Annotated in this window: 50 protein-coding genes and 1 pseudogene (1 of these 51 cut by a window edge); 31 read left to right on the top strand and 20 right to left on the bottom strand. The window is 42.1% G+C overall.

Translation table 11 applies throughout. The features are described 5' to 3' along the window. The first annotated feature begins 23 nt into the window (after window positions 1-23). Together QSJ37_RS07870 and QSJ37_RS07865 are read left to right on the top strand one after the other, a co-directional pair. Complete coding sequence (locus QSJ37_RS07870) at window positions 24-1028, top strand: ABC transporter permease (protein ID WP_285754602.1); 1005 nt, start codon at window positions 24-26, stop codon at window positions 1026-1028. After that, on the top strand, window positions 994-1788 hold the full coding sequence (locus QSJ37_RS07865) for an ABC transporter ATP-binding protein (protein WP_285754601.1): 795 nt from the start codon (window positions 994-996) through the stop codon (window positions 1786-1788). The genes QSJ37_RS07870 and QSJ37_RS07865 overlap by 35 nt, the downstream gene beginning before the upstream one ends. Before the next feature lie 31 nt (window positions 1789-1819). On the opposite strand, the gene dat is transcribed toward QSJ37_RS07865, so the two are convergent. Further along, window positions 1820-2686 (bottom strand): D-amino-acid transaminase, encoded by an 867-nt coding sequence (dat, locus tag QSJ37_RS07860; RefSeq protein ID WP_285754600.1) that lies wholly within the window; start codon window positions 2684-2686, stop codon window positions 1820-1822. Between the two features lie 334 nt (window positions 2687-3020). Here dat and QSJ37_RS07855 point away from each other — a divergent pair, with 334 nt between their 5' ends. After that, window positions 3021-3740, top strand: a complete 720-nt coding sequence (locus tag QSJ37_RS07855) for an AzlC family ABC transporter permease (protein WP_285754599.1) — start codon at window positions 3021-3023, stop codon at window positions 3738-3740. Then, complete coding sequence (locus QSJ37_RS07850) at window positions 3733-4038, top strand: AzlD domain-containing protein (protein WP_285754598.1); 306 nt, start codon at window positions 3733-3735, stop codon at window positions 4036-4038. Before QSJ37_RS07855 ends, QSJ37_RS07850 begins: the two co-directional genes overlap by 8 nt. A gap of 261 nt (window positions 4039-4299) precedes the next feature. Here the strand turns inward: QSJ37_RS07850 and QSJ37_RS07845 are convergent, their stop codons facing one another. After that, window positions 4300-4890, bottom strand: a complete 591-nt coding sequence (locus tag QSJ37_RS07845; protein WP_285754785.1) for an SCO family protein — start codon at window positions 4888-4890, stop codon at window positions 4300-4302. Window positions 4891-5036: 146 nt separating this feature from the next. Between QSJ37_RS07845 and QSJ37_RS07840 the strand changes: the two genes are divergently transcribed. From QSJ37_RS07840 to QSJ37_RS07795, 10 genes are all read left to right on the top strand, one after another. Beyond that, window positions 5037-6305, top strand: a complete 1269-nt coding sequence (locus QSJ37_RS07840; RefSeq protein ID WP_285754597.1) for a M48 family metallopeptidase — start codon at window positions 5037-5039, stop codon at window positions 6303-6305. A 136-nt stretch (window positions 6306-6441) separates the two neighbouring features. Beyond that, window positions 6442-7728 (top strand): isocitrate lyase, encoded by a 1287-nt coding sequence (aceA, locus tag QSJ37_RS07835; RefSeq protein ID WP_285754596.1) that lies wholly within the window; start codon window positions 6442-6444, stop codon window positions 7726-7728. Between the two features lie 258 nt (window positions 7729-7986). Next, on the top strand, window positions 7987-8193 hold the full coding sequence (locus QSJ37_RS07830; RefSeq protein WP_012749361.1) for a hypothetical protein: 207 nt from the start codon (window positions 7987-7989) through the stop codon (window positions 8191-8193). 218 nt (window positions 8194-8411) lie between these two features. Continuing rightward, on the top strand, window positions 8412-8954 hold the full coding sequence (locus QSJ37_RS07825; protein ID WP_285754595.1) for a competence protein ComK: 543 nt from the start codon (window positions 8412-8414) through the stop codon (window positions 8952-8954). Window positions 8955-9175: 221 nt separating this feature from the next. After that, window positions 9176-9796: a TVP38/TMEM64 family protein gene (locus QSJ37_RS07820; RefSeq protein WP_285754594.1), complete on the top strand. Its 621-nt coding sequence runs from the start codon at window positions 9176-9178 to the stop codon at window positions 9794-9796. Between the two features lie 20 nt (window positions 9797-9816). Next, window positions 9817-10365, top strand: a complete 549-nt coding sequence (gene lepB / locus QSJ37_RS07815) for a signal peptidase I (RefSeq protein WP_285754784.1) — start codon at window positions 9817-9819, stop codon at window positions 10363-10365. Between the two features lie 299 nt (window positions 10366-10664). Then, the gene (addB, locus tag QSJ37_RS07810) at window positions 10665-14165 is read left to right on the top strand and encodes a helicase-exonuclease AddAB subunit AddB (RefSeq protein WP_285754593.1); all 3501 of its coding nucleotides are present in this window, start codon (window positions 10665-10667) and stop codon (window positions 14163-14165) included. 1 nt (window position 14166) lies between these two features. Further along, complete coding sequence (gene addA / locus QSJ37_RS07805) at window positions 14167-17901, top strand: helicase-exonuclease AddAB subunit AddA (RefSeq protein WP_285754592.1); 3735 nt, start codon at window positions 14167-14169, stop codon at window positions 17899-17901. 62 nt (window positions 17902-17963) lie between these two features. Then, a complete protein-coding gene (locus QSJ37_RS07800; protein ID WP_285754591.1) occupies window positions 17964-19145 on the top strand; it encodes an exonuclease SbcCD subunit D in 1182 nt (393 codons plus the stop codon). Beyond that, entirely contained in the window at window positions 19142-22492 is a 3351-nt protein-coding gene (locus QSJ37_RS07795; protein WP_285754590.1) for an SbcC/MukB-like Walker B domain-containing protein, read from the top strand. The genes QSJ37_RS07800 and QSJ37_RS07795 overlap by 4 nt, the downstream gene beginning before the upstream one ends. Window positions 22493-22547: 55 nt before the next feature. Here the strand turns inward: QSJ37_RS07795 and QSJ37_RS07790 are convergent, their stop codons facing one another. From QSJ37_RS07790 to QSJ37_RS07760, 7 genes are all read right to left on the bottom strand, one after another. Beyond that, complete coding sequence (locus QSJ37_RS07790) at window positions 22548-22769, bottom strand: spore germination protein (protein WP_285754589.1); 222 nt, start codon at window positions 22767-22769, stop codon at window positions 22548-22550. Beyond that, on the bottom strand, window positions 22769-23194 hold the full coding sequence (locus tag QSJ37_RS07785; RefSeq protein WP_285754588.1) for a spore germination protein GerPE: 426 nt from the start codon (window positions 23192-23194) through the stop codon (window positions 22769-22771). Before QSJ37_RS07785 ends, QSJ37_RS07790 begins: the two co-directional genes overlap by 1 nt. Before the next feature lie 2 nt (window positions 23195-23196). Beyond that, window positions 23197-23379, bottom strand: coding sequence for a spore gernimation protein GerPD (locus tag QSJ37_RS07780; protein ID WP_285754587.1), 183 nt, complete (start codon window positions 23377-23379; stop codon window positions 23197-23199). Then, window positions 23376-23978: a spore germination protein GerPC gene (gerPC, locus tag QSJ37_RS07775; protein WP_285754783.1), complete on the bottom strand. Its 603-nt coding sequence runs from the start codon at window positions 23976-23978 to the stop codon at window positions 23376-23378. Before gerPC ends, QSJ37_RS07780 begins: the two co-directional genes overlap by 4 nt. Before the next feature lie 84 nt (window positions 23979-24062). Next, a complete protein-coding gene (locus QSJ37_RS07770) occupies window positions 24063-24290 on the bottom strand; it encodes a spore germination protein GerPB (protein ID WP_012749373.1) in 228 nt (75 codons plus the stop codon). Window positions 24291-24304: 14 nt separating this feature from the next. Beyond that, window positions 24305-24526: a spore germination protein gene (locus QSJ37_RS07765; RefSeq protein ID WP_062753867.1), complete on the bottom strand. Its 222-nt coding sequence runs from the start codon at window positions 24524-24526 to the stop codon at window positions 24305-24307. A 121-nt stretch (window positions 24527-24647) separates the two neighbouring features. Beyond that, entirely contained in the window at window positions 24648-24872 is a 225-nt protein-coding gene (locus tag QSJ37_RS07760) for a spore germination protein (protein ID WP_285754586.1), read from the bottom strand. A gap of 136 nt (window positions 24873-25008) precedes the next feature. Between QSJ37_RS07760 and QSJ37_RS07755 the strand changes: the two genes are divergently transcribed. The 3 genes from QSJ37_RS07755 (at window position 25009) to QSJ37_RS07745 (ending at window position 28178) form a co-directional block, all read left to right on the top strand. Continuing rightward, window positions 25009-25233, top strand: coding sequence for a spore germination protein (locus QSJ37_RS07755; RefSeq protein WP_012749376.1), 225 nt, complete (start codon window positions 25009-25011; stop codon window positions 25231-25233). Between the two features lie 116 nt (window positions 25234-25349). After that, window positions 25350-26942, top strand: a complete 1593-nt coding sequence (locus QSJ37_RS07750) for a fatty acid--CoA ligase (RefSeq protein ID WP_285754585.1) — start codon at window positions 25350-25352, stop codon at window positions 26940-26942. A gap of 72 nt (window positions 26943-27014) precedes the next feature. Then, a complete protein-coding gene (locus QSJ37_RS07745; protein WP_285754584.1) occupies window positions 27015-28178 on the top strand; it encodes a DUF418 domain-containing protein in 1164 nt (387 codons plus the stop codon). Window positions 28179-28198: 20 nt separating this feature from the next. Here the strand turns inward: QSJ37_RS07745 and QSJ37_RS07740 are convergent, their stop codons facing one another. After that, window positions 28199-28396, bottom strand: coding sequence for an aspartyl-phosphate phosphatase Spo0E family protein (locus QSJ37_RS07740; RefSeq protein ID WP_190305465.1), 198 nt, complete (start codon window positions 28394-28396; stop codon window positions 28199-28201). A gap of 259 nt (window positions 28397-28655) precedes the next feature. On the opposite strand from QSJ37_RS07740, the gene QSJ37_RS07735 reads away from it, so the two are divergent. After that, complete coding sequence (locus QSJ37_RS07735) at window positions 28656-29558, top strand: fumarylacetoacetate hydrolase family protein (RefSeq protein ID WP_285754583.1); 903 nt, start codon at window positions 28656-28658, stop codon at window positions 29556-29558. 41 nt (window positions 29559-29599) lie between these two features. Here QSJ37_RS07735 and QSJ37_RS07730 read toward each other — a convergent pair whose 3' ends face one another. Further along, window positions 29600-30796, bottom strand: coding sequence for an ornithine--oxo-acid transaminase (locus tag QSJ37_RS07730; protein WP_285754582.1), 1197 nt, complete (start codon window positions 30794-30796; stop codon window positions 29600-29602). 314 nt (window positions 30797-31110) lie between these two features. Here QSJ37_RS07730 and QSJ37_RS07725 point away from each other — a divergent pair, with 314 nt between their 5' ends. After that, a complete protein-coding gene (locus QSJ37_RS07725) occupies window positions 31111-31464 on the top strand; it encodes a YisL family protein (protein WP_285754581.1) in 354 nt (117 codons plus the stop codon). Window positions 31465-31582: 118 nt separating this feature from the next. Further along, window positions 31583-34438 (top strand): EAL domain-containing protein, encoded by a 2856-nt coding sequence (locus QSJ37_RS07720; protein WP_285754580.1) that lies wholly within the window; start codon window positions 31583-31585, stop codon window positions 34436-34438. 32 nt (window positions 34439-34470) lie between these two features. Here the strand turns inward: QSJ37_RS07720 and QSJ37_RS07715 are convergent, their stop codons facing one another. Next, window positions 34471-35019: a DUF2777 domain-containing protein gene (locus QSJ37_RS07715; protein ID WP_081188621.1), complete on the bottom strand. Its 549-nt coding sequence runs from the start codon at window positions 35017-35019 to the stop codon at window positions 34471-34473. Between the two features lie 291 nt (window positions 35020-35310). Between QSJ37_RS07715 and asnB the strand changes: the two genes are divergently transcribed. Together asnB and QSJ37_RS07705 are read left to right on the top strand one after the other, a co-directional pair. Then, window positions 35311-37158: an asparagine synthase (glutamine-hydrolyzing) gene (gene asnB / locus QSJ37_RS07710; protein WP_062753858.1), complete on the top strand. Its 1848-nt coding sequence runs from the start codon at window positions 35311-35313 to the stop codon at window positions 37156-37158. Between the two features lie 310 nt (window positions 37159-37468). After that, complete coding sequence (locus QSJ37_RS07705) at window positions 37469-39001, top strand: alpha-amylase family glycosyl hydrolase (RefSeq protein ID WP_285754579.1); 1533 nt, start codon at window positions 37469-37471, stop codon at window positions 38999-39001. A gap of 381 nt (window positions 39002-39382) precedes the next feature. Here the strand turns inward: QSJ37_RS07705 and QSJ37_RS07700 are convergent, their stop codons facing one another. The 3 genes from QSJ37_RS07700 to zwf form a co-directional block, all read right to left on the bottom strand. After that, complete coding sequence (locus QSJ37_RS07700) at window positions 39383-40720, bottom strand: glucose-6-phosphate isomerase (RefSeq protein WP_062753847.1); 1338 nt, start codon at window positions 40718-40720, stop codon at window positions 39383-39385. 133 nt (window positions 40721-40853) lie between these two features. Further along, window positions 40854-41756 carry a phosphogluconate dehydrogenase (NAD(+)-dependent, decarboxylating) gene (gnd, locus tag QSJ37_RS07695; RefSeq protein ID WP_285754578.1) on the bottom strand — a complete coding sequence of 301 codons (903 nt, stop codon included), beginning with the start codon at window positions 41754-41756 and terminating at the stop codon, window positions 40854-40856. A 114-nt stretch (window positions 41757-41870) separates the two neighbouring features. Continuing rightward, window positions 41871-43328, bottom strand: coding sequence for a glucose-6-phosphate dehydrogenase (gene zwf / locus QSJ37_RS07690; RefSeq protein WP_062753843.1), 1458 nt, complete (start codon window positions 43326-43328; stop codon window positions 41871-41873). A 564-nt stretch (window positions 43329-43892) separates the two neighbouring features. Between zwf and hxlR the strand changes: the two genes are divergently transcribed. From hxlR to QSJ37_RS07655, 7 genes are all read left to right on the top strand, one after another. After that, window positions 43893-44258 (top strand): transcriptional activator HxlR, encoded by a 366-nt coding sequence (hxlR, locus tag QSJ37_RS07685; RefSeq protein ID WP_062677804.1) that lies wholly within the window; start codon window positions 43893-43895, stop codon window positions 44256-44258. 425 nt (window positions 44259-44683) lie between these two features. Next, complete coding sequence (locus QSJ37_RS07680; protein ID WP_062753841.1) at window positions 44684-45541, top strand: carbon-nitrogen hydrolase family protein; 858 nt, start codon at window positions 44684-44686, stop codon at window positions 45539-45541. A 34-nt stretch (window positions 45542-45575) separates the two neighbouring features. Then, window positions 45576-46295, top strand: a complete 720-nt coding sequence (locus QSJ37_RS07675) for a GNAT family N-acetyltransferase (RefSeq protein ID WP_285754577.1) — start codon at window positions 45576-45578, stop codon at window positions 46293-46295. Continuing rightward, window positions 46267-46938, top strand: coding sequence for a GNAT family N-acetyltransferase (locus QSJ37_RS07670; RefSeq protein WP_285754576.1), 672 nt, complete (start codon window positions 46267-46269; stop codon window positions 46936-46938). The genes QSJ37_RS07675 and QSJ37_RS07670 overlap by 29 nt, the downstream gene beginning before the upstream one ends. A gap of 182 nt (window positions 46939-47120) precedes the next feature. Next, window positions 47121-47960: a polyamine aminopropyltransferase gene (gene speE, locus QSJ37_RS07665; RefSeq protein ID WP_285754782.1), complete on the top strand. Its 840-nt coding sequence runs from the start codon at window positions 47121-47123 to the stop codon at window positions 47958-47960. Next, window positions 47961-48083: a hypothetical protein gene (locus tag QSJ37_RS07660; protein WP_285754575.1), complete on the top strand. Its 123-nt coding sequence runs from the start codon at window positions 47961-47963 to the stop codon at window positions 48081-48083. It begins immediately after the preceding gene. Between the two features lie 161 nt (window positions 48084-48244). Continuing rightward, on the top strand, window positions 48245-49294 hold the full coding sequence (locus QSJ37_RS07655) for a bis-aminopropyl spermidine synthase family protein (protein WP_285754574.1): 1050 nt from the start codon (window positions 48245-48247) through the stop codon (window positions 49292-49294). Between the two features lie 837 nt (window positions 49295-50131). On the opposite strand, the gene hxlB is transcribed toward QSJ37_RS07655, so the two are convergent. Both hxlB and hxlA read right to left on the bottom strand, forming a co-directional pair. After that, window positions 50132-50689, bottom strand: coding sequence for a 6-phospho-3-hexuloisomerase (gene hxlB, locus QSJ37_RS07650; RefSeq protein WP_285754573.1), 558 nt, complete (start codon window positions 50687-50689; stop codon window positions 50132-50134). A 4-nt stretch (window positions 50690-50693) separates the two neighbouring features. Next, entirely contained in the window at window positions 50694-51329 is a 636-nt protein-coding gene (hxlA, locus tag QSJ37_RS07645; RefSeq protein WP_062753831.1) for a 3-hexulose-6-phosphate synthase, read from the bottom strand. Window positions 51330-51611: 282 nt separating this feature from the next. Here hxlA and QSJ37_RS07640 point away from each other — a divergent pair. Next, window positions 51612-51734 (top strand): annotated as a pseudogene (locus tag QSJ37_RS07640) (LacI family transcriptional regulator); the annotation flags it as partial. A 220-nt stretch (window positions 51735-51954) separates the two neighbouring features. Continuing rightward, on the top strand, window positions 51955-53154 hold the full coding sequence (gene lhgO, locus QSJ37_RS07635; RefSeq protein ID WP_285754781.1) for an L-2-hydroxyglutarate oxidase: 1200 nt from the start codon (window positions 51955-51957) through the stop codon (window positions 53152-53154). A gap of 46 nt (window positions 53155-53200) precedes the next feature. On the opposite strand, the gene adhP is transcribed toward lhgO, so the two are convergent. From adhP to metH, 3 genes are all read right to left on the bottom strand, one after another. After that, window positions 53201-54214 (bottom strand): alcohol dehydrogenase AdhP, encoded by a 1014-nt coding sequence (adhP, locus tag QSJ37_RS07630; RefSeq protein WP_285754572.1) that lies wholly within the window; start codon window positions 54212-54214, stop codon window positions 53201-53203. Between the two features lie 213 nt (window positions 54215-54427). Next, window positions 54428-55291: an SDR family oxidoreductase gene (locus QSJ37_RS07625; protein ID WP_285754571.1), complete on the bottom strand. Its 864-nt coding sequence runs from the start codon at window positions 55289-55291 to the stop codon at window positions 54428-54430. 144 nt (window positions 55292-55435) lie between these two features. Next, window positions 55436-57671 carry the 3' portion of a methionine synthase gene (gene metH / locus QSJ37_RS07620; RefSeq protein WP_285754570.1) on the bottom strand. It continues 1175 nt past the right edge of the window, so 2236 of the gene's 3411 nt are visible here — the last part of the coding sequence; its start codon lies beyond the right edge, outside the window; it ends in the stop codon at window positions 55436-55438.

Below are 57671 nucleotides of genomic sequence, written 5' to 3'. Positions count from 1 at the left end.
TACTTTCAAAGGACGGGGGCATTATGTCAACAGCGATTTTTAGTGCGATTGAAGCAGGATTTATTTATGCGATTATGGCGTTAGGAGTGTATTTATCGTTTCGTATTTTAGATTTTCCTGATTTAACGGTAGATGGAAGCTTTGTGACCGGGGCGGCGGTGGCGTCTGTGCTTATTATTAACGGAACGAATCCGTTTCTTGCCTCTGCTGCCGCGTTGTTAGTCGGGTTTGCTGCTGGTTCGATCACCGGAATATTGCATACGAAAGGGAAAATTAATCCGCTATTATCGGGAATTTTAATGATGATTGCGCTTTATTCTATCAATCTGCGGATTATGGGGCGTTCGAACGTTCCTCTTTTACAGCAAGACACGGTAATGACGGCGGTGACGGAAGCATGGCAAAATGCAGGGCTAGACAAAGCGATCAACAGCATGATCTCTTTTGCCGGGTTCGTACCGCGCACATGGGCGATTTTCGTGACGATGGCTTTTGTTGACATAGTTATCAAACTGCTTCTTGATCAGTTGCTGAAAACGGAAATTGGCTTAGCACTGCGAGCAACGGGCGACAATAAGCAAATGGTTTCTAGCTTCTCCGCCAATACCGATTGGCTGACGATTTTTGGACTTGGCTTATCTAATGCGCTCGTTGCTTTTTCGGGAGCGCTTGTCGCGCAATATGGAGGGTTTAGCGATGTCGGTATGGGAATCGGCATGATTGTCATTGGGCTTGCTTCGGTCATTATCGGGGAAGCGCTGTTCGGAGCGCGTACGATTGCGCGCGCGACATTAGCGGTCATCGGCGGAGCGATTGTATACCGCATCATTTTAGCGCTTGCCTTGCGTGTGCAGTTTTTGGAAACAGGAGACGTAAAGCTCATTACGGCGGTTATTGTAATGGTTGCTCTCATTGTTCCAAACATTGTCGCAGCGCAAAAAGAAAAACGGCGTAAAAAGCGCAAAACACAAGCACAAGAGAGGGGGGAGCACGTTGCTGGAGCTCAAACAGATTACAAAAGTATTTAACGAGGGAACGATTGATGAAAAAGTAGCGTTGCAGTCGATTAACTTAACATTAGCTCCCGGTGATTTCGTCACGATCATCGGAAGCAATGGCGCGGGAAAATCGACGATGATGAACATTATTTCTGGCCGGCTCTTCCCCGACACTGGTTCTGTCTGGATTAATGGAAAGGATGTAACGGCACTGAGGGAACATGAACGCGCCCGCTATATCGGCCGCGTGTTTCAAGACCCGCTCGCCGGTACGGCGCCGAATATGACGATTGAAGAAAATTTGGCGCTTGCCTACAGTCGCACGAAGCGGCGTACGCTCAAATTCGGGGTGACGAAAAAGCGGCGCGACTTTTTCCGTGAGACGCTCGAGACGCTTCATCTTGGCTTGGAAAACCGCTTAACCGCGAAAGTCGGGCTGTTGTCTGGAGGAGAACGCCAAGCATTGTCGCTTTTAATGGCCACATTTACGAAACCGGATTTGCTCCTTTTGGATGAGCATACGGCGGCGCTTGATCCGGCTCGTGCGGAGTTAATTACGGAGCTGACGAAAGAAATCGTAGAAAAATATAAACTGACGACATTAATGGTTACGCACAATATGGAACAAGCGCTTCGCTTAGGCAATCGTCTGATTATGATGGACCGGGGGCAAATTATTTTCGAAGCGAGCGGCAAAGAAAAGCAATCATTGACGGTTGAACGTCTATTACAGGAATTTCAGCGCATCAGAGGCAGCCAATTCGCCAGCGACCGCGCCGTGTTAGGATAATAGAAAAAGCGGGGAATGATTCCCCGCTTTGTTATTTTGCGTTTTTAACAGCAAGCCCCGCCGCTTTTTCATATGCTACTTGAAGTTTTCTTGTAACCTCTCCTGGCTTCCCGTCGGCAATGAGTTGCTCTTCGACTTGGATGATTGGAATAATGCTTGCCGTGGTGCTTGTTAAAAACATTTCATCCGCTTGGGCAATATCTTCGATGGAAAACGCTTCTTCGATAAATGGAATATGCAATAAATCGCAAAATTCTTTCACTTTCATGCGGATAATGCCGTTTAAAATGCGCTCTGTCGCCGGATGTGTGTACACTTTTCCGTCTTTGACAAGGAAAATGTTTGAGGAGCTGCCTTCGGTAATGTCTCCGTCTCGGTAAAAGATTGCCTCAAACGCCCCGCGTTCCGTTGCTTCTTGTTTTGCCAGCACGTTTGGTAGAAGATTTAAACTCTTAATATAGCAATATTCCCAGCGGACATCTCTTGTTAAAATCGTACGCACTCCGTTTTCGATTTCTCGTATTTTTCTTGGCATTTCCCGAATATAGGCGTACAAATTCGGACGATTCTCGTCCGGAAACGCGTGGTTGCGCGGGAAGCTTCCTCTTGTCACCTGAAGATAGAGAATCGCGTCTTCTCTCACATTGTTCATTTCCCGCAGCAGTTTCAGCTTTTCCATCAGTCCATCTTTGTCAAAAGGAACAGAAAGGCGAATCGCCGCCGCAGAACGGTATAGGCGGTCGATATGCTCCTCAAGCAAAAAATACGTTCCTTGATAGATGCGCACGACTTCATAAACACCATCGCCAAACTGCAGCCCCCGTTCTTCCATTGGATAGGTTACTTCATAACGGGGAAGAAATTGTTTTTCCGTTAGTACGTACAGCTTTAACGTCATCGATTCCAGCTCCTTTTTTCAGAAGTATGAAAATTCAATCTATTATCAGTATATCACGAACAAGAAGGAGCAGCTTATAGCAATTCTTTTTTTCAACTAAGGTGATACCCATCTTCTATCAATATGTCCCCTATAAAATAATGCTGGAATATAGAAAGACATGCCGTCGTTTTGATTGATGCTTTTTCGCTATTTAACAAGGGATTTGGAATCTGTGAAGGAGAGATCACAGTTTCAATATATCCCCATCGAAGCATGATGAACTGATTATTGCAAAAAATAAATAATTTTTAGATAATATTATGTAAAGCTAAACAGAAACGGGGGATTCATCGTGGAAACGACATTGGCGGCGGGCAAATCATCGCCGTTTCGCCAAGGTGTGCAAGCAGGGGTAACGATTGCGATTGGCTATATGCCGATTGCGCTGATGTTTGGGTTTCTCGCGAAAACAACGGGATTAACGCTCGCGGAAACGGTGCTGATGAGCGTTATTGTGTTTGCTGGAGCTTCCCAATACATTGCGTTAAACTTGCTTTCCATTGGCACGGGAATGTTTGAAATTGTGTTGACAACGTTTATTTTAAACATTCGCCATTTTCTTATGTCGGCTTCGTTAAATGAAAAAGCGGAACCGGACGCTCTTTGGAAAAAGGCGCTCTATGCATTTGGCATTACGGACGAAACGTTTTCCGTGGCGGCGATGAAAGAAGGGGCGGTGACCGCTTCTTATATGTTCGGACTTATTTTGCTGTCATACGGCAGCTGGGTGGTGAATTCGGGCATCGGTTATCTTGTCGGCGACAGCTTGCCGCAAAGCTTGCAAAAAAGCATGTCGGTCGCTCTATATGCAATGTTTATCGGTTTGCTCGTTCCGGCGTTGAAAAAACAGCGAAAAATCATTTTGCTTGCGGGAATGGCCGCAGTCATTAATTCGCTATGCATGCTTCTCTTGCATATTTCCAAAGGGTGGTCAATTGTGATAGCGACATTAGCGGCAGCAATTGCCGTGCAATGTTTTGCGAAAGAAAGCGAGGCGGAACAAGATGAATAGCGCGATCGTTTGGATGATTATCGGTATGGGGCTTGTGACATATATTCCGCGCATGCTTCCGCTTGTTGTGTTTCAGCGCGTCAAGCTGCCGCTATTTTGGCAAGGTGTCTTGAAAAACGTTCCGTATGCGACGTTAGGTGCGCTTATCGTTCCAGGGATCTTTTTCATCCATGAAGATATTTGGTTTGGCATTCTTGGTTTTATAAGCGCATTTGTGGCGGCATGGCTCGGCGCGAACGTTATCATTGTCGTTCTTGTATCTGTGGCGGTGTTGAGCGTTTATGCGCTGCTTGTATAAATGGTCAATAGAATGATGAACGCAGTAAAAAGGTAAGCCAAACATATTTCTGTTCCTAATATGTGCTTACTTTTTTATTGCTAAAATGGAAAGCCAGATGGAGTGAGAGTGGCGGCAACAGAATAAGAGTGCTTCGGTTGACACTCATATGCTGATAAAAGCAGAGAACGCTGAAACAAGCAATCATCATGTGAACAGTTTGATACATAAAAATAAAAGCTTCAGTTCATCACAACGCTGAAGCTTTTATTAGATGATCCTTTATTTTATTTCGTCCATAATCGTCTCATAAACTTCCTGTACGTTAAATCGTTCTTTTCCCATACCAAATTGTTCAATAACGCGCCCGTCTTCATCTAATAAGTAGGTTAACGTCGTATGGACAAGCATGCCGTTTCCAGGGTCGCGATATTGGAAATAAAAAGCGTCGGCGACTTTTTTTGTATCTGCTTCATTCCCCCGCAAAAACACCCAGCCTTGATTGCCGTTGGTGACTCCGTACGATTTCGCATATGCTTGCAACTTTTCCGGAGTATCCCGCTTCGGATCGATGGTAATCGTAATAAACTCGACATTTTTCCCAAACACGTGCTCTTTTTCTAGTTTTGCGCGTAATTTTGTCATTTGAAATGTCGTATTCGGACAAACGTCCGGGCAATTTGTATACATAAATTCAAGCAAGCGAATTTTCGGTTTCATATCACTAAAACGATATTCATCCCCCCATGCTGTTTCCATTACAACATCGCTAGGCAGTTCCATCTTTGACTGCCGATATACGGTGAAATAAAATGCTCCGGCACCAACACAAAGAATAAACAGGATGGTTAGCGATAAATACAATTTTTTCACCATTATCACTCTCCTACGTCTATCATACAAGAAAATAGTCATTTATACGGATGGTATTTGTGACAGTTCTTTGGCGTTCTAATTATGGCGAAGTTGATTACACTAAAAATAGCAGTGTTGGTTGCGAAAAAAGGAGGTTGCAAGTAATGAAAAAAGTCGTTCGTTGGATGCTCTTCGTTTATGTGCTGTATGGAATAGGAATGGCATGGTATTTATTTGTTGCTGATACATCGATTCCGCTAGAGTGGAAAGGAACGAGCGCCGATCCGGCGACATTTTTAACACCAAGAGAGCAAATGTTAAGCGAAGAATATTCGAAGTGGAAAGATCTTTTATTTTTTCTCGCCGTTCCGTACGAATGGCTAATTTATTTTTGTCTCTTGGCGCTCGGGGTTGCTAAAGCGTTGCAAACGTGGGTGGAGCGAGCGACAAAGTGGTTTACGCTCCGATCCGTCCTATATGTATTTTGGTTATCTCTCATTGTGACGGCATTTTCGCTTCCGCTAAATTTTGTCGGCTATCATCTTTCCCGCACATATGGCATTAGCACGCAATCGGTATCAAGTTGGTTGAAGGATGGGCTGACCAATTTTTTGGTTGATACGGTGCTGTTTATGTTGATTGCAACGGTATTGTATTGGCTCCTTCGCCGCTTTGAAAGGCGCTGGTGGCTGTATGCGTGGGCGTTATGCGTGCCGTTTATGATTTTTTTTATGTTCATTCAGCCGGTTGTCATTGACCCATTATATAACGATTTTTATCCGTTAAAAGATAAAAAATTAGAAGCAAAAATTTTAGCACTAGCTAGCGAAGCACACATCCCTGCTGAACATGTATTCGAAGTGAATATGTCCGAAAAAACGAATGCGTTAAATGCGTATGTCACAGGAATTGGCTCCCATGCGCGCATCGTGCTATGGGATACAACCTTACAGCGGTTAGAAGACGAAGAAGTGTTGTTCATTATGGCGCATGAAATGGGGCATTACGTGATGAAGCATATATATTGGGGAATTGCCGGATATATTGCCCTTGCCTTTTTCGGACTATGGATCATCAGCAAATGGATAAAGCTAGCGATTGCAAAATGGGGGAAACTTGTCGGGGTGAACAAAGTAAGCGATATTGCTTCTCTTCCATTGTTTTTGCTTCTTGTGTCATTGCTTAGTTTTGCATTGAGCCCGTTTGTCAATGCTGTATCGCGCTATGAAGAGCATGCAGCGGATAAGTACGCAATTGAACTGACAAAAAATCCAGACGCAGCGATTTCTTCGTTTCAAAAACTGACAAAAGCGGGGTTGAGTGAGGTAAATCCTCCGTTAATTGTGAAGCTGTTTCGTTATACACATCCGACGATTTTAGAGAGGATCGTGTATTTAGAGGAATATCAAAGCTCTTTACGGAAAAAACAGTAACAAAGCGAAAAAGATTTCCTTTTTGAAATTTTTTTAAAAAATTTTAAAAAAACTGTTTTCTTTTTTGCGATTCTGTTATATAATAACAACGTACCAAACGATAATGTGTTATAACAATAGAGATGGGGGAAGAGAAATGGCTAGTTTTGAAGAACGTGTAAAACAATTGGAAGAAAGTTGGAAAAATGAAGAGCGTTGGAAAGGGATTGTTCGCCCTTATAGCGCGGAAGATGTCATTAAATTGCGCGGCTCGATTGATATTGAATATACATTGGCTCGTCGCGGTGCAGAGAAACTTTGGAAATTGTTAAATACGGAAGATTATATCAATGCCCTTGGGGCGTTAACTGGAAACCAAGCAGTTCAGCAAGTGAAAGCCGGTTTAAAAGCGATTTATTTAAGCGGATGGCAAGTAGCGGCAGATGCAAACCTTGCAGGGCAAATGTATCCAGATCAAAGCTTATATCCGTCCAATAGCGTACCTCATGTGGTGAAACGGATTAATCAAGCATTGCAACGTGCCGATCAAATTCAATATTTGGAACAAAGCGGAGATGTCGATTATTTCGTACCGATTGTTGCTGATGCAGAAGCAGGTTTTGGCGGTCAATTAAATGTGTTTGAATTGATGAAAGCGATGATTGAGGCAGGTGCAGCAGGTGTTCACTTCGAAGACCAGCTTTCTTCGGAGAAAAAATGCGGTCACTTAGGCGGAAAAGTGTTGCTTCCAACGCAAACAGCGGTACGTAACTTAATTGCGGCACGTCTTGCAGCAGACGTCATGGGTGTACCGACTGTGTTGATTGCACGTACAGATGCGAATGCGGCGGATTTAATTACGAGCGATATCGACCCTCGTGACCAAGAATTTATTACTGGTGAACGGACACCGGAAGGATTTTACCGCACGAGAGCAGGGCTTGACCAAGCGATTGCTCGCGGCTTAGCGTATGCGCCGTATGCGGATTTAATCTGGTGCGAAACAAGCGAGCCAAACTTAGAAGAAGCGCGTCGTTTCGCAGAAGCGATTCATGAAAAATTCCCAGGCAAAATGCTCGCTTACAACTGCTCGCCATCATTTAACTGGAAGAAAAAATTGGACGACGAAACGATTGCAAACTTCCAAAAAGAACTCGCAAAAATGGGCTACAAATTCCAATTCGTTACACTCGCTGGTTTCCATACATTAAACTACAGCATGTTCGAATTGGCACGCGGATACAAAGAGCGTGGTATGGCGGCATATGCAGAATTACAACAAGCAGAATTTGCCGCAGAAAAATATGGCTACACGGCAACAAGACATCAACGCGAAGTTGGTACTGGTTACTTCGACGAAGTAGCGCAAGTGATTTCCGGCGGTCAAGCATCAACGGTCGCGTTGAAAGGTTCGACAGAAGAAGAACAATTTACGACAGCATAAGGGAAAAATGGGGGATTTCATATAGAAGAAACAAGGGCATGCTTGATATAAGCGTGCCCTTTTGTTATCGAGTGATATATAGAAATGATAAAATTAGACAAGAAAGTATACATATTTCTGTAAAAATATGTTAGAGGATCATATGATCGCTTTTTATGGTTGCCTTCCCAATGAAATATTACAAAATAACAACATGACTTCTAGTTTTGTATAATTTGGAAATACTAACACATCCTAAACATGGGAGGCGATCATCATATGCAAAAGGAAAATGAAAAAAGAGAAATGCCATTTGAGCCAACGTTGCATCCAGAGTTTCGCATAAGTACAGATTTTCATTTTCAGCAGGCATTTTTGAATGAGGAAACATATGCTGGAGGTTCGATTGGCGAGCATACAGCTATTGAACAAGCAAACGAATATTTAGCGGAAGAAGAAATTCGGCAAACATTTCATAATTCATGAACCTCTTCCGCTTTCATTCCATTAATAGGTGGAAGAGTTCGCGAGAGATTAGTCATTCTAAAAACACCTTTCTCCCATGACTTTGGTCATGGGATTTATTATTTAACGTGATTTTCATCATAAAAAATGTTCATTATTTTTTGAAAATATAGAAAAATATAACTATTAATGATATGATGGAATTAGGTACAATGTATAAGAGAGGAGAGAAATTTGTAATGAAAGTAAATGAGTTTATCGTCCTGAATAAATTTGTTATTAGCCGCTATACCATGGCGGTTTTACCACATCACTTACATGGTAATTCCTACGCAAAAGTTGTCGAAGAGGATGGCGAGTATATTGTCAAAATGAGGCCAATTGATATTATTAAACGCAGCTGCGACTATTACGGTTCTAGTTTTCGAGGCAGAAAAGAAGGCACCCGAGCTGTCATCGGCATTACGCATAAAGCACCGATCGCAATCGAACCGCTCAACGAAATTTACGTTTTCCCAACGATTTCCCCTAGTGATCCTCGCTGTGTTTGGCTATCACACATTCACGTATATAAATATGAGCCCACAAAAAATGATCAAACAATCGTCTATTTTACCAACGAAAAAAGCATTTTACTTGATGTTTCCTACCACTCTTTTGTCAATCAACTTTATCGTACGGCACAGCTCAGAACAAAACTGACAGAGCGAATGGAGGCAAGAGAACGTAAACTGCAGTATGTGTTTCGGATGAATCATTCTAAAGGGTGGTTGCAGCAATAGTTTTTTAAAAAGCCGAAAAATCTCCCACTTCAGCGGATTTTCTTCATCGCAAGTAAGTGGGAGAAAAACGGCTCTTGCAGCTGTTATTCTTTCATTTTACTATTATTACTATTTAATCATTTTCCATTGTTTTGATCATTCATATCCATAAAGATTAGTTCAAATTACCTTTAGAAGTGTGTAAAATAAAATATATAGCATAATATGAATGGGGAGTATAAATGGACATCGAAGCAATCAAACAATGGTTTACCCTTGACAACGTACTATCCATGCTGGAGCAGTATCGCTCCTTTGGAGTGTTCCCAGGAATTGCAGCAACGTTGTTGGAATCGTTTTTTCCTGTTTTGCCAATGTTTGTTTTTGTTATGGCAAATGCCGCAGCATTTGGTTTGTGGAAAGGTTTCCTTATTTCGTGGATCGGCGCCTGTCTCGGTTCCATTCTCGTTTTTTGCCTTACACGAAAAATTGGACAAAAGCGTTTTTTTCATTTTGTAAGCCGCCATCGAAAAGTCCGGCAGTTTATGCATTGGATTGAGCGCCATGGTTTTGGACCAGTGTTTTTAATATATTGTTTTCCGTTTACTCCATCAGCGGTCGTCAATGTTGTCGCAGGGTTGTCGCGGATGAGCCGGCAACAATTTATTTTAGCTGTATTATTGGGAAAGATGGTAATGATTTTTACAATTAGTTTTATTGGATATGATATTGCCGCGCTTGTGAAACAGCCGTTGCGTACAGTCGCGATAGCGGTTGTTATCGCAATGTTATGGTATGCTGGAAAGAGAGTGGAAGCGAAGTTTTCAATAACCGAAAAACGGTATAATGAGGGAGATGGATAATGGCAGGTGGCGATTGGAACATGGGAGAGAAGAGACGGCGGTGGCGCAGGTCATTTCTTTTCGGAGGTGCACTCACTTTTATTTTGGTATTACGGTTTCTTTGCTTCACCAACTATATGGTGGAGGGGAAATCGATGATGCCGACATTGCAAGAAGGAAATTTGTTAATTGTAAATAAACTAAGTTATCAAATTGGCGATATTCATCGGTTTGATGTTGTCGTCTTTCATGCAAATGAAAAGGAAGATTATATAAAGCGCGTGATCGGACTGCCTGGTGATCAAATTGAATATAAAAATGATGTGCTATATATTAATGGAAAAAAAACCAATGAACCATATTTACAACCGTATAAACAAAAATTGATTGACGGAAAGTTGACGGGAGATTTTACGCTGGAAGAACTTACAGGGAAAAAGAGAGTGCCGGAAGGATATATTTTTGTCCTTGGCGATAACCGGTTAAGCAGCTGGGACAGCCGGCATTTCGGATTCGTGAAAATAAGTCAAGTAGTAGGAAAAGTTGATTTGCGCTATTGGCCTGTTCAACAATTTTCTGTCCGATTTTGATATAGTTTAAAAATTTTGTTTGGAGTGGAAATAAATTTCTATTTGCGGCAGTAAACGCATGGCTATAAAATGATAGAAGAACGGACGCCTTTGGAACGAGGGGAAGTGTAAAACGGTTGTTTTGGTTTATCGCTTGGTGAAAACTTCAAATCGCTTGAGTTCAAACAAAGTGAAATGGCGGGTAGTTCGCGTAAAAGGTATTCATCGATGCGGTATAGCACGTGAATACCATTTTTTCTTCCAGAATACGAACATATGTGCTAAAATGAAGGAAATAATAGAAAATGAAGGTGATATCGATGTCGCTTCGATTTCTTTTAGGAAGATCGGGAAGTGGAAAAACGACAATGTGCTTAAATGAAATTCGTCGTAAATTAAAAGAAGAGCCAAAAGGGAATCCGATTATTTATCTTGTTCCAGAGCAAATGACGTTTCAATCAGAATATGCGTTAATACATACACCAGGATTAGGCGGAATGATCCGGGCGCAAGTTTTTAGCTTCACACGGTTAGCATGGCGTATTTTGCAGGAAACTGGTGGAATGAGTCGATACCATGTGAATGATATCGGAATGCAGATGATGATTCGAAAAATTGTCGAACAAAAGAAACAGCAATTGAAATTATTTGGCCGCGCCGTTGATAAGACAGGCTTTATCAAACAGCTTCACGACATGATTACAGAATGTAAACGTTATTGTGTTACTCCACAGCATCTTCGCGAACATGTAAAAGTGTTGACGGAACAAGGAAAAAAGCCGGCTGAAAAGGTGTTAGCCGATAAATTAAACGATATATCCATCATTTATGAAGAACTAGAGAGAAGTTTATTGAACCATTATATAGATTCAGAGGATTATTTGCGATTGCTTTCCGAAAAAATCCCGCAATCCCGCTATTTGCGTAATGCAGAAATCTATATTGATGGGTTTCACCAATTTACACCACAGGAGTATATGGTGCTTGAACAGCTGCTTATTCATTGTAAACGTGTTACTGTGGCATTAACAGTAGATGCGCCTTACGATGACCAATTGCCAAATGAATTGCATTTATTTTATTTAACGGCAAAAACTTATCATGATATTCGCCAAATGGCGCTCTTAAATGATGTTGCCATCGAAGACACCATGATTTTAGATAGAAATATGCGCCATCAAGAAAAAGCGCTTGCTCATCTTGAAGCGTACTATCATGAGCGCCCCGCGGTTGTCTATTCAGAAGAGACAGAGGCGGTTCAAGTATATGAAGCGGCAAACCGCCGTGCGGAAATCGAAGCGATTGCTCGTGAAATCGTTCATCTTGTGCGTGACAAAGGATATCGTTATCGTGATATTGCTTTGATTGTTCGCAATACGAAAGATTATCGCGATTTAGTGAAAACCATTTTTTATGATTTTCATATTCCTTATTTTATGGATGAAAAAGAGCCGATGCATCACCACCCGCTTATTGAATTGCTGCGGGCCAGTATGGAAATTATTACATCACGCTGGCGTTATGAATCGGTATTTCGCGCCATTAAAACAGACTTATTATTTCCAGTGGAAGAAGATATCGTCGCATTGCGTGAAGCAATGGACCAGCTAGAGAATTATGTTCTCGCGTACGGAATTAAAGGTGAAAAATGGACAAATGGTGAACGCTGGACATACCGCCGCTACCAGGCATTAGAAGGATTATCCATCCCACAAACAGATGAGGAAAAGCAATACGAAGAAAAGTTAAACGAATGGCGTGATATAATTGCAGCTCCGCTCTCTAAGCTAGAGCGCCGCATGCGAAGAGCAAAAGACGGCAGAAGCCTTTGTGAAGCGATTTATTTATTCCTAGAAGAATTGCAAATTCCTAGAAAACTAGAGAAAATGAGCAAAGAAGCCGAAGAACAAGGAAGGCTGATGGAAGCAAGGCAGCATGAGCAAGTATGGAATGCGGTGATTGATTTATTAAACCAATATGTAGAAATGTTAGGAGATGAATCGATACCGGTAGCAGAGTTTGCTAAAATCATCGAAACAGGGCTTGACCGCCTCGAATTTTCGCTTGTCCCACCCGCGATGGACCAAGTGATTATTGCCCAATTAGACCGTTCTCGTCTTATTGATGTCAAATGCGCGTTTATTATTGGCGTAAATGAAGGAATCATTCCGGCAAAAGCAAAAGAAGACGGATTGCTGGGAGAAACGGAACGGGAACTTTTACAGCAGTTTGGAACGAGAGTTGCTCCGGGAGGAAGAGAACAATTATTTTATGAACCGTTTTTCATTTATTTAGCATTAGCGAGTCCAAGCGAGCGTCTATATGTGACATATCCGCTGGCAAATGAAGAAGGAAAGGCGCTCTCGCCTTCGATCATTATCAAGCATCTTACCGATTTATTCCCGAATTTGCAAAAGCGTGTTTGTGGAAATGATCCACTTGATGCGCCGTTTGCGGAACAACATGAATTTGTCACTGTTCCGCGTGCGACGCTAACATATCTTGTAACACAACTGCAAGCATGGAAACGGAATTACTCGATTGCGCCGCTTTGGTGGGATGTATATAACTTTTACGTAAGTGATCAACAATGGAGAAGTCACGCGCGCAAAGCGATTGCAGGGGTATTTTATACGAATGAGGCAACGCCGTTGAAAAAAGAAATTAGCAAGCGATTGTACGGCAAAAAAATTCAGGCGAGCGTATCGCGCATGGAGCAATTTCAAAAATGCCCGTTTTCTCATTTTGTTTCCCATGGCTTACGGTTAAAGGAACGGGCTGTTTTTCGGCTCGATGCTCCTGACATTGGACAACTATTTCACTCTGCGCTGAAAATTATTTCCGATCGTCTTCGCGAAGCAAAAATTGATTGGCGCCATTTGTCCAAACAGCAGTGTGAGCAGCTGTCAATGGAAGCGGTGGAACAAATTGCACCGCTCATTCAGCAGCAAATATTGCTTAGTTCCAATCGCTACTATTATATGAAACGAAAGCTGCAAAACATTATTGCGCGGACAACGAATGTATTAAGCGAGCACGCGAAAGCAAGCAGTTTTGTGCCGATTGGCCTTGAGTTGGAGTTTGGACCAAATGGCGTGCTTCCACCGCTTACGTTCCAGCTTCCGGACGGTACGGTGATGGAGCTTGTCGGACGAATTGACCGCGTTGATAAAGCGGAAAGTTCAAGGGGAGTGCTATTGCGCGTCATTGACTATAAATCTAGCGCCAAAACGCTGGATTTAACGGAAGTATACTACGGCCTTGCGCTGCAAATGCTCACTTACTTGGACATTGTGCTCACTTATGCAGAACAGCTAGTCGGCAAGGAAGCTTTTCCGGCCGGGATTCTTTATTTCCATGTGCATAATCCAATTATTAAAAGCGATCAGCTCCTTTATGATGAAAAAGAAGTGGAACGAAAACTGTTGGAACAATTTAAAATGCGCGGGCTTTTGCTCGGGGATGTGGAAGCAATCCGCTTGATGGACACGCAAATGGAGGAAGGAAAATGGTCGTTAATCGTTCCAGCCCAAATTACGAAAAAAGGCGCTATTCATTCCAGCTCATCGGTGGTCAGTGAAGAAGATTTTTCGCGTCTTCGCCAACATATCCGTCAGCTGTTTCAAACCATTGGCATTCAAATCATCGACGGAATCGTCGACATTTCGCCATACAAGTTAAATGAACAGACGCCTTGCGAGTTTTGTGCATTTAAGTCGGTTTGTCAGTTTGATGAATCGTTTTCAAATAATCGCTATCGCTTGTTAGTTCCGGAAGAAAACCGCGAAATCGTACAAAAATTTTCAGAAGGGAAGGACTGAAATGAATATCGTTTTTCGTCCGAAACCGAAGGAAAGTCAGTGGACGGATGAACAATGGAAGGCTATTGTTGCGGATGGCCAAGACATTTTAGTGGCAGCGGCGGCAGGATCAGGGAAAACAGCGGTGCTTGTCGAACGGATTATCCAAAAAATTACGGCGAAAGAAGACCCGATTGATGTCGACCGGCTTCTTGTTGTGACGTTTACCAACGCTTCTGCGGCCGAAATGAAAACGAGAATTGCCGAGGCGATCGAACGCGAGCTGGATAAACAGCCAAACTCGCTCCATTTGCGCAGACAGCTTAGTTTGTTGAATCGTGCTTCGATTTCAACAATTCACTCCTTTTGTTTGGACGTTATTCGTAAATATTACTATTTGATCGATATTGATCCCGTATTTCGCATTGCTGATGATACGGAAATGGAATTGCTGAAAGAAGAAGTGATGGAAGAACTCTTGGAAGAAGAGTACGGAAAAGCCGATAACGAGCTGTTTTTCGAAGTAGTGGACCGTTATACAGGGGACCGGAGCGACGCTGAGCTGCAAGAAATGATTTTGGCTATCTATGAATTTTCCCGGTCGCATCCGGAACCGTATAGATGGCTTGACCAACTTGTTGCGATGTATGACATAGACGAGGATACTCCATTAACGCAGCTTCCGTATATTTCTTACTTAAGAAAATATGTAGAGATGGAATTGGCAGCGGCAAAACGCCTTATTGCAAGAGCTTTACAACTGGCTCATTTGCCTGGAGGGCCGTTGCCGCGAGCTGAAAATTATCGCGATGATTTGCAGCTTATCGCCCATTTAGAAGCATTGTTAGACCGCTCATGGGACGAGCTATATGAAGCGATGAAGTCGTTGTCGTTATCGCGTTTAAAATCGTGCCGCGGCGACGAATACGATCCGCAGCTCGTGGAAGAAGCAAAATCATTGCGCGATCAAGCGAAAAAGAAATTGGAATCGTTACGGGACAATGTATTTTCTCTCCGCCCGACTACATGGCATCGCCATATGCGGGAGATGAAACCGGTCGTTGAAACGATTGTTCGGTTAGTAAAACAATTTACGGAAATGTTTCAAGCACGCAAGCGTGAAAAAGGAATCGTCGATTTTTCGGATTTGGAGCATTATTGTTTACAAATTTTGCGTCATCCGGATTCGGCTGACGGACAATGGCTTCCGTCTGACGCTGCTTTAGATTATCGCGCTCAATTTGTTGAAGTGCTTGTTGACGAATATCAAGATACGAACATGGTGCAAGAAGCGATATTGCAGCTTGTGACAAAAGGAAATGAACATACCGGAAATTTATTTATGGTAGGTGACGTAAAACAATCAATTTATCGCTTTCGCTTAGCGGAGCCGATGTTATTTTTAAGCAAATATAAACGGTTTACGGCAGACGGTAAGCAATCGGGAATGAAAATAGACTTATCCAATAACTTTCGCAGCCGCGCGGAAATTTTGCATGGAACGAACTTTATTTTTAAACAAATTATGAGCGAAACAGTTGGGGAGATGGAATATGACGAAGCGGCGGAATTAAAATATGGCGCCGTTGACTATCCGGACAATGAGCAAGCAGCGCCGGAATTGATCATTATTGACCGAAATAGCAAAGACGACGAAGAAACCGAGGAGTTTGACACGAATGATCTAGCAGCAGCACAGCTAGAAGCGCGCATGATGGCAAAAAAAATAAAGGAAATCGTCTCCGAGCCGTTTCACGTTTACGATCGCAAAGCAAAACGAATGCGTCGCGCCATGTATCGAGACATCGTTATTCTTCTCCGTTCCATGACGGCCGCTCCGCAAATAATGGAAGAATTTCGCGCGCAAGGTATTCCGGTGTATGCGGATCTATCTTCTGGATATTTCCAAGCGACAGAAATATCTATCATGCTGTCACTATTAAAAGTGATCGATAATCCATATCAAGACATACCGCTTGCGTCGGTTTTGCGTTCTCCAATTGTCGGTTTGAATGAAAATGAATTAGCGCTGATTCGCATTCATGAGAAAAAAGGCACGTTTTATGAGGCGATGGTTTCATTTTTGAATAAAACGGTGGATGACAAAGAAGAAGCAGCGTTGCAACAAAAATTGCGCCTGTTTTACGAACAGCTAAAACATTGGCGGACAATGGCGCGTCAGCGTTCGTTGGCGGATGTTATTTGGCAGCTATATCGGGATACGCAATTTTACGATTTTGTCGGTGGTTTGCCTGGCGGGAAACAACGACAAGCGAATTTGCGCGCGCTTTATGACCGAGCTCGGCAATATGAAACGACGTCATTTCGAGGATTGTTTCGCTTTTTACGGTTTATTGAACGCCTGCAAAATCGCGGAGATGATTTAGGTGCGGCCCGCTCCCTTGGCGAACAAGAAGATGTTGTTCGCATTATGACGATTCATAGCAGCAAAGGGCTTGAATTTCCAATCGTTTTTATTGCTGGGCTGGCACGTCCGTTTAATACGCGAGACTTATATGAATCGTATTTGCTTGATAAAGAACTCGGGTTTGCGGCGAGATTTGTAGATCCAAAGCTGCGCATCAGCTATCCGACATTGCCGCAAATCGCGATAAAACAGAAGAAACGGCTCGATTTTTTAGCGGAAGAAATGCGAATTTTATATGTTGCGTTAACAAGGGCAAAAGAGAAACTATATTTAATCGCAGCCGTGAAAGATGCGGAAAAAGAAGTAGCAAAATGGAAAAGCACTGCGATGGAAGAAGAGTGGCTTTTGCCGGATGATGTCCGTGCTTCTGCGCGTTGTTACTTAGATTGGATCGGAAGGGCGCTCATCCGCCATCGTGACGGACGAAACTTCGGTGATTTGTCCTATGTATGTGAGAAAATCGCTTCCCATCCGTCTATTTGGCATATGGAAGTCATTCCGGCGAGCCAATTGTATGACGTGGATAAAGAAGCAGAGCAGATGGATGAGCAAATAATCACCGCGTTAAAACGAGGAGAGCGTGTTCCGAACGCGGGGGAATGGAAGGAAGAGGTTGATCGCCTTCTTTCGTGGGAATACGCATATGAAAAAGAAATGCTTGTCCGTGCGAAGCAAACGGTATCTGAGTTAAAACGACATCGTGAAATTTTCGGGGAAAATGCTGACCGAATGCCGCTTCATTCATTTTCCACACCGCTGTTTGAGCGTCCAATGTTTATGAGAGAAAAAACATTGACACCGGCAGAAAAAGGAACGGCAATGCATACTGTGATGCAGCAAGTCGATTTGACAGCACCAATTACGGAAGAGACGGTTCGTGAACAAATAGCCAAATTAGTTCAAATGGAGCTACTAACACACGAACAGGCGGAAGCGATCGATATTTCGAGCGTTGTTGCGTTTTTCGACACAGAAATCGGCAAGCGCCTACGTGCCGCAGACGAAGTGTATCGTGAAGTGCCGTTTAGCTTGGCGCTGCCGGCAAAAGAAGTATATGAAGACGGTGTTGGCGAAGAAAGAAAAGTTCTTGTTCAAGGCGTCATTGATTGTTTATTTGCTGACGAAAAAGGACTTGTATTAATCGACTTTAAAACAGACACCGTAACTAATCGGTTCGCAGGAGGTTGGCATGAAGCAAAACAGGTGATAATATCCCGCTATAAAACACAAATGCAGTTATACCGTCGCGCTGTAGAACAAATTTGGAAAATCAATGTAGATGAATGTTATTTATATTTATTTGATGGCTCACATCTTATTTCCATATAGAAGCGGAAAAGAGGATCTCCTCTTTTCCAAATACTTTCTAGAAAGAAAGGAACGGAAAGCGTATGCGCATTTTACATACAGCCGACTGGCATTTAGGAAGAACGCTGGAAGGAAGAAGCCGTCTGCCGGAACAGGAACAATTTATTGATGAGCTTGTCGACATCGTGGAAAAAGAAAAAATTGATGTCGTGTTAATGGCGGGAGATGTGTTTGATTCTGTTAATCCGCCGGCAGCAGCTGAACAATTGTTTTACGAAAGTCTTGCCCGCCTTTCAGATAAAGGAAAACGTCCGGTTGCTGTTATTGCCGGTAACCATGACCATCCGGAGCGGATTAGCGCTGCTAGGAAATTAGTAGCCGATTACGGCATCCTTTTGCTAGGGTGGCCGGATACGACCGTCTATCGCATTGAAGTGCCAGCGCGAAATGAAACGATGATGCTCGCTCCGCTTCCGTATCCTTCTGAATCGCGTTTAGCAGAATTGATGTCCAAAGAACATTCCGAAATTTCTTTGCGTGACCGATACGACGAGCGCATTCGCCATCTATTTGCAGCGATGTCCGCTTCGTTTTCGGAAAAGACGGTAAACATCGCAATGAGCCATATTTATGTGGCAGGAGGAAGTACATCCGATTCGGAACGGCCAATTGAAGTCGGTGGTGCTTACACAGTAGCTGCTACTAGTTTGCCAAAACAAGCTCAATATGTCGCGCTTGGCCATTTGCATCGGCCGCAAGATGTAAAACGTGCTGAAACGGCGGCGCGTTACTCTGGTTCACCGCTTGCATATAGCTTTTCTGAAGCGGGATACGCTAAATCTGTTACGATTGTCGATGTAAAACCAGGGGAAAAAGCGATAGTTTCCGAAATACCGTTGTCCTCTGGCAAACCGTTAGTAAGGTGGCAAGCAACCGAAGGAATTGCCCAAGTATATCGCTGGTGTGAAGAAGGAAAAGATCCATCTGCATGGATTGATTTGGAAATTCACCTTTCACAGCCGTTATCCATGGAGGAAATTTATCGATTGCGCAAGCTTCATTCTGGTTTTGTGCATATCCGTCCTGTCTTTCCAGAAAAAGAAGAGCATATAGAGAATCGGAAGCAAGAGCAATTATCATTAGAAGAAATGTTCCGCCGTTTTTATGAGCGCCAAACAGGCGGCGGCAAGGCGGACGACGAGCTTGTCCGATTATTTTTAGAACTGGTGGCGGAACAGGAAGAAGAGGGGGAGACAGAAGAGTGAAGCCGATTTCATTAACGATAGCGGGTTTGCACAGTTTTCGTGAGAAACAAACGATTGATTTTCAATCATTATGCGAAGGTGGTGTCTTTGGCATTTTCGGCCCAACTGGAAGCGGGAAATCAACGATTTTAGACGCGATTACACTTGCGTTATTTGGCAGTGTGGAACGTGCGCCAAACCATACGCAAGGAATTATGAATCATGCGGAAAATGAACTGTTCGTTTCTTTTACGTTTGAATTAGAAAATGCCTCATGCACAAAGCGATATACGGTAGAGCGCAGCTTTAAACGTGGCGATGAATGGCGGTTAAAAAGCGGAATATGCCGGCTTATCGAAGTTGGCGCAGAAACCGTTGTGTTGGCGGATAAGTTGACGGAAGTCAATAAAGCGATAGAGCAATTGCTTGGTTTAACGATGAAAGATTTTACGCGCGCCGTCGTGCTGCCGCAAGGGAAATTCGCCGAATTTTTATCATTAAAAGGCGCCGAACGACGGCAGATGCTACAGCGCCTTTTTCATTTGGAACCATATGGAGACAAGTTAAATAAAAAATTGAAAGAAAAACTCGCTGCCATTTCTAATGAATTAAATGAAGTGATCGCTGAGAAGACAGGTTTAGGAGATGCATCGAAGGAAGCGCTGGAACGGGCGAAACAAGAGTTAGGAACATTACAAGAGTTATTGCAAAAGCGAAAAGCGGAATTACATGATATGGAGATAGCGATAGAACGAACGAAACAGTTATGGGCATGGCAAAGGGAAAAAGAAGAACTTGAAGCCGAACTAGTGCGCCTTGCCAGTGAAGAATCGCATATTCGCTTATTAGAGAATAGAAAAGAACGCGCGGAACAAGCGGAACGAATGTGGCCATATCTCGAACAGTATGAGGAAGCGCGCCGATTTGTGATCAATGCAGAGGAGAAACAAAAGGAATTACAGCAAAAACTCGTACAGGCTAAAGAACTTTATGAAGAAGCGATGCATCGTTATGAACGTATTCGGCAAGAAAAGGCCGCTTCCGAACCTCATTTATTAGCAAAAAAAGAACAGCTCACCCAAGCAAAACAGTTAGCGGCTCAAATCCATGCGTTAGAAACAGAATTAAACGAAATGAGGAAACAAATTCATTTGCTAGAAGAAGAAGAACGGAAAAAGCTTGTCGAATGGCAGGAAGCAGCAAAGTTGTATGAACGCGGGCTGGAAAAACAACGAATGTTAAAGGCAGAGCTGCAAAAATATGCAGCTTCTATAGAGCAAAAGGAAGTGGTTGAGCGTGCATACGATGAAAAACAGCAAATTGAAAGAATAACAGATGCGCTTCAAGATATTCAACAACGGCTGGCACAAAAACAAAAAGCGCAACAGCAGGCCAATAAGGAACGAGAAAAAAGAAAGCAGCACGCAGAGGCAACAAAAGAGAAATTACATCTTTTGTTCCAAAAAATAGAGAAAGTCTATCATTCTGTCTGTGAGCGGCAATGGCAGCTAGAAAAACGGTTGTATCGGTATGAACAACAGCTCGAGCAAGAACGAGAAAAAGCGGAGCAGGCGAAAACTGCAGAGATGGCAGCAATTCTTGCTAGACAACTTCGCCAAGGAGAACCATGCCCTGTCTGCGGGTCATGCGAACATCCGAATCCGTATGTATATGAGCACAATAACGTTAGCAGCGGGAAAATCGCTATATTGGAACAGCAGGTAAAACAGGGGCAAGCTTATACGCAAATGTTGCACACATTAAAAGCACAGCTTGAACAACTGGCACAATTTATTGGAAATGACTGGACGTTCCAACGATTCGATGTAAGTAAATTAAAGGTTGAAGAAGATATCGATATTGCCGTGGAAGTGAAAGCACTTCAACAAGATTGTTTGCAATTAAAAGAAGCCCTTCAGCAGGCGCTGCAAAAGTGGCGTGATGCTGAATCATCGCAACAAGCCATCGAGCAAGAATTAAGATTACTAGAAAAAGATGTACAAGAATTACAAACGGAATGGAAATATCGTTTCAATGAATACAATCAATTAGAAGCAAGCTGGCGTGAGAAATATACCGATTTTTCTTTTGATACGATCGAAGCGCTCCGCAACCAAATGCGAAAACACGAAGAAATCGTTCGGCAATTGCAAAAACGAATCGATGACAGCATTCCGTTTCTTGAAACTAAATTAAATGAAAAAGAGCGATTAGCCCAACAGCAGCGAGAGCTGGAAACGGAAAAAGTCCGCCTTGTTTCTTTGTGGAAGGCTAAACAACAACTGGCAGATGACTATAAACGACAGTTGGTGGAAAAAGCAGGAACAGAGCAAATAGAAGATCAACTTCTTCAAGTGGAAAAAGAGCTGCTTTGCTTAAAAAAAGAAGAAGAAGAAGCATATCAAAGATGGCTGCAGGCACAAAAACAATACCAAGCTTTAGAAACGGAAGCAAAAGCGATACAGCAGTCGTTGGAAGAAGGAAGAGAACGGTACGAAGAAGCGAAATCGCGTTGGCTCTATGAATTGAAAAAAACAACATTTACCGATGAAAACGAAGTGAAAGAAGCAAAGGCGGCAGAAGAATTACGATTTGAGTGGGAACAGCAAATCAAACATTATTGGCAGAAAGTGCAACATGCCCAGCATCGTCTCCAGCAGCTGACCGAAGCGATGGGTGGGGAAATGATTGATCAACAACAATGGGAACAATTGCAGACTGTATATGAACAAATAAAACAACAAGTAGATGAAGCCATGCAGCAAGTGGGTGCCGCGCAAAACAAAGTGGAAGAATTAACGGAAAAACATAAACGGTTTACGGAATTAGAGAAAAAACAACAAGAGTTAGCCACTCTTATGGATCGTTATAAACATTTGCAGTCGATTTTAAAGGGAAACAGCTTTGTCGAATTTATGGCGGAAGAACAACTCATTCAAGTGACAAGAATGGCTTCCGAGCGATTAAGTTCGTTGACAAGACAGCGCTATTCATTGGAAGTCGATTCACAAGGAGGGTTTCTTATTCGCGATGATGCCAATGGTGGGGTAAAGCGTCCAGTGACAACATTATCAGGAGGAGAAACGTTTTTAACATCATTATCGCTCGCATTGGCGTTATCAGCACAAATTCAATTGCGTGGGGAATATCCGCTTCAGTTTTTCTTCTTGGACGAAGGTTTTGGCACGCTTGATGCGGAACTTCTTGATACGGTTATTTCTGCACTGGAAAAGCTTCATTCGCAACGACTTTCTGTCGGGGTAATCAGCCATGTGCAAGAAATTCGCTCCCGTCTGCCGAAGCGGCTTATTGTTGAGCCGGCGGAACCGTCCGGGCGAGGAACAAGAGTTAGATTAGAAGTCATGTAACTTTTACTAATAAAAATGCAAAGCTGCCATTTCCTGAAAAGGAGTGGCGGCTTTGCTAATTGTTTGCAGCAACATTGCTGTCAAACGTATCGGAGTCAAACGTGTTTGTTAAACTGATGCCGTTGTTTGTAATGACAAAATCCCCAGTATTAAATCCTCCTGAACCAGCCATTGTTTTTGTGGCTACTTTTGGAGCGATATAAAGACAATCCCCCATTTGCACAACTGCTCCACTGCTGACAGTATTAATTTTAATTGGTCCGACGACAGAAGGCATTATTTCTCATCCTTTACTATTGATGAAGTGGTTTCTGTATTTGTCATAGAAGGCAATGAAGAATTCGGAGCAAGCTGACGAATATGTTTAATTCTTGCTTCCGCATCAACAGTAGAAGTCGATCCAATATGAACAACGGAAGAAGTGGAAACCGCTAACATACGAATGGAGCGAACAGAAATAACGGGAGATTGATGAAGGGTTTGGATGGAAATATCATTACTGTTTGGTTGCAATTTGGGAATTGGCCTTGTAAAGATAGGAAAGATTTCTTCTCCTTCGCCCCCGAAAAATAATTCATATTGTCGTTGAACGGCTAAAACGCGAGAACGCGAAGTAATTTCCCTTGAATCACCGATTTGTAAAACAGAACTATAAATAACTGTTTCTCCATGAAAATATTCCACCATCGATGTTCGTTTCATGATTATTCTCCTCTTGGAGCGAGCGGGACGAATGGACCGATAAATAACGATTCCGGCGGCGTGTCGAAAGTGGAAGCGAGATTAATAACATCTGCATCTCCAACTAAAAAAATGGCGGAGCTTGTTATAGCTGTTAAGTGAATATCGCCAACATGGATATCGCGGTTAATCACTGTATAGTTCATTGTTCTCCCCCTTGTTTTGGTAAATGTTTTAGAAAAAGGTCAAGCGATTGTTCAATATCCATCTTTACTTTTTGAAAAATTTCGTTTTCGACCGATTTATCATTGTCCGATGCAGGGACGTATCCATTATTCATTTTTTGCTGTAAATAAAAATGGATTCGTTCGTCCACTTGTCGAGCGATGTCTTGCAAAATAAAATGTCGATACGTGTCATCAAGACGAAGTGCATATTGTTCTTCCAATCTCTTTAACGTCTCCTTTGCTTCCTTTTCTAAATAAGCATGAACTTTTTCTTGAATGGTGCGGAATAAGACTGGTTCCGGCTTTGGAACTATTGTTTTTTCAGGTTGAACGGCAAAATCTTCGATAGTGTTGCCAACACCGTTGGGAGTAATGCCAATATTTAATGTCCCTTCCAATGTTTCTACTTTTAATTGGTCAAATTTATATTCGATTCGTTCAATGGTTGTACGCGGTTGTTGTTGAAGTTCTATCAGCTGTTTTTCAAGGAGGAGAAGCCGCTGTTCTAACGATTGTATTTTTTTTGTTTGCCATGACAGGTAGCGCCGCAGTTTCGCAAAATAGTCATATAGGAACATAATGTTGAAATCATCCTCTCCAAAGTCCCTTCTTACTTCAATATATGGACGGCCTTTTGTTGTCATCACTATTTTTATGCTTTTTTAGCGAGTTGCTGAATGAAGCGGGACTAGAGGACTGCTAGATGCTCCACCTGCCAATGGAACGATGGCGGTAGCGTGTGGAGCAGGCTTCGTGAATCCTCCTGTGTTTGTTAGTGTAGAAAGCGCTTGGATGCTGCCAGCGCTGCCGATTTGCAGTACGGATGAGTTCATAACAGAACCTATTTTCAATTGATAAATGCATATACTTTGGCTAATATAAAAATTCATTGGTTCTCCCCCTTTTAGGCGTTAGCTACTACATTTTCATCCGCGATGTCCGCATCGTTTATATTCGTATTGCTGTAATAGTTATAAATATGCAAGCCATCTCCTGTATTAAATGAACCGGCACCGGCAAATGTTTTGGCAACACTGTGTGGCGAAATCGCAAACACGTCTCCAATATGAAACACGCCGCTGCTTCCGATACTGTTTAACTTAACGACTCCGACAAATGCTGGCATAACGCATGCACCTTTCTCTTGTTCTTATGATAATGTATGGGCGTGGAGGCAAAAACGTGAGCGTTTTAAGATTTTTCCCAAAAAGCCTCCCACCTCTAAATGGAATGAAGGTGGGAGAGGTTCATTTATTTGCGGTAGTATTGGAGTCTTTCACATCAGGATCATTGGTATTTGTAAAGCTGACGAACGTATTTGTTTGTAAAAAGTCGCCATTATTGCTGCCGCCAGAGCCAGTATTTGATTTAAGTGTACTTTTTGGTGCAATTTGTAATACATCCCCAAAATTAACCGTTCCGTCACCACTAACGTGAGTAATTTTAATTGGGCCGCCAATAAAGGATGGCATACGCTCTACCTCCTTATTTTATATGCTTACTGTTAGTGTATGAAAAAGCGACAAAACAGTTAAACGCACGATGGATGTCCAGACGAATCGATTTTTTTGTCATATGATATATAAAAATATAAAAAGGAGAATGGATATGCCGGCGACGATTATCGGGGGAGTTAAAGTGACGAGTGTAAGCGGAAACGGGACAGTAAATATGGGAGATGTGTTGCAAATTGCTCCAAAAAGTACAGCGAAAACGAACTCAGGAGCGGGGGGAGCAAATACAGGTGATTTTTTGCAGACAAATACATTTTGCAGTGTAACAAATACGTTTGACCCTGATATAAAAGATGCAGGAGTGCGTGGAAATAATTAGATGGTCACGATTAAAAAAAGGCCATCTTTTTCTTTTTATAAGATATGGTGTAATAATAAAAAATTATGTATAATATAATTGCGAATTTTCTAAAACATTTTATGGGGGATGGAATAATGAGCGTACCATTAGTATTAACACAATTTTTAGATAGGGCTGTTTCACTGTACGGAGACAAAACGGCAATGATTTGCTCTGGCCGCACGCTTACATACAAACAATTAAACGAGCGTGTAAATCAGCTTTCTCACGGTCTAAAACAATTGGGGGTAGAAAAAGGAGACCGGGTGGCGTATTTGGCGCCAAATACGCTTGAAATGTTAGAAGGATTTTACGGTGTATTTCAGCTTGGAGCGATCATGGTTCCGATGAACACCCGCCTGAAGCCGGAGGATTATTTATTTATCTTAAATCATAGCGAAAGCAAAGTGTTATTTGTTGATCAAGATTTATACCATTTCATCGCACCAATTAAGGACAAGCTGCAGACCGTAAAGACGATTATTGTTCATCAAAAAAATGAGGAAACAGATGAAATCGCTTACGAAGAATGGCTAGCGCAGCATCCTAGCACGTCTTTTGATCGTCCGGACATTGATGAAAATGATGTATGCAGTCTTTTATATACAAGCGGAACGACAGGAAATCCGAAAGGTGTCATGTTGACGCATCGCAATAATTATCTTCACGCGTTAATATCGATGCATCATCTCCGCGTTTCCGACCAAGATACGTATTTGCATATATTGCCGATGTTTCATGTGAACGGATGGGGATCGCCATTTTATTATACAGCAAACGGAGCGACGCAAATCGGTCTAAGGAAAGTCGATCCAAAAGTGATTTTTGACTATATTCAAACATACAAGGTTAGCGTGATGCATATGGCGCCGACAGTATTAAACATGCTTTTACAGTATTATGACGAACATAAGCCGGTCATCGACCATCCAGTTCGCGTTGTGATTGCAGGCTCTGCGCCGCCGCCATCATTTGTCACGCGCGTGGAACAAGATCTCGGTTGGGAATTTATCCAAGTGTATGGCATGACGGAATCTTCACCGCTTAACACGATTTCCACGATCCGCTCCCATTTGCATGATTTGCCGCAGGAAAAACAATATCGTCTGAAAGCAAAAGCGGGGTATCCGATGATCGGTTGTGAAGTAAAGGTAGTGGATGAACACGGTGATGAAGTGCCGCATGATGGAAAAACGATCGGTGAAGTCATTATAAAAAGCAACAATGTGATGAAAGGGTATTGGAAAAATCCAGAGGCAACGATGGAGACAATCCGCAATGGCTGGTTGTATACAGGTGATATGGGAACAGTAGACGAATATGGATACATTGACATTGTCGACAGAAAAAAAGATATTATTATTAGCGGTGGGGAAAATATTTCTTCTATTGAAGTAGAAGGTGTTTTATATGAACATCCAGCGGTGTTAGAAGCGGCGGTAATCGCTGCGCCACATGAAAAATGGGGGGAAACGCCTCACGCGTTTGTTGTCGTTCGGCCTGGCCACGAAGTGACAGAGGAAGAATTGATTGCCTTCTCGCGGGAAAAATTAGCGCATTTTAAGGCGATTACCGGTGTAACGTTTGTCGATGCATTGCCAAAAACGGCATCAGGGAAAATTCAAAAAATACATTTACGTAAACAGTATTGGGATTCTGTCGGGAAAACAGGCCGTTATGTTAATTAAAGAAAAAATGGCGTCCGCATATGCGGAGCCTTTTTTCTATCAAACGATCGACGTGAAAAGAAAGGAGAAAAAATGGGCAAACAAGCAAATCACGAGCGGATCTTGGTCATTGATGTATTGCGCGGCTTTGCCCTATTAGGAATTTTGATGGCGAACATGCCTCATTTTTCATCACCGGTCATGTATGGAAACACGAAGACAAATAGCCGGCTCGATGATTGGACCATGGCGGCCGTTGACGTTTTTTGCGAGGCAAGTTTTTATCCGTTATTTGCATTTTTATTCGGCTTTAGCATGATACTGTTTCGTGATCGGCTGCGTAAAAAACAGCTTCCATTTATTCAAACATTTTTACGCCGACTGGCTATGCTGCTTATATTCGGGATTGTTCATGCTTTTTTAATTTGGTTTGGCGATATTTTAATTTCATACGCCATCGCTGGAGGAATATTGCTCCTGTTTTCTAAAGCCCCGCCGCGCACATGGATGATTGGAGCGATCGTTTGCTTTTTGATTCCTCACTTATTTATGGCGCTGTTATTTGTAATGCTTATGTTTTTAGAAGGAACAAAAGAAACAGAAAATGGCAGCATCCAGCTGGCGATGGAAGCGATGCGCAATTATCAAAGCGGGTCTATGTCCGATATTTTTTGGCAACGCTGGAATGACTGGATGTATGCCAATGGTTCAGGCGGCTTATTATTTACAGTTCTTACGGTGTTGCCTCTTTGTCTGTTTGGGGGATATGTCGCACAAAAACGATGGATCGAGGAAGCAGAACGTTACATTTCCGTAATCAAAAAAATTGCGTTATGGTCATTTCTATTAGGAATATTTCTAAAGCTGTTGCCATACTTTACGGTGAAAAATGATTTCACCGGGTATATTCAAAATATATTTGGCGGGACAGCACTAGCATGTTTTTACGGTACAGCTATTATTCTATTATTTCAAAAGGAAAAATGGCGGCGAAAACTAATCATTTTCCATCACACCGGAAAGATGTCGCTCACCAACTATTTGTTGCAATCAGTATGTTGTACACTGTTGTTTTATAGTTATGGATTTGGATGGTATGGACAGATTGGCATGTTTTTCGGAAGCATGCTCGTATTTCTTATTTATGGTGTACAACTAATAGGAAGCAAAAAATGGCTTCAGTTTTTTCGGATCGGTCCGCTCGAATGGATATGGCGGTCTGTAACTTATGGGAAAAGGCAGCCTTTTCGCAAATAAAAAGTCCCTCTTCACAATCATTACTGAGGAGGGACGGGTAAGAAAGAGTGTTCGATTGGTGCTGTTTCCCGCAAATAACGATTAATCAGTTCATCTAATTCCTGACTGCACTCGATCGTTTCTTTGGCGGTAAATCCATACGTCAATGCTAATTCGATCATTTGTTGCCGCTTTTCCTCAATTAAAATCACCATTGCATTCACCGTCACTAAGATCATGTTTTTCGATTCATTTTTGTAATGAAGCTTTTAAGAAAAAACTACTTAAGCGCCATGATTCAATTCTTTTTGCCTAAGACAAAAGTCATGAATGTGAATGGAAGAAAAGAAGCTAAACATTATTATACATATAGCGACGAAAAAAGAAAGGTATTCGCTAAAATAAGTATTAATTTTACTAATTTAGACAAAATTCAACAAACAATAGGTTTTTTTGTAAACAAGTACATGTAAATTCAAATAGAAAGGAGATTTTGCGGTGAGATTTGTTACAGCACAGCGTAATAATGAAACATTTGTCGGTATAGTCGAGGAGAGTGAGAAGGTCGTTCATTTACACCTTGCCGAGCAGGCGATGCACCAGCGCATGACGCTTCCGTCGTCATTATTGGAGTGCATTGCGTTAGGAGATGAGTTTCTTAATAGAGTAAATGAAATTGCAGCATGGGTAAAAGAAAACCCGTCTGCACAATATATGTATGATTTACATGACGTTCGTTTGCTGGCACCGATTCCGCGCCCATCCAAAAATATTTTTTGCATTGGAAAAAACTACGCAGATCATGCCATCGAACTAGGAGGGAAGTTGGATATCCCACAGCACCTCATTGTATTTTCGAAAGTGCCGACAACGGTGATCGGACATGAGGAAACGGTTTTGCGCCACGCTGATGTGACAGATGAATTGGATTACGAAGGAGAGCTTGCTGTTGTGATCGGCAAACGCGGAAAGGCAATTCGCAAAGAAGAGGCTCTTGATTATGTATTTGGATATACCATTATCAATGACATTACGGCGCGTGATTTGCAGGAACGGCATCAACAATATTTGCTTGGAAAAAGTTTGGATACATTCTGTCCAATGGGACCATGGATTGTCCATCAATCACTTATTGAAAATCCAAATAAGCTGCAAATCGAGACGAAGGTGAATGGAGAAATAAGACAAAAAGCGAGCACAGAGAAATTTATTTTTAACGTCGAAACGATTATTGAAACCATTTCTCGCGGAATCACGCTGGAACCAGGAGACATTATCGCTACCGGAACGCCGGCGGGAGTTGGAAAAGGAATGAAGCCGCCGCGCTTTTTACAAGCGGGAGATGTTGTAGAAATTACGATCGAAGGAATCGGAACGTTAAGAAATAAAATTGGAGAGTAAGAAAAAACGGGGCGTTTCTATTCATCAGCCCCGTTTCACTGTTATACCCCAGCAAACACTTTTTTCACCCGCTCTATTGCCCAATCCAATTCTTCTTTTGTAATAACGAGTGGTGGAGCAAAACGAATGACGGTATCGTGCGTTTCTTTGCACAACAGTCCTTCTTGTTTCAATTTTTCACAATATGGACGGGCGGAAGTATGAAGTTCCACGCCAATAAACAGTCCTCTTCCGCGTACTTCTTTAATGTCTGGATGTTGAATTTCACGCAGTTTTTCGATGAAATAGTTCCCTAATTCCAACGAACGTTCCGGCAATTTTTCTTCGATAATGACATCAAGCGCAGCGATGGATACCGCACATGCAAGCGGATTTCCGCCAAATGTGGAGCCGTGGGAGCCAGGATTAAACACGCCGAGAATGTCGCGGTTTGCTGCTACGCAAGAGATAGGGAATACGCCGCCTCCTAATGCCTTACCGAGGATGTACATATCTGGAACGACATTTTCCCAGTCACAAGCAAACATTTTTCCAGAGCGGCCGAGGCCAGATTGAATTTCATCTGCAATATAAAGAACATTATTTTCTTTACATACATTGTACGCTTCTTTCAAAAAGCCTTCCGGCGGGATATTAATTCCTGCTTCGCCTTGAATCGGCTCAAAAATAAAAGCTGCCGTATTTGGTGTAATCGCTTTCTTTAATGCTTCCACATCGCCGTATGGGATGATTTTAATGCCTGGGAGCATCGGTCCGAAACCGCGTTTATACTCTTCGCTAGAGGACATTGATACCGCTGCCATCGTTCGGCCATGGAAATTGTTTTCACAAACGATAATTTCCGCTTTATCTTTTTCTATACCTTTAACGTCGTACGCCCAGCGCCGCGCCGCTTTAAAAGCCGTTTCTACCGCTTCTGCACCTGTATTCATCGGCAAAACCATGTCTTTACCGGTTAGTTTCGCGACTTTTTCATACCATGGGCCTAGCTGATCATTATGGAACGCGCGCGAAGTTAATGTGATGCGATCTGCTTGCTCTTTTAGTGCTTGAATAATTTTCGGGTGGCGATGCCCTTGATTGACGGCTGAGTAAGCGCTTAACATATCCATATAACGATTGCCTTCCGGGTCTTCTACCCATACCCCTTCTCCTTTAGTAAGAACAACCGGAAGCGGATGATAGTTGTTCGCGCCATATTGCTCTGTTAAGCGGATAATTTCGGTGGTTTTGCTCATGCGTGCTCCTCCCTAGTGATTTATGGAATTTTTGCGCTATTTTTTATTATAACAAAAAAGGCTATGTTAAACGATGTAAAATGATGAAAAGAGTCTTAAACCAGGCGCTCGGAGGGAATCCTTGCTCATGAAAGTCTTGCGGAATTAGAGCGAGTGTTTATGCGAAGGCAGAAGATCTGCAGCACATAAGAACTTGCCAATTTTCTTCCAAAAGCACTGGGAGATAAATAGTTTTTGATATTAATATAAAGTTTGTTTTTTCTTATTAATGCATGCTATGATGGTGATAAATGTGGGAAAAAGGAGGAAATGACATGACACATGCACATATTACAAGTTGGTTAATCACCATTATATTGTTTTTTATCGCCGTTTCATTGCAACGCTCGGGGGCTTCGAAAGCCAAAATCGTACAAATGGTGCTTCGTTTGTTTTACATCTTTACCATCATAACAGGGGTTCTTTTATTACATAGCATTGCTTCGATTTCCATATTATACATCATCAAAGCTATTGTTGGCCTATGGTTAATCGGGGCAATGGAGATGGTTTTAAGCGGCATGAAAAAAGGAAAAAATACGAATGTTGCATGGATTCAATGGATCGTCGCATTCGTGCTCGTTCTATTTTTAGGATTCATGTTACCGCTGGGGTTTGATCTCTTTTGAAATAAGCGGCAATTCCATGTGGAGTTGCCGCTTTTTCTGATAGAAAAAATATGATATGTTAGTAGAGAGAGGGTTTTTGTAAATTTTCTAAATATTCGCATAAGAGTGGTGGGAATGAATGAACATATACCGTCTACATTGTCATAATACAGAAGAATTGTATGACTTTATCGCACAGCACCACCTTGCCCAATATGAACATATTTTTGTACAAGTTGCAGCCAATAAAGTCGATCAGCTTGAACTTCGGAAAATGATTGGGTTGCTTCATCGTTATCTTCCACAAGCGCAGCTATTTGGCGTCACATACGGCGAATATTTTGGTTTCGATGACAAATTTTTTATATGTTTTACTGTGTTCGAAAAAGTTAGCGTTCACTCTGTTTTATTATCATACGAAGAATTTGCAAATGAACTTGAGCTTGTAACATATATTTCGGATACGCTTATAACGGAAGAAACAAATCTTCTTCTTTTATTTACTGACCAGAATAGCAATCTTCATTCCCTTATTCGCCATATACCGCTTGCAAACGAAAAAACGGTTGTGATTGCCGGGCGAATTAATGAAGGAGAGCGTTTGTTTTCGCATGAAGGATTTGTCACTGGCGGTATGCTGGCAATTAGTTTTAACGGTTCTTCTTTTCGTGTTCAATCATCACATCCGTTTTTATGGGAACCAGTTGGCACTGCTTTTCGAATAACGAAATGCAGCGGAAATAAGTTATACGAGCTTGATGGAAAAAAAGCAATAAAATTGCTGCAACGTTATTTAGGAAAGGAATTTATCGATCGATTGCCTTTTTCAGGAGCGGAATTTCCGTTCATTATTGAGAAAAATGGTCATAAAGAATGTTTATCCATCGTGAAAGTAAATGAGGATGGTTCTATTGAACTAAACGGTTACGTTCATCAAGGGGAGAAGGTTAAGTTTAGCTACGTTCATTTAACGTCATTGGTTTGGACTATATCCGATGAATTAAACAAATTGACGAAAAAATACACGGAAGCGATTTTTTTCTATCGTAGTATCGCCGTACAAGGCTATGCATATCCAGTGCTAAAGCAAATAACGACAGCGCTGGAGCAAGTTGCTCCTACTTTTACGCCATTTATATTCGTAGAACTGGTGATCAAGGATAGAGATATACGTTCAGCCACTTTTAGCATGCTTGTGTTATCGGAGGGAAATCAGAACGGAGAGAATAGCAATGCTTCCGTTTCTTTATCTATTCCTGAGATGTTTCAAGGGGTGATGACGCTAGCGAATTTAATGTCCACCTCCTCTCGCGAAATGGAGAGGCTTCACGTTCATGCACAAATATCACAATCTCTTTTTGAACATAATACAGATATTGTATATTCCACTGATTTACATGGGAATTTTACGAACGTGAATCCCGCTTTCGAGAAAATTCTAGGTTACACAAAAGAAGAAATTTTACATACGAACGCTTTAAAATACATGCATCCGGATGATGTACCTCGTGTTAGCAGACATTTTTATCGAGCTTTGCGTGGAAAAATTCAATGTTATAATTTGGAGATTCCTACAAAATCAGGCGAAACATTATTGTTCCAAATTAAAAATGTTCCAATTATCGTTGATGGGAAAAAAGTAGGTATTTACGGGATTGGAAGAGATATTACCGAACAAAAAAAAGCGGAAGAAAAAATTTCATATTTAGCGTATTATGACCCGGATACCCATCTTCCAAACCGGACAAAGTTTATGGAAATCATCGATGAGCAGTTAGAAAAGGCGAATCAAAAAAATAGGAAACTAGCAGTCGTATTCATCGATTTAGACCGTTTTAAGTTGGTTAACGATAGTATAGGGCATTATGCGGGAGATGAAATTTTAAAACAAGTCGTTCAGCGCATTCAGCATGTTTTGCCAGCTGGAGCGTATTTAGGAAGGTTTCATGGGGATAAGTTTTGTTTACTTTTAACAGAGCGCGCCGATTCAGAAGGGGTGTTTAAAACAGCAGCGCACATTTCAAAAGAAGTGATGAAGCCGATTGTATATGAAAACAAAGAATTTTTTATCACTATAAGTATTGGAATCAGCTTCTATCCAAACGATGGTGTGGATAAACATTCATTGCTCAAAAATGCTGATATCGCCCTAAATAGAGCAAAACAGAGTGGAGGAAATCGAATACAATTTTATTCTGCAAAAATGAATGAAGAAACGTTATACCGTTTAGAGATGGAGAGATATTTGCGAAAAGCACTGGAAAATCAAGAATTTTTTCTATGCTATCAGCCGATTATTGATATACATAAAGGTGTTATTGTCGGAAACGAAGCGTTAATTCGTTGGCGCCATCCGAAGCTAGGACTTGTTAGACCGGATGAATTTATTTCACTAGCAGAAGAGACGGGGCTCATTCATGAAATTGGAAGATGGGTATTAGTAACGGCTTGCAAACAAACAAAAAAATGGCAGCAATTATGGAATCATCAACTTTTCGTTTCTGTGAATGTGTCGGCGAGACAATTTCAGCATGAAGGCTTTATTGATGATGTAAAACAGGCGCTAGAGCAATCGCAGCTCTCCCCAAATTGCTTACATTTAGAATTAACGGAGAACTCTATGCTTCGTAATCTTCATTACAGTATTCAAGTAATGAAAGAATTACAGCAGCTCGGTGTCGGTATTGCTATTGATGATTTTGGAAGTGGATACGCTTCTTTTAGTTATTTAAAAAATTTACCAGTAAACATATTAAAAATTGATCGTTCATTTGTTGAGCAAATGCATACAAATTCTTCGGATATCGCGATCGTAAAGGCAATTATTACGATGGGGCACGGATTAGGGCTAAAAACAGTAGCCGAAGGGGTGGAAACGGTCGAGCAGCTGGAATTGTTAAAAATGCTGCATTGCCATCACGCACAAGGGTATGCATTGTATCGTCCGGTAACCGCAGAAGAATTGTCAACATATATGACGGTAAGCCACAAATAGAGAATTGGGGAAAGAAAACAACTCTTTCCCCATTATCCGATGTGCGCGCAAATAAACCGTTTTCCGGTATTAAATGTGATTTCAAAGCGGTCTTTATATGTATCTCCACGCTCATAGTAATGTTGGACGTTGCTAATGAATTCAGTATTGTCATAAATAATAAAATTAACACCAGAATATTTTTTAAATAACAATCCATTATAGCAGTATAAACAATCGTATAAAGAAAAGCCGAGTTCATTTAGCCACTGTACAAAATGAAAAAACGTTTTATCCGAAAGCGATTCGAGCCATTGTTGATAAGCGTATGGAAGCCGCTTTCGAAAACGGACGTGTTCGCCGCTTTGAAGCGGGAAAACTTCGATCCCTATATCGACCATCCCGTCTTTTTGTAATTGGCCGCACATCCAATGACCATGGCGGAAAATCTCTATATTTCCTTCTGTCATTTCCTCAAGTAATGATGCTTCCTCATCTTCTTCATCAAAAAAGATCCACTCGTCGTTTACGAATTCAATCGTTCCTTGTATATAAGCGCGTTTTTGTTCGTTTATGCATTGAAGACGATGTTCGATATTCAAATTCCCTTCCCTCCTTTATTTCCTGTTTTGCCAAATTGTCTTCCATTTATTCACATTGTTCTTACAATCGGACAATTCATCGAAATGAGAGGTGCTGCATAAAATGGAATCATGCCAATACGGAGAATGCCAAATTAAAAAGAAAGCGAAGGCGGGAAGAACTATGATAAAATCCCTCAAGCGCGAGATAGCTTGGCTTAGCTAAGGAAAAGAAAAGGTATGGCGTTCGGGACGTGTTATGTTAAAAATGAAATAGCTTTTTTGTTATCTATCAAGAAAGGATTGGTTCGTATGTGTGGTATCACCGGTTGGGTTGATTTTCAGCGCGACTTGCGAATGGAAAAAGAGATTATCTCTAAAATGACAGAAACATTAGCGAAACGTGGACCTGACGATACGAATGCTTGGTTTAGCGAACATGCCGCATTTGGGCATAAGCGGCTTATCGTGGTCGACCCAGCAGGCGGCAAACAGCCGATGACAAGAATGAAAAATGGGTATCGTTATACCGTTTGTTATAACGGAGAATTATATAATACAGAAGACATTCGTAAAGAACTATTAAAAAAGGGGTATACATTCCAAGGGCATTCGGATACGGAAGTATTATTAAACGCTTATATAGAGTGGAAAGAGCACTGTGTTGATTATTTTAACGGAATTTTTGCTTTTGCGATTTGGGATGAACAGCGCGAACAGCTATTTTTAGCGCGGGACCGACTTGGCGTGAAGCCGCTTTTTTATCGGCATGTCCATGATAGTCTTTTGTTTGGCTCAGAAATGAAAGCAATTTTGGCACATCCGGAAGTAAAAGCAGAAGTGGACTATGAAGGGTTAGCAGAAGTGTTTGGATTAGGTCCGTCACGGACACCAGGGCATGGCGTGTTTCGCGGAATGAAAGAATTGCGCCCAGCGCATGCTCTAACGTTTTCCCGTAAAGGAATAAAAGTATGGCGTTACTGGAATGTTCAAAGCGATGTGCATAGAGATTCGTTCGGTGAAACGGTAGAAAAACTCCGTTTTCTTCTTATCGATGCTGTTACGCGTCAACTTGTTTCTGATGTGCCTGTTTGTACATTTTTATCAGGAGGGGTTGATTCCAGTTCTATTACTGCCATTGCCGCAATGGCGTTTGAAAAAGAAGGAAAAGGACGACTTCATACGTATTCGATTGATTATGAAGGAAACGACCAATATTTCAAAGCAAATGATTTTCAGCCAAATGCCGATGCACCTTGGATTGAATTAATGTCAAAAACATTCCAAACCGTCCATCATCATTGTGTCATTAGTCAGGAAGATTTGTTTCATCATTTACAGGAAGCGGTAATCGTCCGTGATGTCCCGGGCATGGCGGATGTGGACTCTTCATTGCTATGGTTTTGCAAAGAAATAAGAAAAGATTTTGTCGTTAGTTTATCCGGGGAATGTGCGGACGAAATTTTTGGCGGCTACCCATGGTTTCACCGTCCTGACGATTTAGCGCGAAACGGATTCCCTTGGATGCGTTCGACAGAGGCACGGATGGATTTATTAAAAGAAGATTGGAGGAAGAAATTACAGCTGGATGAATATGTACAAAAGCGCTTTGGTGAAACGATCGCGGAGGTTCCAAGACTGGAAGGGGAAAGCGCGGAAGATGCGAAGCGGCGCGAATTGTTTTATTTGAACATGATTTGGTTTATGACAACGCTTTTGGATCGAAAAGACCGCATGAGTATGGGCGCGAGCTTAGAAGTTCGCGTGCCGTTTGCCGATCATCGATTAGTAGAATATGTTTGGAATATTCCTTGGGAGATGAAAATGTACGGCAACCGCGAAAAAGGCATTTTGCGCAAGGCATTGGAGGGAATTTTACCAGAGGAAGTGTTATATCGCAAAAAAAGCCCGTATCCGAAAACCCACCATCCGCTTTATACGAAGCTAGTAAAAAATTGGGTAAAAGAATTATTGCACGACCGCTCATCGATTCTTTATGAATTTTTTGATGCGAAAAAATTAGAAGAGTTAGTGGAAACAGAAGGGAAATCATTCCAGGCGCCTTGGTTTGGACAGTTAATGACAGGACCACAACTATTGGCGTATCTTGGTCAAGTGCATGTTTGGTTCCAAAAATACGGCATTACCATAAAAGAATAAGAGCTGCCTTTGCGCAGCTCTTTTTGTTTAGGCGTTTTATATAAGCAATCGGCGCGGCCATTCGTCCGTGATAAAGGAAATTCATACATTGACTAGTCCTCGACCCTTCTCAATGATGAGAAAATGGGAAATGGTTATATATAGACAATTACCGGAAATTTCACATCTCCGGTTGTCCACAAGAACTGATGTCCAGGCTCTTATTTTAGTTCATTAGGTGGAACAAAAGAGGAATAATCGTTATGATAAAGGTGGTATTACCCCTTTCCGATAAAGCAAACAATATTACGATTAAAGGGGGGAAACGGAAATGGGGAATCGATTATTCGCTTTATTTATGCTTCCGTTTCTTCTTTTTTGTGCGGTTCCGGTACAAGCTGCTGAAAAAGAAGAACGGACATGGCAAGATGAGGCAATTTATTTTATTATGGTCGACCGCTTCAACAACATGGATCCAACGAATGACCAAGACGTTAATGTCAATGATCCAAAGGGATATCACGGCGGTGATTTAAAAGGAGTGACCGCCAAACTAGATTACATTAAAGATATGGGATTTACGGCGATTTGGCTGACACCGATTTTTAAAAATGAACCGGGCGGGTATCATGGCTATTGGGTTCAAGATTTTTATCAAGTCGATCCGCACTTTGGCACGATGAAAGATTTAAAAACGTTAGTGAAAGAAGCACATAAACGTGATATGAAAGTGATTGTGGACTTTGTTGCCAATCATACCGGCTATCATCATCCATGGCTGAACGATCCAGCGAAGAAAGACTGGTTTCATAAGAAAAAAGAAATTTTCAATTGGAATAACCAAAAGCAAGTGGAAAATGGCTGGGTGAACGGCCTGCCTGATTTAGCGCATGAAAATCCGGAAGTAAAGCGGTATTTAATTGATGCGGCAAAGTGGTGGATCAAACAGACCGACATTGACGGCTATCGATTAGATGCCGTTCGCCATGTGCCAAAATCGTTTTGGAAAGAGTTTTCCAAAGAAGTAAAATCGGTCAAAAAAGATTTCCTGCTGCTTGGAGAAGTATCGGCCGACGATCCTCGCTATATTGCTGATTACGGGAAATACGGAATTGACGGGTTCGTCGATTACCCGCTTTATAACGCGATTACGACTACGTTAACGAAGAGTGGTCAATCATTGCGTCCTCTTTATGACGTATGGGAATATAATAAAACGTTTTACGACCGCCCGTATTTGCTTGGAACATTTTTAGATAATCACGATACGGTTCGTTTTACGAAGCTTGCTTTAGATCACCAACAAAATCCGGTTTCCAGAATTAAGCTTGCTTTATCCTATTTATTCTCGGCACCTGGCATTCCGGTTATGTATTATGGAACGGAAATTGCGATGAACGGGGGAGAAGACCCGGATAATCGCCGATTGATGAACTTCCGTGCCGATGATGAAATTATTAATTATATTAAGAAGCTGGGAGAACTGCGAAAGCAGCTGCCGTCACTAAGACGAGGCGATTTTACGTTGCTGTACGAGAAGGACGGCATGGCGGTATTCAAACGGCAATATAAAGATGAAACAACCGTGATTGCGATTAACAATACAAACAAAACCCAAACAGTGCATATCACGAATGAACAGCTTGCGCCTGGCAAGGAATTGCGCGGTCTGTTTGCCGGAGATTTAGTGCGCGGCGACCGTAATGGCTATGATATTATCATCAATCGCGAGACAGCGGAAATTTACGCACTTGCGGACAAAACAGGTCTAAACATTCCATTTATTGCTACACTTGTAGCTATTTACGTATTATTTATCCTGTTTTTATATTTTGCCAAAAAGCGGTCGAAACAGACGACGTAGAAGCAGAGAGTACTAAAAGTGAATATTCATCGAAAAAATCGCAACTCGAACGAACCGGTAAAACGAATCATTATTCCACACCGAATCATCAAACGGTTTCCGTGCGATTATTATCGGGAATAAAAAGCTGACACAAACGATCACCGTGCACGTGATCGTTTGGAGTCGGCTTTTTTAAATTGGAAAGTACATGTACCTACACTCTATCGATCTGTATTAGACATACTGATTTTACTTGCTGAAAACGGTCTACATACGGAAAAAGATTATAATCAAATTCAGGAAAAATGAAACTACCTGTCTCCTGCAGAGTTCAGGAAAACAGGTAGTTTAGATGTAGAGTCACATTTCAAGATAGCCATGATATCGAGTAAGAAAACGTTATTTAGATAACCGTTTCATGAGAGCCGCTTTTTCATCTTCAAAACCCGGTTTGCCAAGTAAGGCAAACATATTCTTCTTGTATGCTTCCACTCCCGGCTGATCAAACGGATTCACACCGAGTAAATGACCGCTGATGCCGCAAGCTTTTTCGAAGAAGTATACCATTTCACCAAAGGTGTATTCATTCATTTCATCCAGTTCAACAATTAAGTTAGGCACTCCACCGTCTACATGTGCTAATAGCGTGCCTTGAAAAGCCTTTTTGTTTACTTCATCCAGCGTTTTACCAGCCAAGAAATTCAATCCATCGATATTTTCTGGATCTTCTTGAATCGTCAGTTCGATTTGCGGTTTCTTGACATGCAGCACTGTTTCGATCAGATTGCGTCGGCCTTCCTGAACGTATTGCCCCATGGAATGTAAATCTGTTGTAAAGTCAACGGATGCAGGAAAGAGTCCTTTCTGATCTTTCCCTTCACTTTCTCCAAACAGCTGTTTCCACCACTCCGATACATAATGAAGGGATGGCTCATAATTAACCAATAATTCGATCGCTTTGCCTTTACGGTAGAGAATATTTCGTACAGCGGCATACTGATAACTCTCATTGGTTAAAAGATCGGGATTATTATATTTATGATATGCTGATGCTGCCCCTTCCATCATTCGGTCAATATTCAGTCCAGCTACAGCGATTGGTAATAGCCCAACTGCTGTCAGCACAGAATATCTCCCGCCTATGTTATCCGGAATAACGAACGTTTCATATCCTTCTTGATCGGCGAGCTTTTTTAATGCTCCTTTTGTTCGGTCGGTAGTAACGTAAATCCGTTTTCTTGCTTCCTCTTTTCCATATTTCTTCTCCATGTAATCACGGAAAATGCGGAAAGCAATGGCAGGCTCTGTCGTTGTTCCCGATTTAGAAATGACATTGATAGACAGATCTTTGCCTTCTAATACATCTAATAAATGAGAGATATAAGTGGAACTGATATTCTGACCAGCAAAATAAATTTGTGTCGTATCGTTCATTTGGTTATGAAAGGTATGGGATAATGCTTCAATAGCCGCCCTTGCACCCAAATAAGATCCGCCAATGCCGATCACCACAAGAGCGTCTGAATGATTCCGGATTCTTTCAGCAGCTTGTTTGATTCGCGAAAATTCGTTTTTATCATAGCGGATCGGCCAATCAACCCAACCGAGAAAATCCGATCCTGGACCTTTCCTTTCATGAAGCATATGATGAGCTGCTTTTACAAATTCGCTTAAATAATCTAGTTCATTCTCTTGCATAAATGGTAATGCATTAGAGTAATCAAAAGAGATAGCCATATAACACTTCTCCTTTCTCTTCCAATTTTGCTGTGCATGTCCATTGATCATTTTGGACCTTACGTCTGAAAGGGGATTTTATGTTATTTCCTTAAAAGTTTTTTCTGGAGATGCTTCAAATGCTTATAACGGTTTATTTCTTCTCATTTTTTTCTACAGCATGTCCGCCAAATTCGTTGCGTAGAGCTGCTACCACTTTGCCTGTAAATGTATCGTTTTCTAATGAACGATACCGCATCAATAAGGACATGGCGATGACAGGAGTGGCAGTTTGTAGATCTAAAGCCGTTTCGACTGTCCATTTCCCTTCACCGGAAGAATACATAATTCCTTTGATTTCCTCTAATTTTGCATCTTTTGAAAATGCGCGTTCTGTTAATTCCATGAGCCATGAACGAATAACCGAACCATTATTCCACACTCTTGCAACTTTTTCATAGTCATAATCGAATTCGCTTTTCTCTAATATTTCGAATCCTTCGCCAATGGCAGCCATCATTCCATATTCAATCCCATTGTGGACCATTTTTAAGAAGTGGCCACTACCTGCTTTTCCTGTATATAAATACCCATTTTTGACAGCGGTATCTCGGAAAAGAGGCTCGACAATGTTCCAAGCTTCAGAATCCCCTCCAACCATGTAACACGCTCCGTTACGAGCACCTTCTACTCCACCAGAGGTTCCAGCATCCATAAAGTGAATTCCAATCTCCTTTAGCTCGTTATAACGACGAATCGATTCCTTATAGTGAGAATTGCCACCATCAATCACGATGTCTCCTTTGCTTAAAAATGGTGTAATCTCACTAATCACCGAATCAACAACTGTGTGTGGAACCATCATCCAAAGAATTCTTGGGTTTTCTAATGATAGAACGAGCTCCTTTAAACTGGATACGCCTTTAGCCCCGTATTTTTTTATTTCTTCAACCGCATTTGCATTTACATCGAACGCCACTACTTCGTGCTTATGGTCAATGAGATTTTTACCTAAGTTTAATCCCATTTTTCCTAAACCGATTAACCCGACTCTCATGCTGACTACCTCCTAAAACTTGATCAAAGAAGATTTGCTGGTAGAATAATGCATTTCCTATTTCACATATTGACAACTTAATTATGTTTTCAAGTTTGCTCTGAAAGTGATTGCCTACCGCCAATAAAATCCGTCTTCTTTCAATAATTGATAAGAAGCTTCTGGTCCCATCGAACCTGAACGATATGAATGAAGAGGAAGGAGATTTTCCTCAAATGCCTCTAAAACAGGTTGCACCCATTTCCAAGATAGTTCAACTTCTTTCCAATGAGCAAAGAAAGTCGAATCGCCATGTAAAGCGTCAAAAATTAAGAGTTCATAGGCTTCGGGTACCTCTTTCTGATTAGTCGTAAAGTGCATATGAACAGGTTCCATTTTTCCATTGTTGAATACATTTTTACTATTGAATTGCAACGTAACACCTTCGTTCGGATTGATTTGAATCACCAAAAGATTAGGAGCTGTTTTCTCATTTTTCGGTAAGTACCATTCCTTTAATGGATTTTTAAATTCAATGACAATACGTGTGGACTTTTCCTTCATTCTTTTACCTGTACGGATATAGAATGGTACCCCGCTCCAATTTTCATCATCAATCCACAAACGAGCAGCAACAAATGTCTCCGTTGTTGAAGAAGCATCGATTTCAGGTTCTTCTTTATATCCAACAACTGGTTTACCATGGATTTCTCCAGGACCGTATTGACCACGAACGACGTGTAAACCTACTTCTTCTTTCTGTATTGGTCGAAGAGATTCCATGATTTTTCTTTTCTCATTACGGATGTCTTTTGCGCTAATCTGTTTTGGCAGGTGCATGGCTGTCATCATCAACAATTGCAGCATATGATTTTGGAACATATCGCGAATGGCTCCTGCCTGATCATAATAGCTTGCTCTTTGTTCTACTCCAACCGTCTCACTTGCCGTAATTTGTACATTGGCTATATATTGATTGTTCCATATCGCTTGAAACACAGGGTTGGCAAACTTTAAAGCTTCAAGGTTTTGGACCATTGGTTTTCCAAGGTAATGATCCACCCGATAAATTTCTTCTTCTTCGAAAGCTTGACTTAACTTTTCGTTTAAATCTTGGGCCGATTTTATATCGTGACCAAAAGGTTTTTCGATAATCAGACGTTTCCAACCATTGGTGGATCCTAATCCACTTTCCTTGATGTTTGACGTAATCACATCAAAAAATTCTGGCGCAACAGATAAGTAAAACATACGGTTTTCAGGAATATTCAATTCTTTTTCACGTTGTTGAACAATTTCGAGCAACTTTTTATACCCTTGTGCATTCGTTACATCTAAAGAAGTATAACGAAACGCACGGAGAAACTCTTCCATTTTGGAACGGTCATTTGTCAAACGTCTGGAAAAGGTTTTTACCGAATTTTCCACATATATTTGAAATTCATCATCGGATAATTCTCTTTTACTTACTCCAATAATGGAAAACGACTGAGGCATTTTTTGGTCGAGAAATAAATTATATAATGCAGGGAAAATTTTTCGTTTAGCTAAATCACCTGTTGCCCCAAACAAGACAAAGGTCATCGAATCCAATGTTATCCCCCCTGTCTTTTTGAAACATTTTTCAAAAAGAATAAAGCTGATAGAGCAGATGTAACAAGGTTTACTACATTGCAAGAATTGGTATTTTTGTGAACAGGAAGAAGGTCTTGTTCTTGTATTTTTTCGTTCATGAAAGTTCAACAAAGACGAGGGCAGCTTTTGTTCCTTCCAGCGTTTTTAAAACATCGAGAGCATTCTCTCCGAAATAAATATCGCGCGGAATAGTAAAACGATTCATGCTGTTCCCTCCAGTGCTCGTAATTGGTTTACAGATGCTAGTATAATGCGTATAAAATTTATTGAGAAGTACGCACTTTATTATCATGTAGTGATAAAAAAATAATATAGTGTAAAAAAATATACCTAATGATATAAAAGGCATGCAGATACAATGAACGGAATGTATCATGAAGAGACCTTTACCATCCAGAGAAATGAATGCCATCTGCTATGAGTGAATAAATGTGTATAACATTTATTTGACAGTATGTGTTTTATTATTATAAAGTGAAAATGAGTATACCATGGGCTGTAATAAACATGGGAGGTGAAACGATGGGACACGTTTGTGGCAAGACGTATAACTGTGAAAAAGAATTAACACTCGCTGTTATAGGCGGTAAATGGAAAATGCTTATTTTATGGCATCTAGGAAAAGGGGGAAAGAAGCGGTTTAGTGAACTAAAAGCTCTCATGCCGGGGATCACCCAAAGAATGCTTGTTAACCAGTTGCGAGAGCTGGAGGAAGATCAAATTGTTCATCGCGAAGTCTATCCTGTTGTTCCACCAAAAGTAGAATATTCACTGACCGAGCATGGAAAAAGTCTGATGCCAATTCTTGATGCTATGTATGAATGGGGCAGAAACTATATGGAGACTGTTGTCAAAGGTCAAGTAAAAATCAATGAGGCCGCCAAGTAGAAAAAACTTTCCTCCTTTAAAGCTTCGAAAACTCCCTGCTCGTATTAATATACTTTTACAGGCAGGCAATTTTCATAGAAAATGCACACTTATCGATATAGAGATGAAGAAAGCAATAAGTTTATATTAGACGTTAAAAAACCAACGGACAACCATCTTTATGAAAGATCCACTGTCCGTTGGTTTTTTTGTATGTACGTGGTTGCAGATCACAAAGCATCACCTCTATCATCAGATCCCTCATCGTTTCTACAGACTTCTTTTTTATTCTCCTTTTTTTCGTTTATCCTCTTTTAGTATACTTTTCCACACTATGTAACACAAAAGTGTGTACTTGTTAAATTGAATGATGTGTCTAATAATATCAGTATCGCCACTGACTGGGGCGAAACGTTACTAGATGGATAACAAGAGAGGGGGAGACTATGAAACTGAGAGTTTCAGCAGTTCAATATCATCTTCATACCATCCAATCGTTTGAGGAATTTGCCAAACAAGTAGAACATTATATTAAAACAGCCGAAGAGTTTGGAGCGGATTTTGTCTTGTTTCCGGAATTTTTCACCACCCAGCTAATGTCTATTGGCAACCAGCAAGGGCAACCTTTGACCATTCAAGATCTTCCTGATTTTACAGAACAATATCGGTCTTTATTTATTAATTTGGCTAAGCAAACAAAGATGCATATTATTGGAGGAACCCATGTCATCCGTAAAGGCGGACGATTATACAACGTTGCTCATTTATTCTATCCAGACGGAAGAGTTGCCGAACAGCCAAAGCTTCATATCACTCCGACGGAAGTAAAGGAATGGAATATGTCTCCTGGAGAAAGCTTGCAGGTGTTCGAAACAGACAAGGGAACCATTGCGATGTTGACTTGCTATGACATCGAATTTCCAGAAATCGTTCGAATGGCAAAGGCGAAAGGGGCTGATGTCATTTTCTGCCCTTCATGCACCGATGATCGTCACGGATTTTATCGTGTCCGTTACACCAGCCATGCGAGAGCAATCGAAAATCAAGTTTATGTCGTCACCACTGGTACGGTAGGTTCCCTTCCTACGGTTGATTTCATGAGGGCAAATTTTGGGCAAGCGGCGGTGATTACACCGAACGATATCCCATTTCCTCCGCGCGGCATCTTGGTAGAAGGAGAAATCAATCATGATATGATTGTAACCGCTGATCTCGATTTAGAGCTGTTATATCAGGTTCGCGAAAGCGGTTCTGTCACCACGTGGCGTGATCGACGCACGGATCTTTATCCGGATTGGAAATAAGATGTGACTAGCTGCTCTATAAGGAGGGTGAAGAATGTATCGAAAGGAGTTTTACGTCTTTGACCAAGATCGTCCTGTTCCAGCGGTAATCCGAAATTATGAAGAAAAGGACTTCCCTGGCTTAATCCGCATTCAACAGGAAAGTTTTCCTCCACCATTCCCGTCTGAATTATGGTGGAATACGGAACAGCTGAAAAACCATGTTACACTATTTCCAGAGGGTGCCTTATGTGTTGAGGTGAATGGCGAAATTGTGGGATCGATGACGGGACTTATTGTTGACTTTGATCCCAGCCATCCGGACCATACATGGGAAGAGATCACGGATAATGGATATATCCGTAACCATAATCCAAACGGGAATACACTCTATGTTGTTGATATTGGCGTGCGTCCTGCCTATCGCAAATTAGGGCTGGGAAAATGGCTGATGTTATCCATGTATGAAGTAGTTGTTCATTTGGGATTAGAACGGCTGTTAGGTGGAGGGAGAATGCCCGGCTATCATAAAAAAGCTCATAAGATGACAGCGGAACAATATCTCGAAGCTGTAGTAAAAGGAGAATTGAAGGATCCTGTTATTACCTTTCTGCTTCGCTGTGGCCGTACACCTGTTAAAGTGGTGGCAAACTATTTAGAGGATGAAGAATCGTGCAATTATGCTGCACTGATGGAATGGAAAAATCCTTTTATAGATCCAAATCTTAACAAGGAGAATGATGAAGATGGAATATCGCAGAATTACGAGTATTGAAGACCCTTTGTTTAAAAAAATGCACCAATTGATGCAAAATGTATTTCCTCCTGAAGAAGTATTAGCATTCGATTTGTGGAAAGAGCCTCTGGAAGATCCGGGAATTCGTGTGTGTGTTGCTGTTTATGAAGGAGAGGTAGTAGGTGCGACAGAGTACCGCTATTATGAAGATTTAAATGTCGCGATGACAGATTTCACCATTATCGGCCAAGCAGGACTAGGGATTGGTCGATTTTTAGCCAAAAAGCGGTTAGAGGATTTGAACAACTGGGCCGCAGCAAACGGAAAGCAGTTATATGGCATGTTCGCTGAAATTTATGATCCTTATCGGGTAGAGCATTATGAATTTGGCGGGATTAAGCTGATGGATCCATATGTTCGTCGTGAGGTATTATCACATTTGGGATATAAGCGGCTTGACTTCCCTTATGTCCATCCATCTTGGAACAATGATGGAGAAGCCGTAACCGGTCTCGATCTTTGTTTTCTTCCGATGGACGATAGCGTGAATGAACTTCCAGCGGATCTTGTTGTGAAGTTTTTGAAACGTTATTATTCTGTCTTATCGAACAAGCCAAGGGCTTGGTATGAAATGATTGAAAATCTGGAAGCGAAAGATACCGTAACGCTATTACCGATTTAAATCCTATAGAAACGTAATGCTCGTGAAACCTAAAAAAATTCTTCCAGATTTAGCGGCATCCTTTATCGTTTCCCTATCGAAAGAAGCAAGAATGCTATTCGGTACATGAAAGATGAAGGATGCTTTATCTTAAATAACACATCAAAATTCGAATAAAGGAGAGAGGACTTTTACAGATGGAGATGGAACTCTGGTATACAGAAAAACAAACTCCCGATCATGGAATCACAACCAAGATTCGTCGCACTTTACACCATGAAAAAACGAAATTTCAAACCCTTGATGTAATTGAAACAGTCCAATTTGGCAACATGCTTGTTTTAGATGGCATGGTAATGACTACCGATGTCGATGAGTTTGTATACCATGAAATGATTACCCATGTGGCGATGAATACCCATCCTAATCCGGAACATGTGCTTGTCGTTGGCGGTGGAGATGGAGGGGCCATCCGCGAAATTTTGAAACATTCTTCGGTAAAAACAGCTACTTTGGCAGAGATTGACGGCAAAGTGATAGAAGCTTCCAAAACCTATTTCCCCAAAATCGCAGGTGCTTTAGAGGATCCACGCGTCAAAATAGAGGTAACCGACGGAATAAAACATGTTGAAGAAAACAAAGGAAAATATGATGTGATTTTAGTGGATTCCACAGAACCAGTAGGCCCAGCCGTTGGCTTGTTCCAAAAGCCGTTTTATCAATCGGTTTTTGAAGCACTAAAAGAAGACGGGATCATGGTTGCACAAACAGAATCTCCTTGGTTTAATCGCGATCTGATCCGCCAAGTATTTAAGGATATCTCCTCGCTCTTTCCCATTACGCGCCTATATACTGCGAGCATTCCTACCTATCCAAGCGGCTTGTGGAGCTTTACGATCGGTTCGAAAAAGTATGATCCAATGAAAGTGGATGAAACGAAGCTCAATCCAATCAATACCCGCTATTATCATCCGAGAATGCACAAAGCCCTTTTCCAGCTACCCGTGTTCGTGCAAGAGTTAATCACAGGGGAGGGAAAATGAGTGCGCTTTGATGAGGCATACTCGGGAAATGTGTTTATCAGCGTTGGCAACGACTTAGAGCGGGTGCAAGCCGTTTTTCTGAATGGAAATCGTGATGGTCACGAAGAAAACGAAGACATGTAGCCGGATGCTCGTTAGACCCACACTAAGAAGCAACTGACAAACGTTCCAAAAAACGTTTGAACCGCCGCTACGTATGTTTTCTCGTCGCTTCCTTCGCTGAAAACGAAGGGATGCCGGGGCGGAATGGTCTTTACTCTCTTAGAGCGAAAGGAGTGGTACCTATGTCGAAAATCGGTATTGCTGCGGAAACTCGTCGGATCGACGCGCTTCTGCTTCGTGCACTCTACTTCGGTCCCAAATCCTACTGGGAGCTGATGCGGGCAGGGAAAGCCCAGACCCACCAGGTGCTGAAGGCACTGCAGTCGCTCCTGGAGGGAGAGATGGTGGTCTACGACGGTGATCACTTCGTGATTACCGAGGCGGGGCGTCGAAAGGCGGAAACTCTGAGCCTGGAACGGGTGGCCGAACAACGCTGTGAGGCTTGCGCGGGGCGCGGTATCGTTCTGCGACCGCCTTTCGATCGCGTCCTTGCGGATTTCCAGGATATCGTGGCCATGCGGCCCAAGGCGACGCCCGACTTTGACCAGGGGTACGTGACGCCTGAGACCACCATGCGACGACTGGCTCTGATGGCCCAGCAAGGCGATTTGGTGGGCCGCGATATTCTGCTACTGGGCGACGACGACCTCACGGGCATTGCGGCCGCGCTCTCGGGGTTGCCGCGGCGCATCTGCGTCCTGGATGTGGACGAACGCATAATCAGCTTCATCCGTGACGTGGCCCGGGACCGTGGTTGGGACCACGTCCACGCCGAGGTCTACGACGCACAGGATGGGCTGCCGTCTCACCTCCGTGGCCAGTTTGATGTGTTCTTCACGGACCCGGTCGACACCGTCAAGGGCCTCCTGCTCTTCCTGAGCCGCTGCACAGAGGGGCTGCGTGGGCCCGGTGCCGCGGGCTACTTTGGTCTCTCTTACCTGGAGGCCTCTTGGCGGAAGTGGCGGCAGATCCAGCAGGGCATTCTCGACATGGGCTTTGCCATCACTGACATGCTGGGTGCCTTCCAGGACTACCTGTTGGAGGACATTGTAGCCCTAGACTGGGCGCGCATGGCACCGGTGCCGGTTAAGGAACCCGATATCCCCTTCTACGTCAGCACCGTCTACCGCCTGGAGCTGGTCGAGGAGCCTCAGCCCCTCTTTTTCGGCCGGGTGGAGCTTGGGCAGGACCTCTACTACGACGAAGAGTTCTGCGCCCCCCTGCAAGAATAGCCCCCAAAGGCTACGCGCCCCCGGTAGCGGGTGTTCCCGCCGCCGGGGGCGCTTGCGTTCGGGCGCCGTTTCTCGACACCCACAACGAGGAGCTGCGTTCTTCAAGGTTAATGAATGAACCTTATCACAGGCTTTTACTGATGTATTATAGCAGGCAACAGACTTTTTAAAGTACTTGGATGAAAGGTTAATCTCCGCTGACTAATTGGGAGAGAGATCCTAGAAGTTATTCCCAGGACGATCTCCTTCTTTTTACAGGTGAGTTCGTACTTGATGTTGTACAATGTCCCTTAGTTTCTGCGTATACGTTGTAGGTTATTGTTAACAACATAATATGTTTTACTATCCTTATTCCCAAAAGTATTACTTCAAAGATAAGATGTTTATGGATACAACTTTACACATGAAGATATGATCATCTCCATTCTAAACCTTTCTCGTTGTGTTATTCCATAGCTACTTAAAGGAGTGATCATCGATTTTGAAAAAGTTCTGACAAAAGATCACTCCAACTATAACCGATTTTATTACCTCCTTTAGGAATGCGGTGATAATCGAGGTACCGCTGATGGAGGGAGAGCGATCTCATGTATACGCAGAGAATGTAATGGTCAAACTGTTGGAGATGGTTGATACTATATGATCACACCGATTGGCATCAGCATGAATCCAATCTTCCGATCAAAAATTGGTTCATAAAAAAGACCGCAAAGCGTTTCTTAAGGAAAGCTCTGCGGTCTTTTTTCCTTTCCCCCGTGTTTTTAAGTTGAAAATTCAGTTTGAATAGTTTAAGATTTTGAGTGGTTTAAGATTCTCTGAGCAAAAGTCCCTTATACTCTATTCAAGATTGGCATGTCTTTTAAACATGGTATTGGAGTCAAGTCCTTTTTTCTCCATGCATCTTAATATGATAGCATCATAGAATAGTAATAGGGTTTGCTCAAATAGTGATCCCATTGGCTGTATGGTTTTGTATCCATTGTCTGATTGGTCTTTAGGTGAGCCAGGTAATTTGACAATGATATCAGCTAATTGTCCAATGGTCGATTCAGGGAAAATGGTCACTAAGGCTATTGTTGCACCTAAGCTTTTTGCTTTTTCAGCCATGGAAACTAAACTTCTCGTTTCCCCTGAACCCGATCCGATGATCAAAATGTCATCTTGTTCTAGGTTAGGGGTTATGGTTTCGCCTACTACATAGGCGTCTAACCCCATATGCATCATTCGCATCGCAAAAGATTTGGACATAAATCCAGATCTGCCTGCGCCAGCTACAAAAATTTTCTTTGATTCGAGAATCCCATTTACCAATTTTTCAGCTTCTTCATCAGCGATGAAATCGGCTGTCCGATTTAACTCTTTTATGATTTTACCTAAATATTGCGTAGTCTGCATAATTTCATTCACCTTGTTGGATCATTTTTTTCATTTCAGCGGCTACAGCTCGTTTATCTTCTTGACCAGTAATGCCGCCACCTACAATGATAAGATCAGGTTTTGCTTTAATGACTTCAGGCAATGTGTTTAATTTGATGCCGCCTGCGATCGCAGTTTTTGCGTTTTTCACGACACGTTTGATTGTTGCAAGGTCTTCAAGAGAGTTTTTTCCGACTGCCTGAAGATCATAACCTGTGTGTACACAAATATAGTCGACTCCAAACTCATCTACTTCTTTCGCTCGTTCTTCCAAATTCTTCACTCCGATCATGTCCACCAAGATTTTTTTGCCTTGTTTTTTAGCTTCTTCCACGGCACCTTTGATGGACAAATCTTCTGCAACTCCAAGTATAGTGATAATGTCAGCACCAGCTTCGGATGCTTTCATGACTTCATATGCGGCTGCATCCATGATTTTTAAGTCTGCCAATACTTTTAAGTGAGGGAATTCTTGTTTGATTTCCTTTACGGCTCTAAGACCTTCATTAATAATAACTGGAGTGCCGATTTCTACAATATCAACATACTCCTCGACTTCTTTTACCAGCTTTTTCGCTTCTGGAATGTTTACGAGATCCAATGCTAATTGTAATTCCATGAATTCTTCACCCCTCATAAAAGTTTATTGTTGGTCGTATAAGTAGTAGTATTTTTTGTGTTTTTATCTCTTACACACTGATGAGTATACTATGTATGATTTATCTTTAAAAGTACGCACTTTATTTTTACATAGTGTTAAAAAATATACTATTGGTTATTATTTATACTATTTTACTTTTTCATGTAACTCTGAAAGAAGAGTCTCCCGTTTCGAAACAAAATGAAAGCGAGAGAGGAATGTCGGTGAGGCCGATTTTACTTGAGTTTTTGGTGTAACATAATCGGTTATGAAGCAACAAAAAGTTTAATCGAAAAAATCGTCAACCCCAACGAACCGGTAAAACGCATCATAATTCCGCATCGGATTGTGAAGCGGTTTTCGTGTGATTATTATCGAAAATGAAAAGTTAGTCTCCAATCGCTAAAAAGTGATTGGAGACTAATTTTTTATGTGGCGAATTTACGATATGGATGCATCATGAGTATGGATTTTTTTATTTTCTGAATATTTTATTCGATTTTTTGCTTATCTTATTATAAATTTTATTTTAGGATAGGAAACCATATTCATTCGCTAGACTCAATAAATGAAGTTGCAATATATGGAAGGGTGTGAGCTGTTGATGTACGATTATGTTATTATCGGCGGAGGAATTGTCGGACTTGCCGTTGGGATGGCTATATTAAATTGGAAACCAAATGCGACAATTGCTGTTTTGGAAAAGGAAAAGAGCGTTGCCGCCCATCAAACAGGGCATAACAGTGGTGTGATTCATTCCGGCATTTATTACCGGCCAGGAAGCTATAAAGCGAAATTAGCGAAAAAAGGCAATGAAGTAATGTATCGTTTTTGCCGCGAACATGGTATAGACGCAGAAATGTGCGGTAAGGTTATTGTCGCAAATAAGGAAGAAGAACTCGTTCTTTTAGAAAATTTATATAAACGAGGGATTGAAAACGGTCTTTCTATACGGATGATCGAAGAGCGCGAGTTGCATGAATTGGAGCCATATGTAAACGGAATAAAAGCGATACATGTTCCGGCAACAGGGATTGTAAACTTCAAAAAAGTAGCGGAGAAAATGGCGGAAATCATTCAAGAGAAGGGAGGGCAAATTCTCCTCGATCACAAGGTGGAATCGATTACGGAAAAAAACGATGAAGCGATCATCGATACAAATCAGCATACGATCAAAACGTCTTTTTACATTAATTGCGCCGGGCTTTATTCCGACCGCATAGCAAAACTCGCCAACATTCAAACGGATTTAAGGATTGTTCCGTTTAGAGGGGAGTATTATCAATTAAAGCCGGAGAAAAGATATTTGGTAAAAAACTTAATTTATCCAGTGCCAAATCCGAACTTCCCATTTTTAGGAGTCCATTTTACGAGAATGATAGATGGAACGGTCGATGTTGGCCCTAATGCCGTTTTAAGTTTTAAACGGGAAGGATACTTAAAAACGGATTTCAGTTTCATGGATACAAAAGACGTTCTGTTTTTTAAGGGTTTTTGGAAGCTTGCCTCCCGCTATGCGAAAGAGGGGGTGGAAGAAATGGTAAGATCTTTTTCCAAAAGACAGTTTGTAAAAAACGTGCAACAGTTAATGCCGGATATTGAAGAGGATGATTTGCTTCCAGGTCCTTCCGGAGTGCGAGCGCAAGCATTAAAAGAAGACGGTACGCTTGTAGATGATTTTTATATTGTCCACGGCCGCCGTTCGATTCACGTCTTAAATGCCCCATCACCTGCCGCTACTGCTTCGATTGAAATTGGAAAAGAGATTGTCCGGCGGTTGGAGGAATTTCGCTTGGCGATATAAAAAGTGCCGCTGCAAGAAAAAAGACGGCAAGAACACTCTTGCCGTCTTATTCTAGCGTTAAAACTACGCGTCCGTTAATTTGTCCTTTTAGCATTCTGTCAAACACTTCGTTAATTTTTTCAAGAGGTTGTGTTTCAATAATTGTTTTCACTTTTCCTTCCGCGGCGAATTGGAGCGCTTCTTGCAAGTCTTTCCGCGTGCCGACAATAGAACCGACAATTTTAATTCCATTTAATACGGTATCAAAAATTGGAATAGGCATTTCTTCTGGCGGCAATCCGACAAGAACGCACGTTCCTCCTCTGCGGATAGAATTGTACGCAGATTTAAAAGCAGGTTTAGATACAGCTGTTACAACTGCCGCGTGAACCCCGCCGACTTTATCTTTCATAAATTGCGCCGCATCTTCTTTAGCAGGGTTCACAACAAGATCCGCACCAAGCTCTTTTGCAAGTTCAAGTTTTTCATCACCGATATCAACAGCAATGACATTAAGTCCCATCGCTTTCGCATATTGAACGGCAACGTGGCCAAGGCCTCCGATACCGTAAATCGCTACCCATTCTCCTGGTTTTGCCCCTGTTACTTTTAAAGCTTTATAGGTAGTGACTCCGGCGCAGAAAATTGGAGCGGCTTCTTCAAACGATAAGTTGTCAGGAATTTTAACAACATAGTCCGCAGCAGCTCTACAATATTCTGCATAACCACCATCGACTGAGTAGCCTGCATTTTTTTGTTGCTCACATAATGTCTCTTGTCCGCTTAAACAATATTCACAGTGGCCGCAAGCGGAATATAACCAAGGAATACCTACGCGATCCCCCACTTTTAAATGGGTTACGCCCGGACCTACTTCTTCGATAATCCCAACTCCTTCATGACCAGGGATTAAAGGAAGTTTTGGTTTTACCGGCCAATCACCATGAGCGGCATGCAAGTCAGTATGACAAACACCGCATGCTTTGATGCGGACTAATACTTCTCCATATGAAATGGTTGGTTTTTCTACTTCTTTTATTTTTAATGGTTCCTTAAATTGTTCAACTACAGCGGCTTTCATAACTATTCCCTCCCATGTGCTCAAAAAGAAATCCTTTTGTAATATAAAGATATTCTGTACGTAAATATCATAAAATATTCTGCCTTTTTGTATAAAGCTGCAGTACAACAAGTTCAAAAAGCTGTCGAAAAGATTTGTCTAAAATAGTAATTTTTTAATTGAAAAATAGTTAAATTCTTCATCAAGCTATATAGAGTAGTTTTTTCATAAAAATTATCCATTCACCACTTTCCCGCCGTTGACGTGTATCATCTGTCCTGTAATATATGACGCATCGTCGCTTGCTAAAAAGACATAACTTGGGGCGACTTCGCTCGGCTGTCCTGGACGTTTCATCGGAGTGTTGGAGCCGAAAGCGGCGACTTGATCGCTTGTGAATGTGGATGGTATAAGCGGCGTCCAAATCGGACCTGGGGCGACGCCGTTGACGCGGATGCCTTGCTGGATGAGCGATTTCGCTAATGAGCGCGTAAAGGCAACGATCGCTCCTTTCGTCGCGGAATAATCAATTAGTTGCTCGTTGCCTTCGTAGGCGGTGATGGATGCGGTATTAATAATCGAACTTCCTTTTTGCAAGTAGGGGAGTGCCGCTTTCGTCAAATAAAAGTAGCCGAAGACGTTGGTACGGAACGTTTTTTCCAGCTGCTGCGACGTAATGTTAAGCAAGCTTTTTTGCGGATGCTGTTCCGCGGCGTTGTTGACGACGATATCTAGTTTGCCAAATTGGTCCACGGTTTGTTTGACCGCTTGTTTGCAAAACTGTTCATCACCGACATCGCCAGCAATCAGTAAGCATTTTCTTCCTTCCTGTTCGACTTGGCGCTTCGTTTCTTCCGCATCTTCCTGTTCGTTTAAATAAATAATCGCTACATCCGCACCTTCTTTTGCGAAATGGATGGCGACCGCCCGGCCGATGCCGCTGTCGCCGCCGCTAATAATGGCGACTTTATTATGTAATTTCCCGCTTGCTTTGTATTGTTCACTCACGGAAACAGGCTGCGGGGTCATTTCTGTTTGCAGACCTGGCTGGCGGTTTTGGTGCTGCGGCGGCAGCGTTGCTTGTTGTTTTGTAACCATTGTCCATGCCTCCTTGTGAATTTTTGTCATCGTTAGTATGGGACAATGGGAGGAAAATATTTAACATTTTTTGACGAATAGATGTTTTTGAAACGAATCGAATAAAAATGGCATAAAAAAAGCTGGCCACATCGGGCCAGCTTTTTATAAAACATTGAAATAGCGCGCTTCTGGATGGGCAAAGACAATCGCGGAAACAGAAGCTTCCGGCTCCATCATATATCCGTCCGTTAAATGGATGCCGATTTCTTCTGGGTTCAATAGACGGAAGAGCTTTTCTTGATCTTCCAAGTTCGGGCAAGCAGGGTAGCCGAACGAGTAGCGCTGCCCTTGGTATTTGGCGGCAAAGCGTTCTTCCATCGTAAAATCCGGATCATCCGGAAAGCCCCAGCGGTCTCGCATGACTTGGTGGATGAGCTCGGCTAATCCTTCGGCGATTTCGAGCGCCAGCGCTTGAATCGCATGGCTTTTTAAAAATTTGCCGCTTTCTTTCCATCGTTGCGCAAGTTCGCGAATGCCTTTTCCGGCGGTGACGGCGAAAAATCCCACATAGTCGATTTGCCCGCTTTCTGTAGATTTCAAGTAATCAGCTAAACAAAGGTATGGCGCTCTTGGTTGTCTTGGAAATTCAAATGTTTCGATAATGGTCCGTTTGTCTTTTGGCGAGTAAATATAGATCCGGTTTCCTTCGCTTTGCGCCGGGAAAAATTGATATACCGCCGCTGGCGTAATCCAGTTGTTGCGTTGGGCCTCGTCAAGCAGGTCATCGACGACTTGCTTTAACATAAGCGCTTTTTCATCTTTTTCCTCAAGCAGCCGTTTCACTTTTCCTTTTAACCCAAGGTGATGTCCTAATACCATTTGCCAGTTGACGTATGGAATAATATGTGAAAGCGAAATATCTTTCAATATATGGCGTTCTAAATCTGTTGGCACAAACACGGGAACGTCGGCCGAGACATTTGATTTTGTCGCAATAGCCGTTAGCGCCTTTTTTTCTGTTTCCGTTTCTTGCTTTTTTATTTTTGTATATTCGATTTCGTTGTGCTGCAATTGGTTTGCCAGCGCCAGTCCTTCCATGGCGTCTTTTGCGTATAATACGATTCCGTCATATTCTGGAGCGATTTTGTTTTCCGTGAATTTACGCGACAATGCCGCACCGCCGACTAAAATTGGAATTGAGATGCCAGCTTGCCGCAAATCTTGCGCGGTGACGACCATTTGCTGGGCAGATTTGACAAGAAGGCCGGATAAGCCGATAATATCTGGTCTTTCCGACTGAACGGCTTCGATCAGCTTTTGCGGAGCCACTTTAATGCCTAGGTCAATGACATGAAAGCCGTTGTTGCTTAAAATGATGTCGACCAAGTTTTTGCCAATGTCATGCACATCGCCTTTGACAGTGGCGAGAAGCACTTTCCCTTTTGTGCTGTTTTCCTTTTTCTTCATATATGGTTCTAAAAAGGCGACCGCTGCTTTCATGACTTCAGCACTTTGCAATACTTCGGCGACAATGAGTTGATTGTTATTAAACAGCCGTCCGACTTCATCCATCCCCGCCATCAGCGGTCCGTTAATGATGTCAAGCGGGTCAGGATAAACTTGCAGTGCCTGTTCTAAATCGGCGAACAATCCTTCCTTCGTGCCTTCGACGACATAGCCCGCGAGCCGCTCTTCAAGGCTAAGCTCTGTTTTCGCTTTTTTCTGCTCTTTTGTTTTGTCTCGATAAAATTGGATAAACGTGTTTAACGTTTCATCGTTCGTGTTAAACAGTAGTTCTTCGGCTAACCGCACTTCTTCTTCCGGAATCGAAGCGAATCGCTCCAATTTTTCTGTGTTGACGATCGCGTAATCGAGCCCGGCTTGCGTGCAATGGTACAAAAAGACGGAGTTTAAAATTTCCCGTCCGACCGGCGGAAGCCCGAATGAGACATTGCTGATGCCGAGTATTGTTAAACATTGCGGAAGCCGTTCTTTAATGAGACGGATGCCTTCGATCGTTTCCTTGGCCGCGCCAATATATTGTTCATCGCCGGTGCCGACCGGGAACACAAGCGGGTCAAAAATAATGTCACGCGGGGAAATCCCATATTTGTTGACAAGCAAGTCATACGAACGCAAGGCGATTTCCAGCTTCCGCTCAGCATGAATCGCCATTCCTTGTTCATCAATCGTTCCGACAACGACGGCAGCGCCGTATTTGTGAAGGAGAGGAACGACTTTTTCAAACCGTTCTTCTCCGTCTTCCAAATTAATCGAGTTAATGATTGCTTTCCCTTGCGAATAGGTGAGAGCACGTTCAATAACGCGTTCATCGGTTGAATCAATGACAAGCGGCACTTTTACTTTTTTTACGACTTGTTGGATAAACTTTTCCATA

Source organism: Parageobacillus sp. G301 (assembly GCF_030268025.1).
GTDB lineage: Bacteria > Bacillota > Bacilli > Bacillales > Anoxybacillaceae > Parageobacillus_B > Parageobacillus_B toebii.
This window is presented reverse-complemented; position numbering and strand designations above follow the sequence as displayed.

Bases quoted from the DNA above. Each gene is read 5' to 3' on its own strand.
- QSJ37_RS07655 (WP_285754574.1), top strand. From the start codon at position 48,245: ATGTCGAAAATCGGTATTGCTGCGGAAACTCGTCGGATCGACGCGCTT.
- QSJ37_RS07680 (WP_062753841.1), top strand. From the start codon at position 44,684: ATGAAACTGAGAGTTTCAGCAGTTCAATATCATCTTCATACCATCCAA.
- gerPC (WP_285754783.1), bottom strand. From the start codon at position 23,978: ATGTTCCTATATGACTATTTTGCGAAACTGCGGCGCTACCTGTCATGG.
- QSJ37_RS07730 (WP_285754582.1), bottom strand. From the start codon at position 30,796: ATGAGCAAAACCACCGAAATTATCCGCTTAACAGAGCAATATGGCGCG.
- lhgO (WP_285754781.1), top strand. From the start codon at position 51,955: ATGTACGATTATGTTATTATCGGCGGAGGAATTGTCGGACTTGCCGTT.
- QSJ37_RS07700 (WP_062753847.1), bottom strand. From the start codon at position 40,720: ATGGCTATCTCTTTTGATTACTCTAATGCATTACCATTTATGCAAGAG.
- QSJ37_RS07625 (WP_285754571.1), bottom strand. From the start codon at position 55,291: ATGGTTACAAAACAACAAGCAACGCTGCCGCCGCAGCACCAAAACCGC.
- QSJ37_RS07870 (WP_285754602.1), top strand. From the start codon at position 24: ATGTCAACAGCGATTTTTAGTGCGATTGAAGCAGGATTTATTTATGCG.
- QSJ37_RS07755 (WP_012749376.1), top strand. From the start codon at position 25,009: ATGCCGGCGACGATTATCGGGGGAGTTAAAGTGACGAGTGTAAGCGGA.
- QSJ37_RS07800 (WP_285754591.1), top strand. From the start codon at position 17,964: ATGCGCATTTTACATACAGCCGACTGGCATTTAGGAAGAACGCTGGAA.
- QSJ37_RS07750 (WP_285754585.1), top strand. From the start codon at position 25,350: ATGAGCGTACCATTAGTATTAACACAATTTTTAGATAGGGCTGTTTCA.
- dat (WP_285754600.1), bottom strand. From the start codon at position 2,686: ATGACGTTAAAGCTGTACGTACTAACGGAAAAACAATTTCTTCCCCGT.
- QSJ37_RS07785 (WP_285754588.1), bottom strand. From the start codon at position 23,194: ATGAAACGAACATCGATGGTGGAATATTTTCATGGAGAAACAGTTATT.
- QSJ37_RS07780 (WP_285754587.1), bottom strand. From the start codon at position 23,379: ATGAACTATACAGTGATTAACCGCGATATCCATGTTGGCGATATTCAC.
- QSJ37_RS07670 (WP_285754576.1), top strand. From the start codon at position 46,267: ATGGAATATCGCAGAATTACGAGTATTGAAGACCCTTTGTTTAAAAAA.
- QSJ37_RS07850 (WP_285754598.1), top strand. From the start codon at position 3,733: ATGAATAGCGCGATCGTTTGGATGATTATCGGTATGGGGCTTGTGACA.
- addB (WP_285754593.1), top strand. From the start codon at position 10,665: ATGTCGCTTCGATTTCTTTTAGGAAGATCGGGAAGTGGAAAAACGACA.
- QSJ37_RS07820 (WP_285754594.1), top strand. From the start codon at position 9,176: ATGGACATCGAAGCAATCAAACAATGGTTTACCCTTGACAACGTACTA.
- QSJ37_RS07740 (WP_190305465.1), bottom strand. From the start codon at position 28,396: ATGATCTTAGTGACGGTGAATGCAATGGTGATTTTAATTGAGGAAAAG.
- QSJ37_RS07840 (WP_285754597.1), top strand. From the start codon at position 5,037: ATGAAAAAAGTCGTTCGTTGGATGCTCTTCGTTTATGTGCTGTATGGA.
- QSJ37_RS07720 (WP_285754580.1), top strand. From the start codon at position 31,583: ATGAACATATACCGTCTACATTGTCATAATACAGAAGAATTGTATGAC.
- QSJ37_RS07705 (WP_285754579.1), top strand. From the start codon at position 37,469: ATGGGGAATCGATTATTCGCTTTATTTATGCTTCCGTTTCTTCTTTTT.
- hxlR (WP_062677804.1), top strand. From the start codon at position 43,893: ATGGGACACGTTTGTGGCAAGACGTATAACTGTGAAAAAGAATTAACA.
- QSJ37_RS07825 (WP_285754595.1), top strand. From the start codon at position 8,412: ATGAAAGTAAATGAGTTTATCGTCCTGAATAAATTTGTTATTAGCCGC.
- hxlA (WP_062753831.1), bottom strand. From the start codon at position 51,329: ATGGAATTACAATTAGCATTGGATCTCGTAAACATTCCAGAAGCGAAA.
- QSJ37_RS07675 (WP_285754577.1), top strand. From the start codon at position 45,576: ATGTATCGAAAGGAGTTTTACGTCTTTGACCAAGATCGTCCTGTTCCA.
- hxlB (WP_285754573.1), bottom strand. From the start codon at position 50,689: ATGCAGACTACGCAATATTTAGGTAAAATCATAAAAGAGTTAAATCGG.
- gnd (WP_285754578.1), bottom strand. From the start codon at position 41,756: ATGAGAGTCGGGTTAATCGGTTTAGGAAAAATGGGATTAAACTTAGGT.
- lepB (WP_285754784.1), top strand. From the start codon at position 9,817: ATGGGAGAGAAGAGACGGCGGTGGCGCAGGTCATTTCTTTTCGGAGGT.
- QSJ37_RS07725 (WP_285754581.1), top strand. From the start codon at position 31,111: ATGACACATGCACATATTACAAGTTGGTTAATCACCATTATATTGTTT.
- addA (WP_285754592.1), top strand. From the start codon at position 14,167: ATGAATATCGTTTTTCGTCCGAAACCGAAGGAAAGTCAGTGGACGGAT.
- asnB (WP_062753858.1), top strand. From the start codon at position 35,311: ATGTGTGGTATCACCGGTTGGGTTGATTTTCAGCGCGACTTGCGAATG.
- QSJ37_RS07745 (WP_285754584.1), top strand. From the start codon at position 27,015: ATGGGCAAACAAGCAAATCACGAGCGGATCTTGGTCATTGATGTATTG.
- speE (WP_285754782.1), top strand. From the start codon at position 47,121: ATGGAACTCTGGTATACAGAAAAACAAACTCCCGATCATGGAATCACA.
- QSJ37_RS07770 (WP_012749373.1), bottom strand. From the start codon at position 24,290: ATGAATTTTTATATTAGCCAAAGTATATGCATTTATCAATTGAAAATA.
- QSJ37_RS07830 (WP_012749361.1), top strand. From the start codon at position 7,987: ATGCAAAAGGAAAATGAAAAAAGAGAAATGCCATTTGAGCCAACGTTG.
- QSJ37_RS07760 (WP_285754586.1), bottom strand. From the start codon at position 24,872: ATGCCATCCTTTATTGGCGGCCCAATTAAAATTACTCACGTTAGTGGT.
- adhP (WP_285754572.1), bottom strand. From the start codon at position 54,214: ATGAAAGCCGCTGTAGTTGAACAATTTAAGGAACCATTAAAAATAAAA.
- aceA (WP_285754596.1), top strand. From the start codon at position 6,442: ATGGCTAGTTTTGAAGAACGTGTAAAACAATTGGAAGAAAGTTGGAAA.
- QSJ37_RS07790 (WP_285754589.1), bottom strand. From the start codon at position 22,769: ATGCCTTCTGTCGTCGGACCAATTAAAATTAATACTGTCAGCAGTGGA.
- QSJ37_RS07765 (WP_062753867.1), bottom strand. From the start codon at position 24,526: ATGCCAGCATTTGTCGGAGTCGTTAAGTTAAACAGTATCGGAAGCAGC.